The sequence below is a fragment of the Alteripontixanthobacter muriae genome (assembly GCF_013336795.1).
Taxonomy (GTDB): Bacteria; Pseudomonadota; Alphaproteobacteria; order Sphingomonadales; family Sphingomonadaceae; genus Pseudopontixanthobacter; species Pseudopontixanthobacter muriae.
Genome location: NZ_JAAFZT010000035.1, coordinates 393,048 through 441,128, shown reverse-complemented (window position 1 = coordinate 441,128; position 48,081 = coordinate 393,048). Strand labels below are relative to the sequence as shown.

The 48,081-nt window shown below is 62.3% G+C and carries 41 protein-coding genes and 3 pseudogenes; 21 read left to right on the top strand and 23 right to left on the bottom strand.

Translation table 11 applies throughout. The annotated features are described in order from the left end of the window. Positions 1 to 410 precede the first annotated feature (410 nt). The gene (locus G7A66_RS12070) at positions 411 to 986 is read left to right on the top strand and encodes an acyloxyacyl hydrolase (protein ID WP_174295876.1); all 576 of its coding nucleotides are present in this window, start codon (positions 411 to 413) and stop codon (positions 984 to 986) included. Positions 987 to 1,175: 189 nt separating this feature from the next. Here the strand turns inward: G7A66_RS12070 and G7A66_RS12065 are convergent. The 7 genes and pseudogenes from G7A66_RS12065 to G7A66_RS12040 form a co-directional block, all read right to left on the bottom strand. Continuing rightward, positions 1,176 to 2,063: pseudogene (locus tag G7A66_RS12065) on the bottom strand (ADP-ribosylglycohydrolase family protein). After that, on the bottom strand, positions 2,024 to 2,170 hold the full coding sequence (locus tag G7A66_RS14665) for a hypothetical protein (protein WP_408609263.1): 147 nt from the start codon (positions 2,168 to 2,170) through the stop codon (positions 2,024 to 2,026). The pseudogene G7A66_RS12065 and the gene G7A66_RS14665 overlap by 40 nt, the downstream one beginning before the upstream one ends. Before the next feature lie 162 nt (positions 2,171 to 2,332). Next, a complete protein-coding gene (locus G7A66_RS12060) occupies positions 2,333 to 3,004 on the bottom strand; it encodes a glutathione S-transferase N-terminal domain-containing protein (protein WP_174295875.1) in 672 nt (223 codons plus the stop codon). Beyond that, positions 2,997 to 3,737, bottom strand: coding sequence for an SDR family NAD(P)-dependent oxidoreductase (locus tag G7A66_RS12055; RefSeq protein WP_174295874.1), 741 nt, complete (start codon positions 3,735 to 3,737; stop codon positions 2,997 to 2,999). The genes G7A66_RS12060 and G7A66_RS12055 overlap by 8 nt, the downstream gene beginning before the upstream one ends. Before the next feature lie 17 nt (positions 3,738 to 3,754). Next, the gene (locus G7A66_RS12050; RefSeq protein WP_174295873.1) at positions 3,755 to 6,109 is read right to left on the bottom strand and encodes a TonB-dependent receptor; all 2,355 of its coding nucleotides are present in this window, start codon (positions 6,107 to 6,109) and stop codon (positions 3,755 to 3,757) included. A gap of 58 nt (positions 6,110 to 6,167) precedes the next feature. Further along, a complete protein-coding gene (locus G7A66_RS12045; RefSeq protein ID WP_174295872.1) occupies positions 6,168 to 6,506 on the bottom strand; it encodes an iron-sulfur cluster assembly protein in 339 nt (112 codons plus the stop codon). Beyond that, positions 6,499 to 7,608, bottom strand: coding sequence for an amidohydrolase family protein (locus tag G7A66_RS12040; RefSeq protein ID WP_174295871.1), 1,110 nt, complete (start codon positions 7,606 to 7,608; stop codon positions 6,499 to 6,501). The genes G7A66_RS12045 and G7A66_RS12040 overlap by 8 nt, the downstream gene beginning before the upstream one ends. A 752-nt stretch (positions 7,609 to 8,360) precedes the next feature. Between G7A66_RS12040 and G7A66_RS12035 the strand changes: the two genes are divergently transcribed. After that, positions 8,361 to 8,705: a hypothetical protein gene (locus tag G7A66_RS12035; protein WP_174295870.1), complete on the top strand. Its 345-nt coding sequence runs from the start codon at positions 8,361 to 8,363 to the stop codon at positions 8,703 to 8,705. Positions 8,706 to 8,835: 130 nt separating this feature from the next. Continuing rightward, a pseudogene (locus G7A66_RS12030) lies at positions 8,836 to 9,126 on the top strand (integration host factor subunit alpha); the annotation flags it as partial. Positions 9,127 to 9,343: 217 nt separating this feature from the next. Here the strand turns inward: G7A66_RS12030 and G7A66_RS12025 are convergent. The 6 genes from G7A66_RS12025 to G7A66_RS12000 form a co-directional block, all read right to left on the bottom strand. Then, entirely contained in the window at positions 9,344 to 9,739 is a 396-nt protein-coding gene (locus tag G7A66_RS12025) for a PRC-barrel domain-containing protein (RefSeq protein ID WP_232366836.1), read from the bottom strand. Between the two features lie 500 nt (positions 9,740 to 10,239). Then, a complete protein-coding gene (locus G7A66_RS12020) occupies positions 10,240 to 10,689 on the bottom strand; it encodes a DUF5681 domain-containing protein (protein WP_174295868.1) in 450 nt (149 codons plus the stop codon). Positions 10,690 to 11,353: 664 nt separating this feature from the next. Further along, positions 11,354 to 12,394, bottom strand: coding sequence for a DNA polymerase III subunit delta (gene holA, locus G7A66_RS12015; protein WP_174295867.1), 1,041 nt, complete (start codon positions 12,392 to 12,394; stop codon positions 11,354 to 11,356). Between the two features lie 55 nt (positions 12,395 to 12,449). Then, entirely contained in the window at positions 12,450 to 12,980 is a 531-nt protein-coding gene (gene lptE, locus G7A66_RS12010; protein WP_174295866.1) for an LPS assembly lipoprotein LptE, read from the bottom strand. After that, a complete protein-coding gene (gene leuS / locus G7A66_RS12005) occupies positions 12,977 to 15,514 on the bottom strand; it encodes a leucine--tRNA ligase (protein ID WP_174295865.1) in 2,538 nt (845 codons plus the stop codon). The genes lptE and leuS overlap by 4 nt, the downstream gene beginning before the upstream one ends. Positions 15,515 to 15,561: 47 nt before the next feature. Further along, positions 15,562 to 15,999, bottom strand: coding sequence for a DUF3576 domain-containing protein (locus G7A66_RS12000; RefSeq protein ID WP_174296046.1), 438 nt, complete (start codon positions 15,997 to 15,999; stop codon positions 15,562 to 15,564). A 437-nt stretch (positions 16,000 to 16,436) separates the two neighbouring features. Between G7A66_RS12000 and G7A66_RS11995 the strand changes: the two genes are divergently transcribed. From G7A66_RS11995 to fumC, 5 genes are all read left to right on the top strand, one after another. Further along, a complete protein-coding gene (locus G7A66_RS11995; protein ID WP_174295864.1) occupies positions 16,437 to 17,216 on the top strand; it encodes a hypothetical protein in 780 nt (259 codons plus the stop codon). Between the two features lie 178 nt (positions 17,217 to 17,394). Then, positions 17,395 to 18,117, top strand: coding sequence for an acetoacetyl-CoA reductase (phbB, locus tag G7A66_RS11990; protein WP_174295863.1), 723 nt, complete (start codon positions 17,395 to 17,397; stop codon positions 18,115 to 18,117). 249 nt (positions 18,118 to 18,366) lie between these two features. After that, positions 18,367 to 18,924 (top strand): OmpA family protein, encoded by a 558-nt coding sequence (locus G7A66_RS11985; RefSeq protein ID WP_174295862.1) that lies wholly within the window; start codon positions 18,367 to 18,369, stop codon positions 18,922 to 18,924. A gap of 93 nt (positions 18,925 to 19,017) precedes the next feature. Beyond that, positions 19,018 to 19,242 carry a ribbon-helix-helix domain-containing protein gene (locus tag G7A66_RS11980; RefSeq protein WP_174295861.1) on the top strand — a complete coding sequence of 75 codons (225 nt, stop codon included), beginning with the start codon at positions 19,018 to 19,020 and terminating at the stop codon, positions 19,240 to 19,242. Positions 19,243 to 19,316: 74 nt separating this feature from the next. Continuing rightward, positions 19,317 to 20,714 (top strand): class II fumarate hydratase, encoded by a 1,398-nt coding sequence (fumC, locus tag G7A66_RS11975; protein WP_174296045.1) that lies wholly within the window; start codon positions 19,317 to 19,319, stop codon positions 20,712 to 20,714. Positions 20,715 to 20,843: 129 nt separating this feature from the next. Here fumC and G7A66_RS11970 read toward each other — a convergent pair whose 3' ends face one another. Next, the gene (locus G7A66_RS11970; protein ID WP_174295860.1) at positions 20,844 to 21,086 is read right to left on the bottom strand and encodes a hypothetical protein; all 243 of its coding nucleotides are present in this window, start codon (positions 21,084 to 21,086) and stop codon (positions 20,844 to 20,846) included. Between the two features lie 71 nt (positions 21,087 to 21,157). Further along, on the bottom strand, positions 21,158 to 22,441 hold the full coding sequence (gene murA, locus G7A66_RS11965; protein ID WP_174295859.1) for a UDP-N-acetylglucosamine 1-carboxyvinyltransferase: 1,284 nt from the start codon (positions 22,439 to 22,441) through the stop codon (positions 21,158 to 21,160). Between the two features lie 113 nt (positions 22,442 to 22,554). Here murA and galU point away from each other — a divergent pair, with 113 nt between their 5' ends. Then, a complete protein-coding gene (gene galU / locus G7A66_RS11960) occupies positions 22,555 to 23,430 on the top strand; it encodes a UTP--glucose-1-phosphate uridylyltransferase GalU (protein WP_174295858.1) in 876 nt (291 codons plus the stop codon). A gap of 56 nt (positions 23,431 to 23,486) precedes the next feature. On the opposite strand, the gene G7A66_RS11955 is transcribed toward galU, so the two are convergent. The 6 genes from G7A66_RS11955 to G7A66_RS11930 all read right to left on the bottom strand — a co-directional run bounded on the left by G7A66_RS11955 (position 23,487) and on the right by G7A66_RS11930 (position 30,534). Next, positions 23,487 to 23,819, bottom strand: a complete 333-nt coding sequence (locus tag G7A66_RS11955; protein WP_206675180.1) for a hypothetical protein — start codon at positions 23,817 to 23,819, stop codon at positions 23,487 to 23,489. A 104-nt stretch (positions 23,820 to 23,923) separates the two neighbouring features. Beyond that, positions 23,924 to 25,456 carry an acyl-CoA synthetase gene (locus G7A66_RS11950; RefSeq protein ID WP_174295857.1) on the bottom strand — a complete coding sequence of 511 codons (1,533 nt, stop codon included), beginning with the start codon at positions 25,454 to 25,456 and terminating at the stop codon, positions 23,924 to 23,926. Between the two features lie 122 nt (positions 25,457 to 25,578). Continuing rightward, the gene (locus tag G7A66_RS11945; protein ID WP_174296043.1) at positions 25,579 to 26,205 is read right to left on the bottom strand and encodes a M23 family metallopeptidase; all 627 of its coding nucleotides are present in this window, start codon (positions 26,203 to 26,205) and stop codon (positions 25,579 to 25,581) included. Between the two features lie 239 nt (positions 26,206 to 26,444). Beyond that, positions 26,445 to 27,236, bottom strand: a complete 792-nt coding sequence (locus G7A66_RS11940) for a ferritin-like domain-containing protein (protein ID WP_408609268.1) — start codon at positions 27,234 to 27,236, stop codon at positions 26,445 to 26,447. A 62-nt stretch (positions 27,237 to 27,298) separates the two neighbouring features. Next, entirely contained in the window at positions 27,299 to 27,778 is a 480-nt protein-coding gene (locus G7A66_RS11935; RefSeq protein WP_174295855.1) for a peroxiredoxin, read from the bottom strand. Then, on the bottom strand, positions 27,775 to 30,534 hold the full coding sequence (locus G7A66_RS11930) for a bifunctional [glutamine synthetase] adenylyltransferase/[glutamine synthetase]-adenylyl-L-tyrosine phosphorylase (protein WP_232366835.1): 2,760 nt from the start codon (positions 30,532 to 30,534) through the stop codon (positions 27,775 to 27,777). Before G7A66_RS11930 ends, G7A66_RS11935 begins: the two co-directional genes overlap by 4 nt. 66 nt (positions 30,535 to 30,600) lie before the next feature. Between G7A66_RS11930 and G7A66_RS11925 the strand changes: the two genes are divergently transcribed. Continuing rightward, complete coding sequence (locus G7A66_RS11925; RefSeq protein ID WP_232366834.1) at positions 30,601 to 32,319, top strand: M28 family metallopeptidase; 1,719 nt, start codon at positions 30,601 to 30,603, stop codon at positions 32,317 to 32,319. Between the two features lie 42 nt (positions 32,320 to 32,361). Beyond that, a complete protein-coding gene (locus G7A66_RS11920; protein WP_174295854.1) occupies positions 32,362 to 33,345 on the top strand; it encodes an agmatine deiminase family protein in 984 nt (327 codons plus the stop codon). Here the strand turns inward: G7A66_RS11920 and thrS are convergent. After that, entirely contained in the window at positions 33,342 to 35,360 is a 2,019-nt protein-coding gene (gene thrS, locus G7A66_RS11915) for a threonine--tRNA ligase (RefSeq protein WP_174295853.1), read from the bottom strand. The genes G7A66_RS11920 and thrS overlap by 4 nt on opposite strands. A gap of 199 nt (positions 35,361 to 35,559) precedes the next feature. Here thrS and G7A66_RS11910 point away from each other — a divergent pair, with 199 nt between their 5' ends. From G7A66_RS11910 to G7A66_RS11875, 8 genes are all read left to right on the top strand, one after another. Next, positions 35,560 to 35,736 carry a hypothetical protein gene (locus tag G7A66_RS11910; protein ID WP_174295852.1) on the top strand — a complete coding sequence of 59 codons (177 nt, stop codon included), beginning with the start codon at positions 35,560 to 35,562 and terminating at the stop codon, positions 35,734 to 35,736. Then, positions 35,706 to 36,344 (top strand): hypothetical protein, encoded by a 639-nt coding sequence (locus tag G7A66_RS11905; RefSeq protein WP_174295851.1) that lies wholly within the window; start codon positions 35,706 to 35,708, stop codon positions 36,342 to 36,344. Before G7A66_RS11910 ends, G7A66_RS11905 begins: the two co-directional genes overlap by 31 nt. Then, complete coding sequence (locus G7A66_RS11900; RefSeq protein ID WP_174295850.1) at positions 36,341 to 36,535, top strand: helix-turn-helix transcriptional regulator; 195 nt, start codon at positions 36,341 to 36,343, stop codon at positions 36,533 to 36,535. Before G7A66_RS11905 ends, G7A66_RS11900 begins: the two co-directional genes overlap by 4 nt. Before the next feature lie 57 nt (positions 36,536 to 36,592). Continuing rightward, entirely contained in the window at positions 36,593 to 37,381 is a 789-nt protein-coding gene (locus G7A66_RS11895; RefSeq protein ID WP_174296040.1) for an alpha/beta hydrolase, read from the top strand. Beyond that, complete coding sequence (locus tag G7A66_RS11890; protein ID WP_206675179.1) at positions 37,381 to 38,247, top strand: tetratricopeptide repeat protein; 867 nt, start codon at positions 37,381 to 37,383, stop codon at positions 38,245 to 38,247. The genes G7A66_RS11895 and G7A66_RS11890 overlap by 1 nt, the downstream gene beginning before the upstream one ends. Beyond that, a complete protein-coding gene (locus G7A66_RS11885; RefSeq protein ID WP_174295848.1) occupies positions 38,244 to 39,227 on the top strand; it encodes an LLM class flavin-dependent oxidoreductase in 984 nt (327 codons plus the stop codon). Before G7A66_RS11890 ends, G7A66_RS11885 begins: the two co-directional genes overlap by 4 nt. Before the next feature lie 155 nt (positions 39,228 to 39,382). Next, positions 39,383 to 44,134: an NAD-glutamate dehydrogenase gene (locus G7A66_RS11880; RefSeq protein ID WP_332310550.1), complete on the top strand. Its 4,752-nt coding sequence runs from the start codon at positions 39,383 to 39,385 to the stop codon at positions 44,132 to 44,134. A 118-nt stretch (positions 44,135 to 44,252) separates the two neighbouring features. Further along, positions 44,253 to 45,500 carry an NAD(P)/FAD-dependent oxidoreductase gene (locus G7A66_RS11875; RefSeq protein ID WP_174295847.1) on the top strand — a complete coding sequence of 416 codons (1,248 nt, stop codon included), beginning with the start codon at positions 44,253 to 44,255 and terminating at the stop codon, positions 45,498 to 45,500. On the opposite strand, the gene queG is transcribed toward G7A66_RS11875, so the two are convergent. Further along, a complete protein-coding gene (gene queG / locus G7A66_RS11870; RefSeq protein WP_174295846.1) occupies positions 45,484 to 46,554 on the bottom strand; it encodes a tRNA epoxyqueuosine(34) reductase QueG in 1,071 nt (356 codons plus the stop codon). The two genes, G7A66_RS11875 and queG, sit on opposite strands and share 17 nt — an antisense overlap. Positions 46,555 to 46,616: 62 nt before the next feature. Here queG and G7A66_RS11865 point away from each other — a divergent pair, with 62 nt between their 5' ends. Both G7A66_RS11865 and G7A66_RS14300 read left to right on the top strand, forming a co-directional pair. Next, the gene (locus G7A66_RS11865) at positions 46,617 to 47,639 is read left to right on the top strand and encodes an ABC transporter ATP-binding protein (protein ID WP_174296038.1); all 1,023 of its coding nucleotides are present in this window, start codon (positions 46,617 to 46,619) and stop codon (positions 47,637 to 47,639) included. Then, positions 47,636 to 48,081: pseudogene (locus G7A66_RS14300) on the top strand (hypothetical protein); the annotation flags it as partial. The gene G7A66_RS11865 and the pseudogene G7A66_RS14300, both read left to right, overlap by 4 nt.

Here is a 48,081-nt window from a genome sequence, read left to right as displayed (position 1 = left end):
CGGCGCGGGGGCGCTCTTCGCTGCAGGCTTCACCCTGCCCTCGACCGCTTTCATCATGAGCCTTGGATCCTTTGTTTCGGCGCTCATCCTCTTGTGGCTTTTCTATCAGAAGAAGCGATCGCCGGATCGCTCGCCCGCTTAGCGCCTTCAAAGTAAGATAGCGCAGCTGGGCCTAATGGTGACCGCAGAATGGCTTGCCCAAACTAACGGTGCTGCTAGCTAACCTATGATATAATCTGAGGAAAGGAACGTATGCCGGAGATGGTCGGGACACTTACGCGACCAGATGGAAGAGGTAGAATTAGAGCGCACTTGGCGAAGAACTGTTGGAGATCCAGTAATTTTCCTTTCAGCTTGCGGCGGCTTGCATGGCGCTTGACAAACGCCTGCCATTCTCTGGAGTATTTGCCATGTCGCGATCTTTTCGAGCCTCGGGCCTGCGCTCCTTTGCCCACATTGCGATCTTCGGCTCGATTGCCGCCGCGAACCCCGCCGCGAACCCCGCCGCTGCCGGAGAAGTCTATGGCGGAATTTATGCCCATGCTGTCGACACCCCGTTCACCTTCGATACGGAAGAAGGCGGCGTCGACCTTCAGGCAGGCTATCGTTTCGAACGGGCAGAGGCGCTCGCTTTCATCGGCAGCCCGGAGCCATATGTCTTCGCCTCGCTGAACAGCGAGGGGGATACGAATTTCGCAGGCGGCGGGCTCAGCTGGAAGATTGCGGCAGGCCCGGTCTATCTCCGGCCCGGCATCGGCCTCGTCATTCATGACGCGCCCGATTTCCGAATAGATCGTAACAACGAATTTCGGACGGATCTCGGCAGCCGCATCCTGTTCGAGCCGGAGATTGCCATCGGAACCGCTGTTAGCGAACGTTGGAGCGTGGAGGCGAGCTGGGTGCACATCAGCAATGCGCGCCTGTTCAATTCGGAGCAGAACCCCGGCATCGACACCATCGGAATCCGACTGAACTACGGCTTATAACTCAGAGTTCGGATGCTGGTCCATATGCCGGTAAAGTGCGGGCTTGTGAGACGTCCTACAGAACACTCAATTCAGCCATGGTGGTCAGCTCCCAACGAGTTCCGGACAGCGGCACGTACAGAGGTTGCTCAAGGCTAGAATTCTTAACGTTCTCAGGGGACGCGGAGTGCAGCCTGAGGTCCTGCTCTTTCAAGCGATCGCGCCAAGCAAGCTTTGCCAGCCAGCCCTCTGGTATTCCGCTCGCGCCGTAGAGGGCTCCGGCAAGCTGCTCGCAATAACGGCGGTCGTATCGGCATCACCGCCAAGGTTGGCAGCCGTAAGGATAGCTGAGCGGAAATCGTCAGTCCGGCCGATCGACCACAGCGCGGCCTCCAGCGAATGTACGACATAGCCAGAGGGTTCCACATCCTTTGGGGCCTTGCCGCGCCATTAGCCCGACATAATTTTGGCGACCTTTGCTGCATCATTCTCGTTGCGTGGAGAGAGCACCTCGTGGCGAGAGTTTCCAGCTATCGCATCAGCAATCAGCTCCGCGAAGGCCACACAGGCACTGACCGCCTCGGCTGCTCCATGAGTTGTCTGGCTCTGGGCAGCAGTCACTGATGGAATCTTATCGCGTTCTTTCGAGTAGCGGATCGCAACAGGCGCAAGTCGCATCAGCGAGCCATTACCTGCGCTATTTGGATCGGTGCTTCCCGCATAAGGATCGCCTGTTCGCTGCCAGCGGCTGAGCGCAGAGCTCACGGTCATTCCGATGTCGAAGCAGGTGCCGGTGCATGAGTAACTGCCCTCCTCCCGCCCGGCAGTGAAGCGACGCATCAGGTCTGCTGCGTCAAAGTCAGGATGCGCGATCAAGCTATCAGCGAGTGCTAGGGCTATGGAAGTCTCATCGGTCCATTCGCCGGGCTTCAAGCGAGAGGGGCCTCCTCCCTCCATGTCCTCCAGCAACGGGTATGCGTCACGCTGCTTGAACTCGAGGGTCGTGCCAAGCGCGTCACCAACAGCCAGCCCAAGCAGCGCACCAATAGCGTGGCCCTCTACTGCATCAGCATGGGATGAGGGCGACCTTTCCTGCACCTGGCGAGGCTGGGGAGGTATTCTTCCTGTGCTCTCGTCTCGATGGCACCTGGTCTTGCATCCCGCACGCGAATGATTGCTTCTTGCGGAGCAGTTCCAAGTTCCACAAGCAGCCGAGCAGCAACAGTTCCTGCACGGCCGACACCGCCCTTGCAGAATTCATTTTTGAACTAGAGCTTCTCCCTTCTTGAGGGCCGCAGATGATCACTTCAGATTATCATTTCCGCATCCAACTTCGCGACCGGGTGCAGAGCGTCGGTCATGAAGCCTCAAACCGCCACCTCTCCGGCGATATCTACTTGCATGGCCTGCGGTGCGGTTTTCATGAATGAAGGACGCGCTTCCATTTTAAAAACGCACTTGTCGATCGCCCGATGTTTTCCGCGCCACGTCAAGATCGGCAGTGGCGGCGAGATGCCTTCTGCGATGATGAATTCCCAACACAGCAAGGTCGTAGCCAAGGCGATATCGCCTTGGTCGCACTCCAGCTTGCCCCCAGTTCGATGATCGTACAATTTCTCCAAAGCACTCAATCCGCCTTCGATTTTACGTGTTAGTCGATCGACCGTAATTTCCGCTGGTGGATCTCGGTGGACTTCGAATATGAGCGCCTGCGCTATCTCCATTATCCGCTCGCCAAGTGTTCGGCGCCGCATGCAATGGATGCGCGCATCTCGGACCTGAGGCATCAGCGGCGGATCGGGATGCATAATTTCTAACCAATCCACGATCAGGGCTGAATCCCAGACAGGTTCGCCTTTCTCCGGCAGCAGGATCGGCAATTGCTCGAGCGGACTGTGTCGGCGCGTGTGCGTTGCTTCGGCCCACGGCAGGTCATACACCCGCTCGAATGCGATCCCTTTCTCATGTAGCACAACGTCCACTTTGCGCCCGTAAGGACTGGGACCTGCGGTAATCAGCCTGTATGTAAGATCAGACAAGAGTATAACCCCCGTCCACCGCTGTTTCGGTGCCGGTAATGAAGCTTGCTTCGTCGCTGGCCAGGAACAGGGCGAGACTGGCGATCTCTTCAGGTGTACCGATGCGACCCATTAAGGTAGCGTCGATTGCGCCTTGAAGATAATCCTGCGGCATGTTGCGCGTCATGCCAGTATCGATCGCACCCGGCGCGATTGCGTTCACCCGTATTCCCTGGGAGGCATACTCCGCGGCAGTCAGCCGGGTGAGGATCGAAACTCCACCCTTGGAGGCCGAATAAGCAGGTAACGAGGGGAATGCGACGATTGATGCCATCGAACTCGTGTTGATGATCGAACCGCCGCCAGTCTCCAGCATCACCGGAATGGCGTGTTTCATGCCCAGATAAACGCCTGTCAGATTTATGGCAATGACCCGCTCCCACTCATCATCATCATATTCGGCGGTCGGCGCGAGAGGGCCTTGGATACCGGCGTTGTTACACAGAACATCTAACCGCCCAAACTTATCCTTCGCCAAAGCGATCATTTTGCGAACATCGGCTGCCGATGAGACGTCGACCTGAATTGAGAGGCATTGTCCCTCCACTCGGTTAGCCACATCCTCGATCGTATCACTGATATCCGCTGCTATAACCATGGCACCCTCGGCGGCGAAGCGACCGACCATTGCCGCCCCCATGCCGGATGCCGCGCCTGTGACGATGGCCACCTTGTCTTTTAGCCTGTTACTCATGATCAGCTTCTCCCGTGTCAGAAGCGATATTTCGCTTCGATGAGAAAGGTTCGCGGCTCGCCTGGGACCGCGGTGTTAAGGGAGAAAATGTTCGCGAAGCCCACGCCGCCAGTGTAATACACCGTGTCAGTCACGTTCTTGACGATACCAGCCAGGGAAAGCCCCGATTGCTCGTCCTGGATGCCAACCCGCAGATTGACGAGCTCGTACCCAGGAATTTCTGCCCCGCGCGTCAGACTGAGGGCGGTAGAACTGAAGAACGTGCGAGTCTGAGCATATATATCGCCGCGCACGTTCAGGCTTAAACGGTTGGTCAGAGGCGCTTCGAGGTCCGCATACACCACGCCCGACCACTCCGGAGTATCGGGATAAGTGTCGAACTCCGCCGCCGGGTTACCAACCACCTCCACTATGTTCTCGGTAAATTTGGCATCGGTATAATTGACGCTTCCGCCCAATGTTAGCCAAGGCGTAGGCTCGATTGCGCCGTCAAGCTCAACGCCGCGAACTTCCGCTTCGGGTACATTCACGGTGATTGCGACGAGATTGCCGAAGATCTGTGCATAGTAGGCGCGCTGCACATCCTCGATCCACATCTGGTAAGCGGCCAAGTTAAATCGTACCGGCAGGGGCCCATTGGCGCGGTACTTTAATCCTAGTTCGACATCGGTTGCCGTTTCCGGCTCGTACCCACCACCCGCCGCATTACCTGAGCCCTCAACCGGCGGTGCGAAATAGTTAAAACCACCACTGCGGAAGCTTCGCCGATTTTTGGCATAAAGGAGCAGTTCGTCAGAAGCCTCGTAATCCACGCCCAGCGTCCAGCTCAACCCTTTGAACGTGCGTTCCTGATCGAAGTCATATTGCGGCAGCGGACTGGTAACATAGGTGTCATCGGCTGCCCGCTCGAATTTGATATTTTCGATCGTGTAGCGCGCACCTGCCGTGAGTCCGAGCTTTGGGGTCAGTTCATATGTACCTTGGGCGTAACCCGCCGCAGTTTGGTTGGTGAACCTGCCATTGTTGATCTGTTCGGTTGGCGGGGAGATGGGGCGGAAATCAAAGATGATGCTTTGCGATCGGGTCTCATCGGTTTCGTAGGAGAGAAAGATACCAGCCACGTAGTCGAGCCGGCCTTCGGCGATTTCCCCGAGCACCTGCAACTCATTACTATATTGCTCGATGACTCCCGCGCGTCCGTCCGGACCATTGGCATCGCCGCCGAACGGCGTGCCATCGAATTCGCCGGCCCCGGCAAAGTCGGTGCGCACGAAGCCAAACACATTTTTTAGCTCAGTTTCCTCGCCGATATCGAATGTAGTGATATTAGACACTATCCACTTGTTCTGGCGATAAAAATTTGGCGAGTCCACATCGACGGTATACGGCCCGCGAGCTTCTTGCTTCTCGGCAAAGGCAATTAGTCCCTCGGGGTCGACCTTTGGGTTGGCCGCCAAATAGGCATCAAAGGTGCCCGGTCCGAATGCCTGGTCAACCAAGGGCGAAAATAGAAAGTTGAACGGCACGAAGGCAGGTTCACCTAAGGGGAGTACGTTATAGACCACGCTGGAAAGGCTTTTGCCGTCGCTATGGCCGTAATCGACAACTAGATCGTTGCGGAGACCGGGGCTCGGCTCGAAGGCGAGACTGGCACGTAGGCCTTCCTTGCTTACTTCACCCAGAAACTCATCACGAAAAAGGTTAAATTGGAAACCGTCTCGGCGCTGCAGGAAACCCGCGATTCGCAATGCGGCGGCACCGTCCGCAGCGAGCGGCAGGTTTATTGCTCCTTCGATTTGCAGCGCGTCATAGTTTCCTACCCTCACGGTGGCGAACCCATTGAAGTAGTCGTCCGGCCGCTTGCTGGTATAAAGCACCGCCCCGCCAGTCGCATTGCGACCGAATAGTGTGCCTTGCGGCCCCTTGAGAACCTGCACTGACTCTAGATCATACAGGGAAGTGCCACCCACTCCCCCCACCTGGACTTCATTGAAGTAAGGTAGCACGCTAGGGCGCGAGCTGGAAAACGGATCGACCGATTGGCCGCGCAAGGAAAAGTTTAGCTGATTGTCGTTCTGCCCCGTTTTCACGATCAGGCCGGGAGTTACGGCCTGCAGATCCGCCTCGGTGACGATCGCCAGTTCCTGCAATACTTCAGCAGTGACGACGGTGACCGCGACGGGTGTCTTGGAAAGATCCTCAGAGCGACGCTGGGCCGTGACAATGATCACCCTGCCGTCGATTGCCTCATCTTGCTCGGTCGCAACTTCGGAGGCCGGTTCGGCGATGGTTTGGGCGCCGGCCTGCGCAACTGGCAGCGTCAGGAGGCTGGCTCCTGCCAGCAAGCGACAAACTTTGTTAGAATCTTTCATGCTCTCTCCCCATAGTCCCTGTCTACTTGCGGGATCTTCGGCTCATCCATTCAGGCTCTCAGATGCTTAGGGTCGCCAAAGCCTCCTGCCGCCGAGTTTCCGCTGCTGGATCGATGTTGCGCGGCGACCAATCGAGCCCCTGATCTGCAGTCATTTCCACGCTGCGGACCTCAGGCAGATCAGAAACGATGCGCATGGCCTCTTTCTTGAAAAAACCGATCATGTGGCAGAAAGGCGAAGTCAGCCGAAGGGCAATGGTCACATCGCCCCGATCGGAAATCGACACGCTCTTGACCAAGCCCATCTCGGAAATGCCCATTCCGTAGCCCGCAGCAAGACTGCAGGGATCCTTGATCTCGTCCAGCGCAATGCGAATTTGCTGCTCCAGATCAGGCATAGATCGTCTCCCCGCGATTCATATGGGACAAGGTGGAAAAAGGAGCTGCCGGTGCCGCACCTTCCGAACGCGAGAATTGGTCGTTTTTGACGCCTTCCTTAATCGCCGCCAGATCGAGGTCGTGCAGGCGAGCGAAATTATTCGCCAAGATGTTGGCCTTGTCCTGTTCGGTTAGCTGGCGAATAGGCTTGAAGAGCCCCGCCTGATCGAGCAGGTCCTCCGGGAATTCAAACCGGTCGAACGCTTCGAGCGCGGGCTGGTTATGAGCTAGGGTGCCGCCGGTGCCCCAGAACATCCGGTCCAGCATATCCGATCCGCCGACCCGGCAAAGACCGAGCACTGTTTCGGCGAAAGCGCGCGGGCGCCGTTCTACCAAAATGTTCTGTATTTCCATGTTGATGGCAATGTTGCCGAAGCGCGCCAGCAACCACGCGGTCTCCTCCAGAAAGGCGAGACCTCCGTGGACGATCTCGAAATTAAGGTCAGGGAAATCGGTTGCAGCGAGTTCGAGATCGCCTGGATTGTATGCATCGCCTACGGCAAACGGCCCGATCGGCACCGCTTTGTGCACCGCGACAGTCTTGATGCCTTGCCGCTGCGCGGCTTCGTAGAGCGGGTAAATCAACTTGGGGTCGTTCATGCGCCAGCTGACCGGCTTTTGTCCGTCCCAACTAGTGGGATATAGTTTGAGGCCCAGCGGTTTCAGCAATTCGGCCTGAACCGCAATCGCCTCGACCGCCTTGCCTTCCAGCAGCGGATCAACACAGGCGTAGGCTCCTATAAAGCGGCTTGGATATGTCTCGAGTGCTTCTGCCGCCTTTTCCACGGAAGAGTAGCCGTCCTTGAAGGCCGCGATCGCAAGCGGATGCATTACCGCCACATCAGTGTCACTTTCGCCAAACACGAAATTGGCAACATCCGGAATTTGCCAGTCGATCAGGTAATCTTCGCGCTTCATCGCGTAGCGGGGGTTGGGCGGGTCGGCAGCAAGGTGGTAGGCCAATTCGACCATCGCTTCTCCCAATACGGGATCAGCCCAGTTGGAGGGCAGGTGATTGTAGGCATGCACGACCGCGTCGATCACGAACTTTCCGCCGATCATCTTTTCTTCTCCAGTCAGTGTTTGATCTTGATTCGAGAAGCTGCGCCAATCGCTTTTAAATGTCAACGTGGCTGTTGATTCCGGCCAGAAATCGATTTTTTTGTGGCTGGGCGCCGGACGCTCGTCGCGTAACTCGAGAGCAAACGGTCAACGCCAATGTTGACTTTTTCCTGTCAGAAACAGCTCGGAGCGGCTAAAGAAATGATGGACATCTCGACAGGTGGATGGACGGCAGCTTCAGCACTGGTTAGCTCAGGTGGTGTCCGCCGGAGCCACAATCAGCTGCAGATTTGGCCGCCGCGCTAACGATGTTTCGAGAGCAAAGCGATTTCTAAGCCGAAAACCCCCGAACCAATGCGCGCGCGGCGATTTGGCAAGGAAACTTCTAGCTATGGACCGATCCACCGTTAATCTGCGAGAAGGCGCCGTCCAGTGCTCGTTATGTGGTGACCTGCTGAGTTCACCGTAGAGGCGAGGTGCAAGATCGGAGGCAGTTCTAGTCCTAAACAGGATTATCATCCTCAGGGTGGAGGCTGAAGGCCATCATCTCCTGCTCTTTAGTGGTCCGAAACGCCAAGAGGTGCTTGATTGCTCTTCAATCGCCTTCCCTCGCCATCTGAACCAAATCCTTGGCCACGGCTTCACCTTGGAGAAATCGCTTTGTGCGGCCGTTCTCGTTGATCACGACAAAGCGGTCTGTCGCATCACCCTTCCGCGCACATCAATCATCGTTGCTTGGCGCAGCGATAGCTGTGAACGTGTTTGCTCGGGTTGGAACCGATCGGCTTGCGCTGATCGGGGCAGCAGCCCCGGTGGGCGTATTCTTCAATTCGGGCGGCGTCGCGTTCTACGCTCTCCTCGCTGAGGCTTTCCCTGCAGAATTGCGCGGACGCGGCATCGGCTTCGGAGTGGGCGTGGGAAGAGCGGGCGCAGCTTTCGGCCCCGCCGGCGCGGGGGCGCTCTTCGCTGCAGGCTTCACCCTGCCCTCGACCGCTTTCATCATGAGCCTTGGATCCTTTGTTTCGGCGCTCATCCTCTTGTGGCTTTTCTGTCAGAAGAAGCGATCGCTGGAATTGCCGCTGGTGGGCCGCCTCTAAGGAGAACGGCAGCGCAGCAGCGGCTGGCGCCGAGCAAAGAATGGCTTGCCGAAACTGACAAGGCGGCTAGCTTGATCTATGTTAGGGTCGGATGGACAGGCCACGCAGAGGGCTAGGCAAGGGAGAATGTATGACGGAGATGGGCGGTACACTTACGCGAGCGGATCTTGCAGACACGATAAACAAGCGAATGGGTTTCTCCCGTGCCGAGAGCCTCCAGCTGGTTGAGAGCGTTCTCACACACATGTGCGGTTCTCTTTCGAGCGGTGAAAATGTGAAGATAACCGGCTTCGGCAGTTTCATCCTGCGGGACAAAGCCGAACGCATCGGCCGCAATCCGAAGACTGGAGTAGAAGCGCCGATTACCTCGCGCCGCGTCCTCACCTTCAGGCCGAGCCTGTTGCTGAAGCAGCGGATTGCAGCTGCTGCCGCCAGCGGGCGAGTAAGCAGCCGCAGCCGCGCCTCTAATCGGCGGACACCATTTCTCTCATCGCAGCTGGATGCCCGCTGACGAGCGCGCTGCGGTCCGTTTGGATCCATCTCCGCTTTGCAGAGAGCTGGCTTTCAGAAAATGCGATCCCATCCTGCACGAACAAAGAGGGCGGCCGAAGCCGCCCTCTTTTCCAAGAATCAAGTGATTAGTACGCGACGCCGTAATGGCTGTAGACTCGCTCACCATATTGGCGATTGAAGTCAGGCTCAGAGGCGGGCTTGTAGGATGGGGCGTCCTTCAGCCTGTCCTTGTCGATCATGACCTGGTAACCGCCCTTGTCGGTGTCGTAATCAAGCACTTCCCACGGCAGCGGGTAGTGGTCTTCGCCCATTCCGAGCATGCCGCCAAAGCTCATGACTGCATATTCGACGCGGCCGTTTCTCTTGCCGACCATGAAGTTCTCGATCTTGCCGAGCTTTTCGCCCTTGTGGTTGTAGACGGCGGTGCCTTCGACCTTGTTGGAGGCAATAAGATTGTTCGTCTCGTCGCGGGCCAATGTCCTGGTTTTTTCCGTCCTGGTTTTTTCCATGATGTCGACCATGTTTGGTTTCTCCTGATTTTGTGTGAGATGGCGTCTTAAGGAGCGCGTCGACGCGCCTCCTTCGCCGTTAGCGCTTTGCAGCGCCTCGTATACTTAACCAATGGACGCGCCGAGGGTCCGTTCCGCTTTTCGGAGGCGAACTCGGCAAGGCGAGAGCCTCGCAGGACAGAGCGTGAAAAAAGCTTTGTAAATAGACACTTGTTGCTGAGGCGGCACAGAAGTGGTGGAGCACGGTAGCTTTGCGCCGGGACATGTAACTCCGCTTGCGCAGCATGCCCTCGGCCCAAAGCCCTCACCGCGGTAATCATGCGCCAATCAGCAAATCCGGCGCTTGCAACCTGTCCGGCACAGCGTTCTACCCGCCCGCATGCACATGCCCTCTTTTATCCTTTCATTAGATACGAACACCGCCGATATAGCTTCGCGGCGGTAACGCTTGACTGCACCCGGGCCTGTATCTGCGAAACTAGGCTTGCTCCGCACACTGCACAGCTCCGTTGCTAACCCTTCAGGAACATAGCCAGCTGCTCTTCGCTGCAAACCTTTTTGAGGCGCGCCAGCAGTTCAAGGTCTGCCTCGCTTACTGTACTTTTGGCGGGCGGCTCAGCCTTCTGGCGCATTCCAGCGAAGACCCCAAGCTCCTCCATCTTGGCAAGTATGCTCAACAATTCCTTGGGCTTCGCCGCCGGGAGCGCGCCAACAAGCGCCTGTACCACGGCCTCGTAGCAAGATGCACTCACGTCTTTTCCATTTGGTCCCGGAACCATGGTCTTGGCGCTCAGGGCATCGCCGATCTGCTCAAAGAGATGTTTTGGAACCTCAGGACGCTTGCGGGGGCGGCCGGCGGGATTGCCGCTGAACCCCTGCCTAAATCGACCATTTTCATCGCGAGGCTTGGCGCTGCCCTGAGAGCTCATGCTCTTCTTTTTAACATTAATCGTGAAACTCATTTGCAAACCTCCAGAACGAAACACCAAAACCTCACCTCCCAATAAGGGAGACATGATCTGACGCTTCCTTCCGTGGCAGCCACTCAAGGCCGGTCAGAGAGCGCCCAAGACGAGACGCCTGCCTTGTAATGGATCAGAGGTTACCACGGTCCACAAGGGAAATTTTTCGCCGCAGGACAAAGCGCGCTGATAGCATCACCGCCAGAACAAATTAAGACAGGTTGAAGGCCAAATGCCCTTGGTTCAGACGGGCGTCTGTCCGCCGAAACCGCGATCCGGACAGACATGAGGCGCCTGGACAGGCGTGGGACAAGAATCAGCCCCTGCACCTTCCTGATCCCCGTGCTGTTACCCCCCTGATCAACGCCTGTTTTGCACCTGTTGTGAAACCTGTTCTGGCCCACCTCGCGGCCTGCCAATTGCCTGTTAAAAACGGCGGATTTCTGAGGCAGACCGACCCGCGCTCTCTTCCAGCTAGGCGCAAATCACTGCGAAAACAGGGAAAACAGGCCGCCCCCCTCGCGCGATAACGCCACCTTGCGCGCGTCCGGCCGATCAGCAGCCTACGCTCACGGCAAGCGAATGTGCCGAAACATACGTCACCCTGCGGTCGTTGGTGGCGCCGGTTCCTACCCGTTGCATGCAGTCTCTCAGGCTGCTCGCCCTATCGCCGGCGCGCCTGTCCGGCGGCTGCCCGGGCGATGGTGGTCAGCCCCTGCGCCAGCAGCATCTCACCCGCCACGCTGTTGCCCAGCAAGGCGCGGTGCAGCTCGAGCAGACGGCTCACCAGCCTGCCCATCTGAGGACCGTGCCACGCCTTCAACTGGCGGGAAATATCACCTTTGTCCTTCCAGAATATCCGCCGCGCCTTGCTTTCGCTTTCGATCACATCCGCGATTGACCCGTCCGCGCCGATCCGCGCCGAGATCTGCCCCAATTGCGCGACACGTCGTTCAACGGCCAGGAGGACACCGACAGGGTTGAGGGAGAGTTCCCGCATCCGGGTCAGTTCGCCAGGCAGGCGCGCTGTATCGCCCGACAGGGCCGCATTGACGAGCGGCATGAACCCGTCCTCATCCGTCTTCGCGCCGATTGCCAGCAGCGCTTCTGCATCGGCCGGTTTGGGCGAAGCTGGAGATGCGTCAAGATAAAGGGCCAGCTTCTCCACTTCGGAACGGGCCAGGCGAATATCCATGCCTGCGCCGCGCGCGATGCGTTCGGCAATGTCGCCGTTCAGTCGCAGCCCAGCGCCATCGGCGATTTCGCGCACCGCTGCGGTCAACGATCGCAGGTCGGGAGGATAGAACATGGCCACCAGCGCATCGGCGCGCTTTTCGAGCAGCTTCGCCGTACGCGATTTGTCGGTGGCGGATGTCGCCACGATCAGGACAGGGCAAGCATCGCCGGTTCCATCGATCAGATTGGCGACGGCATCGTGCACCTCGTCGCCGCTGCTGCGGACGTAGATGTGCCGGTTGCCGCCGAACAGGGAGCGCGAGCGCGCTTCGTCGCCCAGCAGAATGGGTTCGCGCTTCAGGTCGGCGCCGGAAAGGTCAATCCGTTCGCCGGGATCGGCAAATAGCGAGATGATCTTTTGCGCGGCGGCGGCAGCGCCGGCTTCATCCGGCCCGCAGAAGAAGAACACACCGCATTGCGATGCTGCGCGGGATGCCGTGCCGGCGAAATTGGCCTGCGTCGCCTTCATGTCGCAACAGTCCCGCCGCAGATCTGCAGCGTCGGCCCCTTCATCGCCCGCGCTCTCATGGGCTCTCGTTGGCGGGCCGGTTGATGGCGATGGCGAGCCGGGTCACAATGCGGTCGGCCACATCCCGCGTCAGGTTCTCGAGCGCGGTCTGCTCCGCCGCGATGGTCGCATACTCGCTCGAAACGACATCGATGCCCGCATCGCTGCCGGCCGTGGCATCCAGCAGCACCGTGCCTTCCGCCAGATCGACGAGGCGGTAGCGTGCCCGCAGGCTCCGCCTTTCGCGGCCGACCGTGTCGTTGCTCAACACGCCGAGCGCTTCGAGATTATCGTCCAGAATGACGTCGAGTCTGTATCGTGTGTCGTTTTGCGGACCGGCATTGCCGAGCCGGTCGTTCAACGCGCCCTGCATCAGATAACCGGCGCGGCCCGGGATCGGCGATACGCTGATGGATTGCAGGACCTGCGCCGTGACGCCGCTCGCTCCGCCTGTATACATCGGCCGCAGGCCGCATCCGGCCATAGCCAGCGGCAGGAGGCACAGCAGCAAGCGCCGAAGCAGCAGTTGGCGGCGCGAATAGATCATGCGACGATGTTCACCAGGCGGTCCGGCACGACGATCACTTTCCTTATCTCTGCCCCGCCGAGGCTACGCTGAACCTTATCGCTGGCGAGCGCAAGCGCCTCCAGTTCCTCTTTCGCCAGCCCTTTGGCAACGGTCAGCGTGTCGCGCAGTTTGCCCTTCACCTGCACGGCGATGGTGACCTCGTCCTCCACCAGCAGCGCGGGATCGACCTTCGGCCAAGGGGCATCGGCGATCAGGCCTTCGCCGCCATGCATCGCCCATGCTTCTTCGGCGAGATGCGGCATCATCGGCGCGACGAGGCGGATCATGGTGCGGATCGCCTGTGTCCGGCTGGCAGACGGCGCGGCCTTGTCGATAGCGCCTGCCAGTTCATAAAGCCGCGCCACCGCCTTGTTGAAGGAAAGCGCCTCGATATCGTCGGCGATGGCAGCAGTGGTCTGATGAGTCTTGCGGTCGAGCGCCTTGTCCTCGCCCGTGGCATCATCGTCCACTTGCCCGAACAGCCGCCATGCGCGCTGCACGAAGCGCCAGCAGCCTTCGATGCCCGCTTCCGACCACGGCAGGTCGCGTTCGGGCGGGCTGTCGGACAGCATGAACCAGCGCACGGCGTCGGCGCCGTATTGCGCAACGATGGCATCGGGGTCGACGACGTTCTTCTTCGATTTCGACATCTTGATGACGCGGCCGATCTCGACCTCGCCGCCATCGGCAGACAACAGCGCCCGTTTCGCTTCGCGGCTGATCTCGTCGGGCGCGTAATACACGGTCTTGCCGCCTGCCATCCGGCTGTAGGTCTCGTGCGTGACCATGCCTTGCGTGAAAAGCGAGGCGAAAGGCTCCTTTACGTCGATCATGCCGATGCGATTGAGCGCACGAGTCCAGAAGCGAGCATAGAGCAAGTGCAGGATCGCGTGTTCGACGCCGCCGATATATTGCTCCACCGGAAGCCATTTCGCGACTTCCTCCGGATCGAACGGCCGGTTGTCGGGCTGACTGGCGAAGCGGAGGAAATACCACGAGGAATCGACGAATGTGTCAAGCGTGTCGGTTTCGCGCATCGCCTCGCCGCCGCATTGCGGACAGGCGACATGCTTCCAGGTTGCATGGCGCTCCAGCGGATTGCCGGGCACGGAGAAATCGACATCCTCGGGCAAGGTAACCGGCAGTTGGTCCCTCGGCACCGGCACGACCCCGCAAGTGTCTCCGCTGTCATCGCCGCAATGGATGAACGGAATCGGCGTGCCCCAGTAACGCTGGCGCGATACGCCCCAGTCGCGCAGGCGCCACACCGTCTTGCCCTCGCCCCAGCCATCGGCTTCTGCCTGATTGATCACGGTGCGAATGGCGTCATCGACGCTCATCCCGTCGAGCTTGCCCGAATTCACGATGCGGCCGTCGCCAGCTTCGGCTTCGCCAGCGAAAGGTGCATCGGCATCGGTACCTTCCGCCGCGACGACCCGCAGTACCGGCAGGTTGTATTTCGTCGCGAATTCGAAATCGCGCTGATCGTGACCGGGCACGCCCATAACCGCCCCGGTGCCATAATCCATCAGCACGAAATTAGCGATGTAGACCGGCAGGCGGCGCGATTTGTCCATCGGGTGAAGCGCAGTGATGCCCGTGTCGAACCCCAGCTTCTCGCCCGCCTCGATCTCCGCTGCCGTGGTGCCGCCGCGCTTGCACAGATCGACGAACGCCTGCGCCTCGGCACTTTCTTCTGCCACGCACCGGGCCAACGGATGGTCGGCTGCGACCGCAACGAAACTCGCGCCGAAGATCGTATCGGGACGGGTCGAATAGACCTGCAGGCGCTCGCCATTCGACAGGTCAAAGGAGAATCCCAGCCCGCGGCTCTTGCCGATCCAGTTTTCCTGCATCAGCCGCACCTTTTCGGGCCAGTTTTCCAGATCGCTCAGACCGTCCAGCAGGTCATCGGCGAAATCGGTGATCTTGAGGAACCACTGGTTCAGCTTGCGCTTCTCGACCTCGGCTCCGGATCGCCAGCCCTTGCCGTCAATCACCTGTTCGTTGGCCAGCACGGTCATGTCGACCGGGTCCCAATTGACCTGCGCCTGCTTGCGATAGACGAGGCCGGCCTCGTACAAATCGAGGAACAGAGCCTGTTCATGGCCGTAATATTCGGGATCGCAGGTGGCGAATTCGCGCGTCCAGTCCAGCGCGAAACCGATGCGCTTCAGCTGCGCCTTCATGTTGGCGATATTATCGCGCGTCCAGCCGCCGGGATGGACATTCTTTTCCATTGCGGCATTCTCGGCCGGCATCCCGAAGGCGTCCCAGCCCATCGGGTGCAGCACTTCGTGACCAGTCATCCGCTTGTAGCGGGCCAGGACGTCGCCCATCGTGTAATTGCGGACATGGCCGATATGGATGCGCCCCGAGGGATAGGGGAACATCTCGAGCACATAGCTTTTCGGCTTGGCGCTGCCGGTATCGGCGGTGAAGGTGCCCGCCTCGTCCCACGCGCGTTGCCAGCGCCCGTCGGCCTGCGACGGATCGAAACGCGTATCGGTCATGGTTGCCCCCGGGGTAAGTTCCGCCCGCAGCCGGGCGCGTCAGGATGTCAGTTGGCGATTGCCTGGCGGCGCAGCGTGCGTGCCTTGGTCAGGATGATGTCTTCCAGCTTCTGCACGGTTGCGGCCTGGACCGGTGCATCGACCCAAGCGCCGCCTTGCGTCACCTGACGGCTGGCGGCGACGCGCACGGCATCGGCGCGCAGGTCGCGGTCGAGGATCGACACCGTCATCTTCACCCGCTCACCCGGATTGCCGGGGTTCGCATACCAGTCGGTCACGATCACCCCGCCCGCGCTATCGGCCTGAAGCAAGGGCGCGAAACCCACTGTCTCCAGCGCTGCGCGCCAGAGGTAGGAGTTCACCCCGATGGTAGACACCTGCGCCGCAGCGAGATCCGCCTGCGGCCGTTCGTTGCCGGCACAGGCGGCGAGGCTGGCCGCGACCGAGATGGCGACGGCAGCGCGAACCAGCGGGCCATTGGACATGGAGCGGAATATGGAATTGGCGTTCATGACGATCCTGATTGCAAAATGATGCCCGCGCGAGGGCTTCGCCTGTTGCGGGCTTCTATAGACTGCATGGCGCACCCGGCAAGCCTTCGCACCACAGGCACGAAGCCAGCGAGTGCTTGCTGAAACCTGATTGGGGCTGGCCGCACTGAATGATGGCTTAATTGCAGTCGCTTTGAAGACGAAAGCAGATGGGGTTGTGGATAGATCGCAACAGTCACCGGTAAATGCTGACAGCCCGCTTGTATTTTGTGGCGCAGGGGCAGGTGACGGCCTAGTCTTGATACAAGAACAACGCGTTCCTGCGGAGTCGTAGGAACAGCAAACCAGATTTAAGGAACCGTTCAGCGGTTCCTGTGTCTAACAACAGGGCGCATTTTGCGCATCATGGCGAAGGGCTGCAAGCGAACGACATGGCAAATCCGCGCTCCTCGAAAAGTTTCGGTGCTTTTGCGCCGGCTCTGTTCGTGGCCGCCGGCCTTGTAGCTGCCATTCCCGCCGCCAGCCTCGCGTTGCCCGGCAACAATCCAGCCGTGAGCCTTGTGAGCCGCGGCGGGGCTGAATTCGCGCCCTTCACGCCGGCCAACGTCGATCCCGCTCTTGCCGCGCGCGTCGCGCAAAGCCTGAACGAAAAAGGTCAGGCGATGCGGTTCACTCCCGCAGGTTCGCTGAATGCTCCCGACCGCGCCATGACCGTGGCCGTTCGGGTGGATGACCGCACCGCACGTGCCATATCGATGCGTGCTGCCATTCAGTCTGCACGCGGTGCATCCGGTCTTGGCACGAAATCGACCGTTGCCGTTCTGGCGGTTGCGCCGATGCGCTACAATCTGGGCGTAGCGCGCGGCTATCAGACTTTCTCCAAGCCCATCGAACTGCCCTCGGGCGTTCGCGAATCGCGCATGCCCGATCTCTCGGCTTTCCGTCCCGATAACGGCGCGGACGACAAGCCTGGCCGGTTCCAGCCGCGTATAGCGCTGGAGAGCGACGATACGGCAGCCGGGCGTGCACCCCGGACCCTGGAAGGGCTTGGCGAACAGAGCGTGGATCTTGGCGGAGCCTATCGCCTCGCACCCAATCTGAACGTGACCGCAGGCGTTCGTCTTTCTCAGGATCGCGACCGCCTTGCTCCGCTGACCGATGGTGTCGAAGACGACAAGGCGGTCTATGTGGGCACCCAGTTCCGGTTCTGACCTGGCCGGGTTCGCCCACTCCGCTTTACCTTTCATGACGTTACAGCAAGCGGCCCGCCGCCCTGCCGCTGCGCTCCTTCCATTTCCTTTGTAACTCGCGGCGAAGCGCGCAATAAGCTGACCTGGGCATCCGAGCAAAAGCCGGAGCCTGTAGAGGATGCAGGAAGGATCAGCGACAATGACGCGAGTGGCAATCGTTACCGGGGGAACACGAGGGATCGGCAAGGCGATCTGCACGACCCTGCGCGACAAGGGCTATACAGTGGCCGCGAGTTACGCCGGCAATGACGAGGCCGCGCGCAGGTTCAGCGACGAATTCGGCGTAAGAAGCTTCAAATGGGACGTTGGCGACCATCAGGCGTGCCTCGAAGGGTGCCAGCTAGTCAGCGAAGAACTGGGGCCAGTCGAGATCGTCGTCAATAACGCGGGCATCACGCGCGACGGCACTCTGCACCGGATGAGCGTTGACGATTGGGACGAGGTCATGCGGATCAATCTGGGCGGTTGCTTCAACATGGCGAAAGCCTGCTTCCCCGGAATGCGCGAGCGCAAATGGGGCCGTATCGTAAACATCGGATCGATCAACGGGCAGGCGGGCCAATACGGACAGGTCAATTACGCCGCCGCCAAATCCGGCATTCACGGGTTCACCAAGGCCCTGGCGCAAGAGGGTGCGCGGGTCGGCGTTACCTGCAACGCCATCGCGCCGGGCTATATCGACACCGACATGGTGGCCGCCGTGCCCGAGCCGGTCCTGGAGAAGATCGTCGCGCAGATCCCCGTCGGCCGATTGGGCCAGGCCAGCGAGATCGCCCGCGGCGTCGCCTTCCTGTGCGCCGAAGAAGCCGGCTTCATCACGGGATCGACCCTGAGCATCAATGGCGGCCAGCACATGTATTGATGGTCCCGGCGCCATGCAAACTTCGTTCGTGGCAGGCGCAGCGGGAGCGATGATCGTGGTGCCTCATTCTGCATCCACGGCCCTGTCGCCCTTTAAACGCTGCTGTTTGCCTGTCTCCGCCGCGGTACATTCGTCAAAGCATCGCGGCGCGAACCGGTTACAGGCAAGAGAACGGCTACAAACTCAAGGGGAAAACAGATGGCGTAGATTCCGGTAGAAAGGAAATCGAGCTTCGCGTGGCTCTGGATATTGCTCGCATTGCTCCTGGCCGCGCTGCTGCTGTGGTGGATTTTGGGCAGCGACGACGATCAGGTCGAAGACGAAGTGCTGGTCGAAGCGGCCACCGAAGAAACGGCGATCGTCGATGATGCCGCACCTGCGGAAACAACAGGTACGGGCATGGCGCTGACCGCAGAGACGGTCGAGCAGGCGAACCAGCGTATGCTGGAGCGATTGAGGACAAATCCTGATACCACGCCGCGCGTCTATCATGCCTTCGATTCGGCTGAATTGACGAGCGGCGCACGCGCCATTCTCGACTATCTGGTCGAAAACCGCCCGGAAGCAGTTTCGGAAAGCTTTGCGCTTTCCGGTTTCGCCGATCGTGCCGCGCCGGTCCCCTACAATCGCCAATTGTCTGGGCAACGTGCAGAGCAGGCGCGGCAATATCTTGCATTGCAGGGCGTCGAAACTGCCCAGATAGATGTCGAAGCGGAAGGCGAAATGCCGCCGCTGGTCGAAACCGGTGACGGCATGAGAGAACCGCTCAATCGCCGCGTCAGGGTAGAAATGGCCGATTACGAGTAGAATGGAATGGGAAATGCGCTCGCAGCGGTGCATCTCCCATCCCCTGTTTCGGATGTGTTGAGCTTCGGCCCCCTACTGGGCTAGAATGCTTCGGTGAGCACGCCCTTCCATCCGCCGGTCAAGCGCTCCGTCGAAATTGCCGGGCACAAGACATCGATCAGCCTCGAACCCCTGTTCTGGGATATGCTGCGCGAAGCAGCTACCGAGATGCGCCTGCCCCTCAATGCGCTCGTCGCGCGGATCGATGCCGAACGCCTCCAAGCCGAGGTGCCGCCGGGCCTCGCAGGTGCGATCCGCATCTGGCTGGTCGCGCGTTAGAGAACATGACGGAACACCGCCGGCAGTTCGCCCGTTCCGCCGATGACCTTCCAATTTCATCGACGAGGCAAGACATGGCCGAAATGCGCAGCGAAACCGATACCATGGGCGAAGTGCAGGTTCCTGCCGACCGCTTGTGGGGCGCACAGACGCAGCGCAGCCTGGAGAACTTCAAGATCGGCGGCGAGACCATCCCGGATGGCATCGTGCATGCGCTGGGCCGCGTGAAGCGGGCGGCGGCACGCACCAACAATCGCCTGGGATTGCTCGACGACAGATTGGCCTATGCGATCGTCCATGCCGCAGGAGAGGTCGCCGACGGCACGCTCGACGAACATTTCCCCTTGGTCGTCTGGCAGACCGGATCCGGCACGCAGAGCAACATGAATGCGAATGAGGTGATCGCCAACCGCGCGAATATCACGCTGGGCGGTGAAGCAGGATCGAAGAGCCCGATCCACCCAAACGATCACGTCAACATGAGCCAATCTTCAAACGATACCTTCCCGACCGCCATCAACATCGCTGCAGTGCTGGCGTTGAAGCATGATCTGCTGCCGGCAATGCAGGCGCTGCATGCGGATTTGCAGTCCAAGGCGGAAAAGTGGGACGACATTGTCAAGATCGGCCGCACCCACACGCAGGACGCTACCCCGCTAACGCTCGGTCAGGAATTTTCCGGTTACGGTGCGCAGGTCGCCGCCGGTATCGAGCGCATCGAGGCCAGCCTCCCCGGACTGTACCGGCTGGCGCAGGGCGGCACGGCGGTCGGCACGGGCCTGAACGCGCCCAAGGGATTTGCAGAGGAGTTTGCCTCCGCCATAGCAGACGACACCGGCTTGCCATTCGTGACTGCGCCCAACAAATTCGCCGCGCTGGCATCGCAGGACGCCTTGCTGTTTGCTCATGGCGCGTTGAACACGCTGGCGGCTGGGCTTTACAAGATCGGGAACGACATTCGCCTGCTCGGGTCCGGTCCCAGATCAGGCTTGGGCGAACTGGCGCTGCCAGCGAACGAACCCGGCTCGTCCATCATGCCGGGCAAGGTCAACCCGACCCAGGTCGAGGCGCTGACACAGGTCTGCACCCAGGTGTTCGGCAATCATGCCGCGATTACGTTCGCCGACAGCCAGGGCCAGTTTGAACTGAACGTCTATCGCCCGGTCGTCGGTTACAATTTTCTCCAGAGCACGCGCCTGCTGGCGGATGCGGCAAACAGCTTCACCACGAACCTTCTTGCGGGGCTGGAGCCACGGCGGGACAACATCGCGCGAGGCGTCGAAAACTCGCTCATGCTCGTGACCGCGCTGGCTCCCTCGATCGGCTATGACAAGGCGGCGGCGATCGCCAAAACGGCGCATGAGAAAGGCCAGACTTTGCGTGAGGCTGCAATCGCCAGCGGCGATGTTTCGGGCGAGGAATATGACCGTGTGGTAAGACCGGAAGCGATGCTGGGACCGGATCGCGACTAGCGGGCTGGTCGGGTAACCGGCTCGAAAGGATCCGAAAACAAGCCAGATCTACAATGCTGCACCTGCACCAGGCAACAGAAAGGGCGCTCCATCAGATGATACAGCGCCCCATATCAATCTGTTTTCAAGTCAGTAGGTGGCGGGCGGATCGCTTGCGGGAAAGCTTTCGTCGCTCGCTTCGTCAGTACGCGTCCATGTCGTTGCCGCCCCGTCGCGCATGGCACCCGGACCGGAATCGCGCACTTGCGACACATTGGTATTTCCCGGCTGACCCGCAGCGAAAGCCGCATTGTCCGGATTCTTGTTCTTCGTGTAATATTTGTAACCCGCGTAGCCGAGAGTACCCAGCGCGGCCATTTTCAACAGACCCATAATATACCTGCCTTTCTTGCCAACTTAACGCGGCAGGAAGGCAAAGGGTCCGGGCCGAGACCGCAAACGATCTATTCGTCGCCAATGCGTTCAATATCCGCGCCTGCCTGCGCCAGCTTCTCCTCCAGCCGCTCATACCCACGGTCGAGGTGGTAGATGCGACGGACCTGCGTTTCGCCCTCTGCCGCAAGACCGGCAATGATCAGGCTCATCGATGCGCGCAGGTCGGTCGCCATCACCTCTGCCCCCGTCATCCTGTCGACGCCGTGGACGATCGCCGTCCGCCCGGAGGTTTCGATATGCGCGCCCATGCGCGCCAGTTCGGGGACATGCATGTAGCGGTTTTCGAAGATCGTCTCGGTCAGCACGCTGGTACCTTCCGCGCGGCAGAGCAGCGCCATCAGCTGCGCCTGCATGTCGGTGGCGAGGCCGGGGTAAGGTGCGGTCGACAGATTGACCGGCTTCAGCGGCCCGTCGGCGGTGATGCGAATGCCGGTCTTCTCCACCTCGCAAATGACGCCGATGTTCCGCAGGGCGTGCAGGGTTGCCGCCATTTCCTTTTCCTTCGCGCCTTCCAGCAGCACGTCGCCGCCCGTGATCGCGGCAGCGCAGGCGTAGGAGCCGGCTTCGATCCGGTCGGGCATGACCTTGTAGGTCGTACCGAACAGCCGCTTCACACCGTGGATGGTCAGATCGCCGGAGCCGATATCCTCGATCTCGGCACCCATCGCGACCAGCAGATTGCAGAGATCGACGATTTCCGGCTCACGAGCGGCATTGAAAAGACGGCTCGTGCCATTCGCCAGCACCGCCGTCATCAACGCGTTCTCCGTCGCGCCTACCGACACCACTGGGAAAGTGAAATCACCGCCCGGAAGGCCGCCATCGGGCGCAGCTGCCCTGACATAGCCTTGGGCCAGTTCGATTTCGGCACCGAGCGCTTCCAGAACCTTCAGATGCAAGTCGATCGGCCGGTTGCCGATGGCGCAACCGCCCGGCAGCGAAACCGTCGCCTCCCCTGCACGCGCCAGCAGGGGGCCGAGCACCAGGATCGAGGCGCGCATCTTGCGCACCAGATCATAGGGCGCGACTGTCGAGGTCAGCCGCGGTGCCTCCATCGTGACGACCCGACCGAAATCCTCGGGCCGCTTGCCCGCGACCGTGGTCGATGCGCCGAATTGTGTCATCAGATGCTGGAAGCCATCTATGTCAGCGAGACGCGGCAGGTTCCGCAGGGTCAGCGGTTCCTCTGTCAGCAGGGCGCAGGGAATCAGCGTAAGCGCCGCGTTCTTCGCGCCGGAGATGGGGATGGTGCCGGACAGCCTCTTGCCGCCGCGAATGATGATCTTGTCCATCGCGCCATCGTGTAGACTGAATGCCGCGAGGGGCAAGCGGTGGCACGCAAAAAACCTTGCAAAGCAATGTACATTTATTGACGCGCCGTGCAGTCCGCCTATCATTCCCGGCAATGACAGAACATCGCCCGATCAAGAAAGCCGTCTTCCCCGTCGCAGGACTCGGCACCCGGTTCCTTCCCGCCACCAAGGCCGTGCCGAAAGAAATGCTGCCCATCGTTGACCGGCCGCTGATCCAGTACGCCGTGGACGAGGCGCGCGAGGCAGGCATCGAACAGATGATCTTCGTCACCGGCCGGGGCAAATCGTCGATCGAGGATCATTTCGACATCGCTTACGAGCTCGAAGCAACCATGGCCGAGCGCGGCAAGGACATGTCCCTGCTGGAAGGAACGCGGCTGATGCCCGGCAATTGCGCCTATGTCCGTCAGCAGGAGCCGCTCGGCCTCGGCCATGCCGTTTGGTGCGCGCGCGACATCGTCGGCGACGAACCCTTCGCGGTCCTGCTACCGGATGAGCTGATGTGGGGCCGCCCCGGCTGCCTGAAGCAGATGGTGGATGCCTATGCCCGCACCGGCGGCAATCTGATCAGCGTCATCGAAGTGCCGGATGACGAGGTGTCGAACTACGGAGTCATCCATCCCGGTGACGAGGACGGAGCATTGACCGAAGTCCGGGGACTGATCGAAAAACCCGCGGTCAAGGACGCGCCTTCGAACAAGATCGTGTCGGGGCGCTACATTCTCCAGCCTGAAGTTATGCAAACCCTGCAGGGGCAGGAAAAAGGCGCAGGCGACGAGATCCAGCTGACCGATGCGATGGCGAAAATGATCGGTAACCAGCCGTTCCATGCCGTGACTTTCGACGGGTCGCGCTATGATTGCGGAAACAAGGCGGGCTTTGTCGAAGCGACCCTGGCCCTGTCACTGCAACGCGACGACATCGGGTCGGAAGTAAGGCAGATTGCAGAGCGGCTGCTGGCAGGATAATCCGCGAAGGGTACTCGCCAGCAGCCGAAGGCATCGGCAGCACGCAGCGCGTATAATCAGTCGACCCGAAAATCCACGATGCGGCCATCGCTGCGGAAAATGCAGCTGAAACGCCGTTCGTACCGATCCCGCGTCAAGACGCGGCCATCGACGCGAACGATATCGCGGCTGGTCTGCCTGACGTCGGAAATCGCTACACGGCCATAGCGGGCAGCTTCACGTCCGCAGGCATCGGCAGCGGCCCTTTCGAACCGGTCGTTGTCATTTCGCACATTCCCGCCAAGGACCGAACCGAAGATGCCGCCCAAGGGGCTGCCGCCAACTCCGGCGGCGCATCCGCCCAGCAGCATCGTTCCGGCCACAAGGACAGGTAAAATTCCGTTCTTCATTGAAGCTCTCCAACAGCGTGTTCTCGCCACGCCACCTTCGTGCCAAGTTAAAGGACTACGATCACACCCCAGCCTTCGTTCCGCAGCTTTGGCATGATCTCAGCCTAGGCATCGGCCCGCGCAGCATATTCATCGCGCAATTCGCGCTTGTAGAGCTTGCCATTCGCCTCGCGCGGCAAATCGGGGCGAAAGTCGATTCGCCGCGGCAGCTTGATCCGGGAAAGGTCGGCAGCGAGGAAGTCGCGCAATTCCGCTTCCAGCGCTTCGCCTGCCTCGCCCATGTCCATCGGCTGGACGATGGCGACCACTTCTTCGCCAAGATCGTCATGCGGCGCACCGATCACCGCCGCATCTATCACCTTGGGGTGCGTGACGAGCAGATTCTCGATCTCCTGCGGATAGATGTTCACACCGCCCGAAATGATCATGTGGCTCTTGCGGTCGGTCAGGGTCAGAAAGCCGTCCTTGTCGACATGACCGATGTCGCCCAGCGTCATCCATCCGCTAGCATGCATCGCATCGGCGGTTTTCTCCGCATCATTGTGATAGGCCGGAAGACGCGCATTTTCGAAATACACCAGCCCGTCGGTGCCAGCCGGCACCTCTTCTCCATCCGGTCCGCAGATGTGAACCGTGCCATAGATTGCCCGGCCGACCGACCCTGGATGATCGAGCCAGTCCTCGCTCTTGATCAGGGTCATGCCGATGCCTTCCGACCCGGCGTAATATTCGGTGACGATCGGTCCCCACCATTCGATCATCTGCCGCTTCACCGGGACCGGGCACGGCGCCGCGGCGTGAATGGCGCGCTGATGGCTGGACAGGTCGTATCGCTGCCGGACCTCTTCAGGCAGTTTCAACATGCGGATGAAATGCGTCGGCACCCACTGGCTGTCCGTGACAGCGTATTTCTCGATGGCCGACAACGCTGTTTCGGGATCGAATTTTTCCATCACCACGACAGTTCCGCCCAGCCGGTGGACGGTGGTGCACCACCCCAGCGGGGCCGCGTGATAGAGCGGCGCAGGTGACAGATAGGTCATGTCCCCATCGGCGGGCCAGCCAGCCCCCATCACGGCAAGGCCGACCAGCGGCACGCCTTCTGTCACGTCCTGCGACTCAGGCGGGGCTGGGCGAATGCCCTTGGGCCGGCCAGTGGTGCCGGAACTGTAAAGCATCGTCATACCGGTAGCAGGATCTGCAATCGGCGTGTCAGGCTGCTTTTCGAGCGCCCTGACGAGAGAGTCCTCGCCCTCTTCGCCCAGCACGAGCACCGGCAAATCGGGGCATCGTTCTCGAACTCCGTTCAGGACCTCTGCATAAGCGATGGAGGCGATCAGCAGCTTGCTGTCGCTGTCCTCGATCATATAGGCGATTTCGCTGGCGGTCAGGCGGGTCGAGATCGGCACCATCATCGTGCCGGCGCGCTGCGAACCCCAGACGAGGTCGAAATAGCGCGCGTGGTTCTCCATCAGGACCGCGAAGGCGTCACCGGCCTTCAGCCCGCGATCCCGCAGCAGATGGGCGGCGCGGTTGGCCCGGCGGTCCATTTCGGCGTAACTGACCGTCTCGCCGCTTTCCGCCATGATGATAGCGGGTTGATCCGCTCGGCCCTGCGCATGTATTATCGGGTGCATATTTTGTCCTCTCCACCCGGCAGACTAATCAAGGCCGAGCAGCGGACAAGCAAAAAGGCGGCCGGATCGCTCCGCACCGCCTTTGAAGCAGCCCTGCGATCAGGGCATAAGTTGTCCGGCGATCAGTCTTCGCCGCCGCCCATACCGCCCTGACCGGTAGCCAGAGCGAACGCCTGCTGCGCTTCGCTTTCGACCATGTAGGGGATGGGATTGACCGCTTCGCCGTCGATGCGGACTTCGTAGTGCAGATGCGGGCCGGTCGATCGGCCGGTGCTGCCGATATAGCCGATGATGTCGCCCTTCTGCACGCGTTCGCCAGCGGCAACCGCCAGGCGCGACATGTGGGCGTAACGCGTTTCAAGGCGTGCGCCGTGCTCGATGCGGACATAGAGGCCGTAGCTGGAGAAGTTCTTGGCCGTTTCGACCAGGCCGTCGGCCGTGGCATAGACCGGCGTGCCGGTCGGACCGGCAAGGTCAACGCCCTTATGCGCGCGGCGGCCACCGATCACGGGGTGGTTCCGCATCCCGTAGTCGCTGGAGAGGCGCACGCCTTCGACCGGCATGCGCGAGGGAATGGCGATCACGGTGGGCTGCACCGTCTGCACGCCGCCATTGTCGAGCGATTCCCAGCTGGCGAAAAGCTGGCGGAACTGTTCGTCACCGCCGCCGAGCGGCGAAGTCTGCGCATCGCGAACCGGCGCGGTAATGTCTGCAGCGGCGCTGTTGGCGAGAGCCGGCTGTGCCGACATCGCAATGAACGCTGCGGTTGCGATTACCGCTGCCTTTTCCGAAATTTTGCGACCCGAATTACCGTGCGAGGAGATGATTGCGACCAATGTACCCGTCCTTTTTCTCCGGCACCGTAAAGGCACCGCATGACCCCGTTTCCTTGTGCTCCGGCGATCCGTGACCGGAGGTGGAAACTAATTTTCACGAAGTCGGGAACCTTGCCCCGCCTCGTTGATTATCGGGTTAGCCAGTCAAAGCTTTACGAAGCAAGACCAGCATAGAAGTCCTGCGACAGACCGGCGGCGAGACGCGCTGAGTCGTTGAAAGGACCCTTCAGACCCCCTCGAAAGTAGGTTTTCAGTAAGGATTTCCATCGTTTTTGCGGTGAAATCCGTTCGTCGCAGCAGATTGCGACAAAATGCTTCGTGCCAAAGCCGACATGGCGGATCTCGTCGTCAAGAATGCGCTTGAGGATCCGCGCACCTTTTTTGTCCCCTTGCGACTGGACTCGCGCGATCATCGCAGGCGTGACATCGAGTCCCCGCGCCTCGAGCACCATCGGCACGATCGCCAGGCGAGCGGCGACATCATGCGCGGTGCGTTCCGCCGTTTCCCACAAGCCCGCATGGGCGGGCAGCGCGCCATAATGACTGCCCATCCGACGCAATTTGCGGTCCAGCAGGGCGAAATGCATCGCCTCATCCGCTGCGACGGCCAGGAAGTCGGAGACGAACTCCTCGCCCATCTCGGCACCAAACCGGCCTGCCATGTCGAGGGCGAGGTCGATGGCGACAAATCCGATATGGGCAAGGCTATGCCACATGGCGATTCGCGTGCGATCCGACCCGCCCTTGCCTCTTCGCGGCATCTGCGCCGGCGGCAGCAGCGCGGGCTCGCTCGGCCACGCGGGCCGGTCAGGCATCGGCGTATCGAAAGTGAAGGCCAGCCGGCCCAGCCGCCAGCGACGCGCCACGTCGCGAGCCGCCATGACTTTCTCCTGAGGGTCCGCCGTCAACAGAACCGTGACGATTGCGGACGAAACGCCGGGCAGCGATGCGTCATCCTCGCCAGCGGACGGCCCTTGCAATGTGGAGGTTACCTCCCTCACCGTCATCAGAGCGCCTCTACGGCGTCGAGCACTTCCTGTGCATGGCCCTTCACCCGCACCTTGGGCCAGATGCGCAGGATCTTGCCCGCCTCATCCAGCAGGATGGTCGTGCGGACCATGCCCATGTAGGTCTTCCCGTACATCTGCTTTTCGGTCCAGAGGCCCAGAGCGTCCGACAGGCCACCTTCTTCCGCATCGGTCGCCAGCGGCACGGTGAGGCCAAGTTTCGCAATGAAATTGCGGTGCTTGCGCGGCGAATCCTTGCTTATGCCGAGGAGATCGGTGTCCGCAGCGGCGAACCGCTCCTGCAAGGCCGAAAAATCCTGCGCTTCGGCCGTGCAGCCAGGCGTGTTGTCCTTGGGATAGAAGAACAGCACGAGGCGGCGGCCGGGATGCTCGGCGTGATGCCTTGCAGGAGTGACCTGACCTCCTTCAGGAGCTTCCAGACTGATTTCGGGCAGTGCATTTCCGGGTTCGGGAATCATGTTTCGATCTCCAGTTCAATGTCGAACACCGCATTCCAGCAAGCCGCAACCGTTTGGCGCCTTGCCGTGAATTCCTGCACCAGTGCCGCGAAATTCTCCGCGCCGCAGGCCTTGGCAAGCACCGCCTGCGCCGCGGCAGGCGGGCGGGTGAGATCGGGCGCGACAAGACGGGCTGCTACCAGCAGGCAGGTCATGAACCGCTCTGCTTCCGCCAATCCGCCGGTCGGCATTCCGGCGGCGGTAAGCTGCGCGATGGCTTCGGGCAGGCGAGGCGTGAAAGCCACCTGCTCTCGCAATTGCAGAAAATGAACGATGAATTCCAGATCCACCAAGCCGCCGCGCAGCAGCTTTGCATCGAGTATTCCGCGGGGCTGTTTGTGCGCGGCCATATCTGCCCGCATACCCAGAACCGCTTCCTTCAGATCGGCTGCTTCATGCGGGGCAGACAGGATGTCGCGGATCAGCGCCTGCAGATCGCTCCGCGCATCGCGAGACCCGGCAAGCGGCCGCGCGCGGGTCAGCGCCATATGTTCCCACGTCCATGCCTGTTCCCGCTGATAGCGCGCGAAGCTTTCCATGCTGACGGCCAGCGGACCCTGGTTGCCCTGGGGCCGAAGCCGCGTATCCACCTCGTAAAGAGCGCCCTGAGCGGTTGGCACGCTGAGCGCGGCGGAGACCCGCTGCGCCAGCCGGTTGAAATACAAGGTCGCGCCCAGCGGCCTCGGCCCATCGGATTCGCCCTCGTGCGAGCCGGAGAAGAGATAGACGATGTCGAGGTCGCTCGCGTGAGTCAGAAATCCTCCGCCCAACCGGCCGAGGCCCAGTACGACCAGCTCCGCCCCCGGCACCTTGCCGTGCTTTTCGACGAAGACCGCTTCTGCCGCGGCTACGGCCACGCGAATGGCGGCCTCTGCCGTGTCGGAAAGCGCCGCCGCGATCTCGAGCGGATCATGCGCAGCCTCGATCAGTTGCACGCCCAATGCGAAGCGCGTCTCGCCCGTGACCACGCGAATGCGGTCGAGCACGTCCTCGTAATCCGAACCGAGCGCCATAGGACGTGCGGCCATCCGCGCCGCCAGCGCACCGACACCGCCGGGCAGGTCGAATGCCGACCGGTCGATCAGCGTGTCCAGCAGTTCAGGGCGCCGCCCCAGTTCGTCAGCCAGCGGAGGCGCGAGTGACAGGATGCTGATCAGTTGCGAAAGCAGCGCTGGCCGCGCGGCAAGCAGGCGGAAGAGATTGATGGCTGATGGCACGGCGGCAAGAACCCTCTCCCAACGCAGGATGGCGCGGTCAGGCTCCGGCGCTTCGGCAAGCGCGGCCAGCAGATCGGGCAGCACATCGTCGAACGCCTGCCGCGCCCCTTCGCTGCGCAGGGCGCGGTAACGGCCGTCGCTCCACCCCTCGATGCGGGCGGCAAGCGCGGACGTATCCTCGAAACCGAGATTCGAGAGCCGCGCCGCCAGAGTGCCGGCGCTGTCCGCCACCCCAGATGCAGCGGGCGTATCTTCCTCGATCAGCGCGTCGAACCGTCGCCCCACCACTTCGGTCGTCTGCGTCAGCCCTGCGACCAGGGCGGGGCCGTCAGCCAGACCGTCGAGCCGGGCAACATTGTCCAGGGCCGCTCCGCCGGGCAGTTCGTGAGTCTGCTGATCCTCGACCATCTGCAGGCGATGTTCGACAATTCGCAGCCGGTCATAAGCTTCACCAAGTTGCTGCGCATCCTCCGGTCCGATGCGCCCCGCAGCCGCCAGTGCATCCAGAGCAGGCCGCGTGCCGCGCTGCCGCAGGGTCGGGTCGCGCCCGCCATGCACCAGCTGGTGAGTCTGGGCGAAAAACTCGACCTCGCGAATGCCGCCGCGCCCGTGCTTCACGCTGTAGCCCCGGCCCGGAACGCGCGGCCCGTCGTGACCCGCCCTGATCCGCAGGGTAAGACGGCGGATCGCATCGATGGCGCCAAAATCGAGGCTGCGCCGCCAGATGAAGCCGTCGATGGCCGACAGGAATTCACGCCCTGCCGCAATGTCGCCGGCGCAGGACCGCGCCCGAATGAAAGCCGCGCGCTCCCAGGCAAGAGCGCTGGATTCGTAATGCACCAGCGCCGCTGCGGTGGAGATCGCAAGCGGGCTGACCTCGCTTGCCGGGCGAAGCCGCAGATCGACCCGGAAGACATACCCTTCCGCCGTGTTCTGCGACAGCATCTGCACGATGTCGCGGGCATAGCGTTGCGCCGCTTCGCCGGGCTCGTCACGTGGACGGCGCGGCAAGGTTTCCGCGTCATAGAGCAGGATCGGATCGATGTCGGAGCTGTAGTTCAATTCGCGCGCGCCATGTTTGCCGAGCGCCAGCGCCAGAAAGCCGGCGGGCTCCGTATCTGGTACGCGGCGCAGGATGGCAGCGGTGATCGCCCGGTCCAGCGCCCGGTCGGCAAAGGCGGACAGCTCCTGCATCACCCGGTCGAGCGTGAACGCGCCGGCAAGATCGCCGACAGCCAGCGTAACGGCCAGGGCCAGCTTCTCGCGCCGAAGAGCGACACCGGCATCGCCGATGCCCTCGCCTGCCTGCTTGGCGAGATTCAGCGCATCCTCGCCGCTCCCTTCATCAAGCAGGCCGGCGATCCCGGGCAGGCGCTCCAGCCCGCGGGCGAGGAACGGCCCATGGTTGCGCGCCCGCTCCAACGCGCCTTCCCAGTTCGCTGCCTGTTCCGCACCTGCCATTGCCCCGCCCTGCCCCAGCACCGATTGCGGGGCAACCATATCTTGCCCAGCCCGGACCGGTCTGTAATACGAGATGCATCACGTAATCCGAGGTCGAGGGCTTTTATGATCCGCAACATTTTCGCTACTGCCATGCTGAGCGGCACGGCCCTTGCGCTGGCAGGCTGCAGCACTACGCAATCCGGTCAGGACCAGACCCGTCCCGCGACAATGCTGGGCGATGCGTCCATTCCCGACGTCGCCCCCGGCACCATCGACCTGTCGATCATGAAAGACGTGACGCGCACTCTCTCGTCCGACGAATTCGAGGGCCGCGCGCCCGGCACCGTTGGCGAGGAAAAGACGGTTTCCCTGCTGATTGACCGCTTTGCCAAGGCCGGACTGCAGCCCGGCAACAAAGGCTCATGGGTGCAGGAAGTGCCGCTCGTAGAAATCACCGGCAGCGATTACGCGCCCCTCACCGTCGCCGGCAATGGCGAGGCCATGCGCTTCGAATTCGCCGACGACTGGGTCGGCGTCACCTATCGCGAAAATGAACGTACCGTTCTGGACGACAGCGAGCTGGTCTTTGTCGGCTATGGCATCAACGCCCCTGAGAAGGGCTGGAACGATTATGCCGGCGTGGACATGAGGGGCAAGACCGCCGTCATCCTCGTGAACGATCCCGATTACGAACAGCAGGGGATGGAAGGCGACTTCAACGGCCGCGCCATGACCTATTACGGCCGCTGGACCTATAAATATGAGGAAGCCGCGCGGCAGGGCGCTGCCGGTGCCTTGATCATCCACGATACCTACCCGGCCGCCTATGGCTGGAATGTCGTGGAATCCAGCTGGAGCGGCCCGCAGAGCTTCGCCCAGACCGCGAATGGCAACATGGACGAAACGCAGGTCAACGGCTGGATCCAGAAGCCTGTCGCCGAACGCATCATGCAGGCGGCGGGGCAGGACCTTTCGGCCCTGAGCGCACGGGCGAAGCAGCGCGGTTTTCGTGCCGTACCGCTGGGGCTGACGGCCTCCACCAGCTTCGATAATGCGATTCGCAAGTTCCAGTCGAAGAACGTGATCGGCATCCTGCCGGGCAATGAACGTCCCGACGAATATGTCATGCATACCGCGCATTGGGATCACCTCGGCCGCTGCACTCCCGACGCGACCGGTGATGACATCTGCAACGGAGCGATCGACAATGCGACCGGCACCGCCGCTCTGGTAGCACTTGCGGAAGCGCATGCCGATGCCGGACCGGCCGAACGCAGCCTCGTGTTCCTTGCCGTCACGGCCGAGGAACAGGGCCTGCTCGGCAGCGAATATTATGCTGCCAATCCGGTCTTCCCGCTGTCGCAGACCGTCGGCGGCGTAAATATGGACGCAATGTTCATCGCCGGGCCTGCCCGCGACGTGACCGTCGTCGGCGGCGGCAAGAGCGAGCTCGACGCGTTTCTGACCAAGGCGCTGCTGGCGGAAGGCCGCCGTGCCACGCCCGAACCGACGCCGGAAAAAGGGTACTACTACCGCTCCGACCATTTCAGCTTCGCCAAGCGCGGCGTGCCGATGCTGTATGTCGATGGGGGGGAAGATCTGGTGACAGGCGGTGTCGAAGCAGGCGCTGCCGTGGCGAAGGCCTATACCGAAAGCGCCTATCACGGTCCCAATGACGAATATGATCCCAATTGGGACTGGTCTGGTGCGCTGAACGATCTGCAGCTGTTCTACCGTCTGGGACGGATGATGGCGATGAGCGAGGCCTGGCCGAACTGGGTCGAAGGGGACGAGTTCAAGGAAGCTCGCGACGTCAATTGCGCCAATGGTCTGGGCTGCTGAACTCGGCCGCTGGCGCGATTGCTGCAAGGGATCCGCGATAGGATGAGCGTGATCATGCCGCCCGAATGGGCGCCGCAGGACTGGTTATGGATCGGCTTCCCGCATGCGGCGGAAGAATGGCCCGGCCATCTGTCCCGCGCGCAGGAGCAGATCGCCGCCTTCGCCAATGCGGTGGCCGAAAGCGGACAGGAAGTCCGCCTGCTGGTCCGAGATGCCGCGAACGAGGCGCATGCCCGCACTCTGGTGAGCGGCGGGGTCACACTGGAACGGCGTGAATTCGGCGATATCTGGCTGCGCGATACCGGGCCGCTGGTGGTGCAATCCCGCGGCGTTCGGGAGGCGAGGCGTTTTGCCTTCAACGGCTGGGGCGAAAAATACCGGATGCCGGGTGACGAGACCATCGGCGCCGAACTGGCCGATGATGCAGGTCTGCCGCTAACCACGGCAGACTGGATTCTGGAAGGCGGCGCAGTGGACGGCGATGGAACCGGCCTGGTCGTCACGACCGAACAATGCCTGCTGAACCCGAACCGGAACCCGTCGCTAACCCGCTCCGAAATCGAAGAGCGGCTGGCACGCGATCTCGGCTTCGGCCGCGTGCTCTGGCTGGGTGACGGGCTGATCAACGACCACACCGACGGGCATGTGGACAATCTTGCCCGCTTCGTCGCAGCCAACACGCTATGCCTACCGCGCGCCACCGGGTGGGACGATCCGAATGCTGCGATCTACGCCGACGCCAAGGCGCGGGCTCGGGACTTCGGGGTTGAAGTGCGCCAGATCCCCTCGCCCGGGCTCATCACGCGCGGCTACCTGATGGAGCCCGCCAGCTACGTGAATTTCGCCATCACCAGCAAGCTGGTCGTGGTGCCGACCTTCGGTAGCCAGCACGATCCCGACGGCGTTGCCGCCATTGCCGAACTGTTCCCTGACCGTGCCGTCATCGGCCTGCCGGCCGATGCAGTGTTGGCCGGCGGTGGCGGGTTCCACTGCGCCAGCCAGCAAATGCCTGCCTTAGCAGCTTAATTGCGCTGGTCTGGTGCCGCCGCCCCTTCGGTCAGCATCTCCACGGCTTCCTCCAGCGATATGACCCGCTGGTCCTTTTCACCGAGCGTCCGAATGGCGACGGTGCCTTCCTCGGCCTCGCGCTTGCCGACGACGAGCAGGTGCGGAACCTTGGCGAGGCTGTGTTCTCTGACCTTGTAGTTGATCTTCTCGTTGCGCAGGTCTCTTTCCACCCGCAGCCCCGCATCGCGCAGGCGCTTCATGACCTCGCCGGCGTAATCGTCGGCATCGGACACGATGGTTGCGACCACCGCCTGCACCGGGGCGAGCCACAGCGGCAGCTTGCCGGCATAATGTTCGATAAGGATGCCGATGAAGCGTTCGTAGCTGCCGAAGATTGCCCGGTGCAGCATGACCGGGCGGTGCTTATTGCCATCCTCGCCCACATAGGTCGCGTCCAGCCGTTCGGGCAGCACCCGGTCCGACTGGATGGTGCCGACCTGCCAGGTGCGCCCGATGGCGTCGGTCAGGTGCCACTCCAGCTTGGGCGCATAGAATGCGCCTTCGCCTTCCAGTTCTTCCCAGCCGTAATCGTCGGTGGCCATGCCGGCCTCGCGCACGGCATTGCGTAGTTCCTCTTCCGCCTTGTCCCAGTCTGCGTCGGAGCCGAAGCGCTGTTCTGGCCGGGTCGCCAGCTTGATCGAGTAGCCTTCGAAACCAAGTTCGCGATAGACACGGTCCGCCAGCTCGCAGAACTTGCGAACCTCGGCGACGACCTGCGCTTCGGTGCAGAAGATATGCGCATCGTCTTGCGTGAACTGGCGCACGCGCATCAGCCCGTGCAGCGCGCCGTGCGGTTCGTTGCGGTGGCAGCAGCCCATCTCGCCCAGCCGGATCGGCAGGTCGCGATAGGAAGTGATGCCCTGCTTGAAGACCAGCACATGGGCCGGGCAGTTCATCGGCTTCAGCGCCATCCATTGCGCATCGTCCGACACCAGCGCGCCGTCATCGGTGCTGTTCGGCACTTCGTCGGGGATGACGAACATGTTCTCGCGATATTTACCCCAATGGCCGGACTGCTCCCATTGCCGGGCATCCATGACCTGCGGCGTCTTGATCTCCTGATAGCCGCCGCCATCCATCGCCCGGCGCATATAGCTTTCGAGTTCGCGCCAGATCTTGTAACCGTTGGGATGCCAGAAGACGCTGCCATGCGCTTCTTCCTGCAAATGAAACAGGTCCATCTCGCGGCCCAGCTTGCGGTGATCGCGTTTGGCCGCTTCTTCCAGCCGCTCCATGTGCTGGGCGAGCTGCTTCCTGTTCAGCCAGCCGGTGCCATAGATGCGGCTGAGCATCGCATTCGACTGGTCGCCGCGCCAGTAGGCACCCGACACCCGCGTCAAAGCGAAGGCCTGCGGGTCGAGCTTGCCGGTGCTGGCGAGATGCGGGCCGCGGCAGAGGTCGAGCCAGGTGTCCTCGGCGCCGATGGGGCCGGAGTGGTAGACCGTCAGCGGCTCGCCTTCGGGCAGTTCGGCGGCCCACTCGGCCTTGAAGCTTTCGCCCTGTTCCTGAAACCACGCGATCAGCCGGTCGCGGTCCCATTCCTCGCGGATGAGCGGCTTGTCGGCGGCAATGATCGCACGCATCCGCTCCTCGATGACCGGCAGATCCTCTTCGGTGAAGGGTCCGCGTTCGGCAGAGGGCGCGAAGTCGTAATAGAAGCCGTCATCGGTCGCGGGGCCGAAGGTGATCTGCGTATCGGGCCACAATTGCTGCACCGCTTCGGCCAGCACATGCGCGTAATCGTGGCGGGCGAGCTCCAGCGCCTCCGCCTCGTCGCGGCTGGTGATCAGGGCCAGCTGCGCATCGCCTTCGAAGGGGCGCGTGATGTCGCGCACTTCGCCATCGACACGAGCTGCGATGGCCGCCTTGGCAAGACGCGGGCCGATCGCTGCCGCCACATCCGCCGGGGTCGTCCCGCGCTCGACCTCGCGCGCGGTACCGTCGGGCAGGGTGATTCGGATCATCTCGGACATGTAAAGGCAGCTCGTCAGTCGAAAGGAAGGGAGGGCGACTAGATAGAGGCGGATTGCTCAGATGGGAAGCGCCCAGCCGGGACATCGGGCCGCGAGTGCGCGCCCGACCAGCGCCCTTGTCATTTAGGAAAGCAAACTTGACATACTTCATTCGGAGGATGTAAAGCTTACCTTACAAAGTGCCAAGGGAGATTGTCTTATGCCCAATGTCGTTCGCGCCCTTTCATGGGCTGCCGCCATGCTGTTCATCGCCGGGATGGGAAGGGCCAGCTTCATGGATACCGAGCTTTCGCAAGGTTTGCTGATCGTGATTCCGGCGTTGGCAGTCCTGACCTTGCGCCGCGGATGCCGCGCGACCTGCGCGGTGAAACCATGATGGCCCAGGAGAGCGCCAGCGGCTGGCGGCAGCGTCCGGGCTTCTATGCCGGCATGATGCTGGGCTCGTTCGGCGCTATCGCCGGGTTGAGGCTCAGCGGTGCGATCAACGCGCCGACCGGCTTCATCCTGATGGCCGCCGCCATGCTGTGGATGGTCCCGCTGGTGCGGACGGGAATGGACAGGCAAAAGCGCTGCGGCATGCTGAGCCCGGCTATCGTGCGCTACAACCGCCGCTTCATGCTCGCATCCTTCGGCTATATGCTCGGCCTCGGCATAGCAGTGTGGCTGAACGAGCGGTTCGACCTGGCCGGCGCGGTCGCCTTTGCCGTCGCGCTGCTGCCGGTTGTCCCCACGCTCGCGATGGTATGGACCATGGCGCGCTATCTGGTCGAAGAGGATGACGAATATCTGCGCCACCGCTCGATGATCGCCAATCTCGTCGGGCTTGGCGCGGTGCTGTCGGTGGGTTGTTTCTACGGTTTTCTCGAGACGTTCGAACTGGTGCCCCATGTGCCGGGGTGGTGGGCGGTGCCGGTCTGGGCGATCGGCATGGGCGCGGGGCAGGGCTGGATGGCGCTGCGCAAGAAAGACCGGGCCGAAGGATGAAGAACCGCCTCAAGGTGCTGCGCGCCGAGCGGGACTGGACGCAGAGCGATCTGGCCGAACGGCTGGCCATCTCGCGCCAGAGCGTCAATGCGATCGAAACAGGCAAATACGATCCTTCATTACCGCTCGCCTTTCGGATTGCCGCACTGTTCGCCATGCCGATCGAAGAGATCTTCGTGCCCGAGAATTGAATCGGCCCTGCAGGCGCTACCTTGCATGCCGCTCAAGCCAAGCCCATCTCGGCCGATATGCAGGATATCGCCTACCACTCCATGCCATGCGGGCGCCGCATCGCCTTTCGCCACGCTCCGCCCGCAGCTCTCGATTCGCGGCCCACCCTCGTGTTCCTGCCCGGCTACATGTCGGACATGGACGGCGGCAAGGCCACGGCCCTGTTCGCCCATGCACAGGAACAGGGGCGCGGATGCCTGCTGCTCGACTATTCCGGGTGCGGCCGTAGCGGAAGCGACTTCGCGGATGGAACGCTAAGCCGCTGGCGGGATGAAGTGCTGACCCTGATCGCCGAGCGGGTGAGCGGGCCTGTGACCCTTGTCGGCTCCAGTATGGGCGGCTGGCTGATGCTGCTGGTCGCGCTCGGTCTCGCGTCAGGAAGCAGCCGCCTTGCCGGAATGGTGGGCATCGCCGCCGCGCCCGACTTTTCCGACTGGGGCTTCGAAGCCGATCAGAAAGCGCAGCTTCGCAGGGGTGAGACCGTGCTGGAGGACAATCCCTACGGACCCGAACCGACGCCTACATACGCCTCGTTCTGGCAGGATGCGGTCGGGCACGAAATGCTCGGCAGCGCCGTGCCGCTGGATTGCCCTGTCCGCCTGCTGCACGGTCAGCGTGATGCCGATGTGCCGTGGCAGACGAGCCTGCGCCTCGCCGAAGCGCTCGGTTCGGAAGACATACAGGTTCTGCTGGTCAAGGGTGCGGACCACCGCATGTCGAGAGACGAGGATGTCGCGCTGCTCCTGCGCGTGATCGACGATCTCGACCCTTTCGCGAAATCGACGAAAGGTTTGCCATGTCCCTGATGCTGCTGTCGCCGTTCGCCGTCCTGACGATGCAGGCCGCACCCTTCGAACTGCCGATCCAGCCTCTGCCGATCCCCCGACGGGATCGCGCGGAGCAGAACGCCGAACCCACAGAAGATGCCGCATTGCGGCGGCTGGCGACTTGCCTCGCGACAATCGCCAGCGGCAATCCTGCCGAAGGGCTTGGTCAGGCCCGTTCATGGGTCGCGCAGGAACCCGGCCTTGCTGAGGCCCGGCATTGCCTGGGTGTCGCACTCAGCCAGTCCGGCGATTACCCGGCAGCGCGCCGGGCGTTCGAAGCGGCACGATCTTCAGCCGAACCGACCAATGCCGCCGCGCTTGCCCGCTATGGTGCTCTTGCCGGCAACAGTGCGCTGGCGGCCGGAGACACCGAGGCCGCTGTCGCGCTCTTGTCAGGCGCGGAAGCGGATGCGCTGGCCACGCAGCGCCCCGACCTGGCTGCCGAGATCGCCATCGACCGCGCTGTCGCCCTGCTGTCTGCAGGACGCGAGGCGGAGGCTGCGTCGGCCCTGCAATATGCGCGCGAAACCAATGCGGAGGACGGGCAGGCCTGGCTGCTGTCGGCCACCCTGTCGCGGCGGATGAACGATCTGGAGCGGGCGCAGATACAGATCGAGCGCGCCGCCGCCCTGTTGCCTCGTGACCCCGCAACCGCGCTGGAGGCTGGCACCATCGCCATCCTGTCCGGACGCGAAGACGCCGCCCGCAAGAGCTGGCAATCCGCCATCGACCTTGCCCCGCAAAGCGCCGAAGCGGAGACCGCGCGCACCTATATCGCGCAGATCGCGCCAGCCGCCGCTGAGGTGCAAGTGCCGCCCCCGGCACCACCACAGGATACGCCATGACCCAATATTCCGTTCTCGACCTCGTGCCGGTGCGCGAAGGCGGCACCCTTGCCGCTGCCTTCGCAGAAGCGGCGGAATTCGCTCAAGTAGCCGAAAAAACCGGCTGCAAGCGGTTCTGGGTCGCCGAACATCACGGAATGAACGGGATTGCGGGCGGGGCGACAGCAGTCGTGCTGGCGCATATCGGCCATGCCGCCAGCACCATCCGCATCGGGTCGGGCGGGATCATGCTGCCCAATCACAACCCATTCGTGATCGCGGAACAATTCGGTACGCTGGATGCCCTGTTCCCCGGGCGGATCGACTGCGGGCTGGGCCGCGCACCGGGCGCCGACGGGCGCATCGCCCACGCGCTGCGCAAGGACCCGCGCGCCGCTGCCGAGAATTTTCCCCAGGACGTGCTGGAACTGCGCAGCCTGTTCGCAGGCGACAGCGCCCTGCCCATTCGCCCCACACCGGGATACGGCGCCGATGTCGAGATGTGGATGCTGGGTTCCAGCCTGTTCGGGGCGCAACTGGCGGCGCAGCTCGGCATGCCTTATGCATTCGCCAGCCATTTCGCACCCGATCATCTGGATGCAGCGCTGGAACTCTACCGCCGCAATTTCCGCCCGTCCGAGGCTTGCGAGAAACCGCATGCCATGGCGGCGATGACCCTGTTCGCTGCGCCGACGCAGGAAGAGGCGGAGTTGCTGGCCTCGTCGCAGCAGCAGAGCTTCGTCAGGCTGCGCACGGGAAATCCAGGGCAATTGCCGCCGCCTGTTGCCGATTTTCGCGCCAGCCTGCCGGTGCAGGCGCAGATGATGCTCGATCATCTGTCACAGGCCAGCGCCATCGGCACGCCCGAAACAGTGCGCGACAAGGTCCAGGCCTTCATAGACCGGACCGGAGCGGACGAGATCGTCTTTTCCGGTGCGACCTTCGATCCCGCCGCGCGGACCCGCTCGCTGGAGCTTGCCATGGACGTACTGAACGGCTGAGCATTGCCTGCAAGGCCGTAACGTCAGGCGCGCAGAAATTCTCGGCGCGAGTGGTTGCGAGGCGTGCGGCATCGTCCTATTCCGGGGGGCGAATATTGCTGCATCGTGCGGCAAGAATATAACACGGCCCGCTGCCGGGCCGACGGAGCAAACGCGTGGGTGCCAACAAGTCGCAGGATGCCGCAATCGACACTCTTGTCGAGGAACTGACCGAACGGATCTGCGATTCGCTCCTGTCGGGCGACACGCCTTTCCAGCGTGAACGGGTCACGGATGCCGCGCGCTTCATGATCGAAGCGGCTTCTCCGCGCATATCCGGCGAACCGGCCCTGTGCCTTGCGACCGAGAGCGATGACCGCCGCTACATGCGGATCGCCGTCATCAATGACGACATGCCGTTTCTGGTCGATTCCGTGGCCGCGACCATCGCCGCGCAGGGGCTTGCGATCGACCGGCTGGTCCATCCCGTGCTGCCTGTGGAGCGCGATGCCGGCGGCAGGCTGACCCGCATCGGACACGAAGAGACATCCTCGGCAGACGATCTCCCCCGCGAATCGATGATCTATATCGAAACCACCCGCGTGGATGCGCGCCAGCGCCGCGACCTGGAGGCTGCCCTCAAGGTCACCTTGGCCGATGTGCGCGCGGCGGTGGAGGACTGGACCGAGATGCGCGCCAAGATGCGCGCCGATGCCGGCCATATCGCCGCTGCGGATGAAGAGGGTGCCGCGCTGCTGGAATGGCTGGAGAGCGGCACGATCACCCTGCTCGGCCATCTGACCCGGCACCGCGATGGCAGCACCGCAGACGCCATGGGCATCTGCCGCGAAAGCGTATCGCAGATCCTGGCCGAACAGTCCTATGACCGCGCCTTCGCCTGGTTCGACGATCCGGCCAACGCAAGCGCCCGCCTTCCGCTGATCGTGAAGGCCAACCGGGTCAGCAAGGTGCATCGCCGCGTTCCGCTTGACCTGTTCATCGTGCCCATCCGCGAGAAGGCAGACGGGCGGGTGACGGCGCTATCGATCCATGCCGGTGTCTGGACCAGCGCAGGGCTCGCCGCAGCACCCTCGCAGGTGCCGCGTCTGCGTGATCAGTTGAAAGGGCTGCTGAGCGATCTCGGTTTCTCGACCTCGGGCCATGCCGGCAAATCGCTGATCCATGCGCTGACGTCCTTGCCACATGACCTCGTCATCGGCTTTTCCGACAGCGACATCGAACGGGTCGCGACCACCATGATGAGCCTGGTGGACCGCCCCCGCCCGCGCCTCGCGCTGGTCGAAGCGCCGCTGTCGCGCCATCTCTTCGCCTTCGTCTGGCTGCCGCGCGACATGCTGTCGACGCAGGTGCGGCTGCAGATCCTGCAACTGCTGGAAGAAGGCGCCGAAGCCGAATTGCTGGACTGGAGCCTGCAAGTCGAAGGCGGCAATCTCGCCATGCTGCGCTTCGTTCTCGACATTCGGGACGGTGATACGCCCCCGTCCGAAGAAGCCATGGAAGACCGTTTGCAGACCATGCTGCGCGGCTGGGGCGAAGCAGTCGAAGGCGAACTTGCGGCAACAGGCGATTCCGGCCGTGCCGCCGCCATCGCCAGCCGTTTCGCCGAAGCCTTTCCGCAAAGCTACCGCGCCGAATATGGCGCGGCAGAGGCTGCACGCGACATCGGCCGCCTGCGCCGCCTGAGCCTTCTGGAAACGAGCGCCGCCGATGCGCCGCGCCGCGACACCCGCCTCTACAGCCTCGATTCCGATCCGCACGACCGCCTGCGCCTGAAGATCTACGAATATGAAGGCAGCCTGCCGCTCTCCGACGCCGTCCCGGCGCTGGAGAACTTCGGCTTCCGCGTGCTGGGCGAGATACCGACCGCGCTGGACGGCGGTAAGCTTGGAACGATTCACGATTTCATGCTCGAATTGCCTGAAGGCGTCGAGGTCGAACCGATCCTGGAACGCTCCAGCGCCATCGAGGAAGCCATTGCCGCAGTGCTGAACGGCAATGCGGAGGACGATACCTTCAACCGGCTGGTGGTCGGCACCGGCCTTTCCGCTGCCGAGGCCGAGTGGCTGCGCGCCTTTTACCGTTACCTGCGGCAGGCGGGCATGAGCTTCACCATCTACACGGTGGTGGATGCGCTGCGTCTTGCACCGGGGATCACCCGCGCACTGATAAATCTGTTCGTTGCCCGGCATGACCCTGCATTCGAGGGAGATCGGGAAGAAGCGTCCGAGCGCCACCGCGAAGCGATCCGTCAGGGGCTGATCGACGTCGTGGCGATCAACGACGACCGCCTGCTGCGCCTGTATAATTCGCTGATCGATTCCATTCTGCGGACCAACGCTTTCGCTCCGGCAGCGGAAGAAGCGCTCTGCTTCAAGATCGATTCCAGCCTGTTGCCGAATCTGCCCAAGCCGGTGCCATGGCGCGAAATCTTCGTCTATTCGCGGCGGGTTGAGGGCATTCACCTGCGGGCCGGAGCCGTGGCGCGCGGCGGAATTCGCTGGTCCGACAGGCGCGACGACTTCCGCACCGAAGTCCTCGGCCTGATGAAGGCACAACGCGTGAAGAACGCCGTCATCGTGCCGACGGGCGCGAAGGGCGGCTTCTATCCCAAGCAGCTTCCCGACCCCGGACGCGACCGCGAAGGCTGGGCCGCGGAAGGGCAGGCGGCTTACGAATTGTTTATCCGCACGCTGCTGTCGATTACCGATAACATCGTGAACGATGACGTCGCGCACCCTGATGGTGTCGTCATCCACGACGGGAACGATCCCTATTTCGTGGTGGCGGCGGACAAGGGCACGGCACGCTTTTCCGATATCGCGAATGCCATCGCCGAAAGCCGGGACTTCTGGCTGGACGACGCTTTCGCCAGCGGCGGATCGCAGGGTTACGATCACAAGGCGATGGGCATCACTGCGCGCGGCGCCTGGGTTTCCGTACAGCGCCATTTTCGCGAAATGGGTGTAGACGTTCAGAACGACGTCATCCGCGTTGTCGGTTGCGGCGACATGTCGGGCGATGTGTTCGGCAACGGCATGCTGCTGTCGAAGACGTTGAAACTGGTCGCGGCGTTCGATCACCGCCACATCTTCATCGATCCCGATCCCGATCCTGCCAGAAGCTGGCAGGAACGCAGCCGCTTGTTCGAACTGCCCCGGTCGAGCTGGGAAGATTACGACGAGAGCCTGATTTCCAGCGGCGGCGGTGTCTATTCGCGCAAGCGCAAGACGATCGAACTGTCGAAGGAAGCGCGCCGCGTGCTGGGCGTTGAACAGAGCGAACTCGATCCGGATTCGCTGATCTCCGCCATTCTCAAGGCGCCTTCCGACCTTCTGTGGTTCGGCGGCATTGGCACCTATATCAAGTCTTCGGCCGAGAATAATGTCGATGTCGGCGATCCTGCCAATGACGCCTTGCGCGTCGACGGGCGCGATGTGCGTGCGCGGGTTATCGGCGAAGGTGCCAATCTCGGCGTGACCCAGGCGGGCCGCATCGAATTTGCCCTGTCCTCTGGTGCAGAAGGCGGCCGGATCAACACCGACTTCATCGACAATTCCGCCGGAGTCGATTGCTCGGACAATGAGGTGAACATCAAGATCGCCCTTGCCGCTGCCTGCCGGGCAGGCGAGTTGAACCTTGAGGATCGCAACAAGCTTCTCGTCAGCATGACGGACGAAGTTGCGGCCATCGTGCTCGAGGATAATCGTTTGCAGGCGCTGGCCCTGTCCATCGCCCAGATCGGCGGCGCGCAATCGACTGCCGCGCATCTGCGCCTGATCGAAACGCTTGAAGACCGCGGCGCCTTGGACCGGCGAACCGAGGGACTGGCCGATAACGAGTCCCTGACCCGCCGTGCGGCGGACGGCACAGGGCTCACCCGGCCCGAACTGGCGGTGCTGCTTTCCTCCACAAAGTTGGTGCTGCAGGATGCCATCGAGCGGAGCGATCTGTCGCAGGACGCCTTCCTGGAGGGCAATCTGCTGCGCAGCTTCCCCGAACCGATGCGCGAGGAGTATCGCCCGCAAATTGAAGCGCACCGCCTGCGGAAGGAGATCATCGCGACCGATCTCGCCAACCGGATGATCAATCGGCTCGGCCTCGTTCATCCCTTCGAACTGGCGGAGGAAGAAGGCGCCACATTGGCCCAGGTCGCCTCGGCCTTCGTCTGTGCGGAACGGCTGTTCTCGATCTCGGATATCTGGCGGTCGCTGGATGAGACGGAAATGCCGGAAACGGCGCGTCTGCTGCTGTTTGACCGCGTGGCAACCGCCATGCGCAGCCAGATGGCCGACCTGCTGCGCGCCGGAGCGGGCATTGCCCCGCCGTCGCAGGTCGTGGCCGCTCTGGATGCGGGCATCGATCAACTGTCCGAAGGCACATCGACTCTGCTGGCTGCCGAATCGCGCCAGCACTCGGCCAAGCTGCGGGCGGAACTGGTTCAGCAGGGTGCACCCGAAGCCCTGGCGGCGCGAGTAGCGCACATGTTCGACATGGACGGTGCGGTCGGCCTTGTCAGCCTGTCACGCGATACGGGCATCGGCGTGCGGCGCTTGACCCAGGCCTTCACCGATCTTGGCAGCAGGCTGGGACTGGACTGGGCGCAGGTCACCGCCACGCTGATGACTCCATCGGACGTTTGGGAGCGGCTTCTGGTGTCGGGCCTTGCCCGCGATTTCCAGCAGATGCGGCTCGACTTCCTGCGCCGCCTGGCGATGGCCAGTCAGCCCGAAGGAGCGGCTCACGGCGAAATGGACCCGGAAGAAACCGTCAAGCGATGGGCCACGGACCATGCCGAGGCGATCCGGCAGTTTCGTTCGGTCATCGCCAGGGCGCAGACGCAGGCGCCAGTCGCGCCTTCCATGCTGGCGCAGATCGCCAGCCAGGCGCGCAATCTGCTCGGCCGGTAAGGTTCTTAAATGTGTCACGGAGCGGGGTATCAAATGCCCTCCCGCGACACACATTTCGACCGCCAATTCCCGCCCTGCGGCTTGACGCGTCGCCTCAATCTGCGCCACTTCTTGCCGCATGGATTTCGCAGATGTCATAATCGTCGGTACCGGGCACGGCGGCGCGCAAGCGGCCATTGCGCTGCGGCAAGCCGGACACGATCAATCCGTCATGATGATCGGACGCGAGAGCGAGGCACCCTACGAACGCCCGCCTCTTTCCAAGGACTACCTCAGCGGCGAAAAGCCATTCGAACGCATTCATATCCGCCCACCCGCCTTCTGGGCGACACGCGACATCACCCTGCGCCTGCGGACATCCGTTACCGAAGTGGACTGGATGGACCACCGCGTCACCCTGTCCGACGGTTCGCAGGTCGGATATCGCAAGCTGATCTGGGCCGCAGGTGGCGACCCGCGCCGCCTCTCCTGCTTAGGCGCGGATCTGGACGGGGTTCATTCGGTCCGCAATCGCGCCGATGTCGACCGGATGAAGGCCGAACTGGCTGCGGGCGCGAAGCGGGTCGTCGTCGTAGGTGGCGGCTATATTGGCCTGGAGGCGGCGGCTGTCCTGCGCAAGCTGGGCTGCGAAGTCGTGCTGCTCGAAGCCATGCCGCGCCTGCTGGCGCGCGTCGCAGGTGATGATCTCAGCCAGTTCTATCTGGCAGAACACCGGGCACAAGGCGTCGATATACGCCTGGAAACAACCGTTGACTGCATCGAGGGGGCGGACAGTGCGGGCGGTTCGGGCCGGCAGCATGTCACAGGCGTGAAGCTGCACGATGGCAGCACCGTCCCTTGCGACATGGTGGTGGTGGGCATCGGCATCGTGCCGTCCATCGGGCCGCTGATCCTTGCCGGTGCAGCGGGTGCGAACGGGGTGGACGTCGACGAATATTGCCGCACCTCGCTGGACGATATCTACGCCATCGGCGATTGCGCGGCTCACGCCAATTTCTTCGCCGAAAATGCGGTGATCAGGCTCGAATCGGTGCAGAATGCCAACGACATGGCCAGCGTCGCGGCGAAGGCGATCATGGGCGACAAGCAGCCCTATGCCGCCTTTCCCTGGTTCTGGTCGAACCAATATGATCTGCGCCTGCAGACGGCGGGGCTCTCGCTCGATCATGATGAGACAGTGCTGCGCGGCGATCCGGCCACGCGAAAGTTCTCGGTCGTCTATCTGAAGGAAGGCCGGGTCATCGCGCTCGACTGCGTGAACAATGTGAAGGATTATGCGCAGGGCCGGAAGCTGGTGGAGGCCCGCCTTTCGCCAGATCGCGCCCTGCTGGCCGATCCGGAAGTCCCGCTCAAGTCGCTTCTCTGAGCCGCTCTGCCGCCCAATTTGCGGCCTCCGCGACGATCGGGTCCGCATCCCCCATCAAGGGCTCGACATGTGCCAGCAGTGACCCGTCGCGGCTGTTTCCAGCAGCGATCAGGCAGTTCCGCACGAAACGGTCCCTGCCGATGCGCTTGATGGGCGAACCGGAGAACAATTGCCGGAAACCCGCATCATCCAGTCCGAGCAGATCGGCCAGCGCCGGTGCCGCCAGTTCGGCGCGCGGCAGGAAGGCCCGGTTACGGGCGGCGAGATCGGCGAATTTGTTCCACGGGCAAACGGCCAGACAATCGTCGCAGCCATAGATGCGGTTGCCCATGGCCTCGCGGAACTCCAGCGGGATCGGCCCCTTGTGCTCGATGGTGAGATAGGAAATGCAGCGCCGCGCATCCAGCCGGTAGGGCTGCGGGAAGGCGTTTGTCGGGCAGGCGTCCTGACACGCGCGGCATGATCCGCAGCGGTCCGGATGACGCACATCGGGCGTGAAGGGCACCGTGCAATAGATCGCACCCAGGAACAGCCAGCTGCCATGGGTGCGGCTGACCAGATTGGTGTGCTTCCCCTGCCAGCCGATGCCCGCCGCCTCGCCCAGCGGCTTTTCCATCACGGGTGCGGTATCCACGAAGACCTTCAGTTCGGTTTCCGGCAATCCGCGCCGGGTAGCCTCCGCCACCAGCCACCGGGCCAGTGCCTTCAGCGCCTTCTTGACCGTGTCGTGATAGTCCCCGCCCTGCGCATAGGTGGAGATGCGCGCGATCTCCCCCTTTTCGGCAAGCGCGAGCGGGTCGCTCGTCGGAGCATAACTCATGCCCAGCGCCAGAACGCTGGCCGCATCGGGCCACATGGACTGCGGCCCGCAGCGTACATCGGCGCGCGCCTCCATCCAATCCATCGATCCGTGATACCCCGCAGCCAGCCATTCCTGCAGACGCCGGGTGCGCAGCGGATCGTCGGTTGCCGGGGCGAAGCCGATGGTGGCGAAGCCCAGCCTTGCCGCTTCGTCCCGCAGATCCGCCTGCAATTCGGCGATCTGTGTCGCCATCCGGGCGATTGCTTCCGCTATGGGGGTTGCTCCTGTTAACCGGCGCGCTGTATCTGCCGGGCATGACAATGGTAGGGGATCGGCCTGTGACGGGCAACGCAGATCGGCAGGGCTTTGCCGTGAAGGACAGTGCTGGCGAACGGAGCGACCGCCCTCTGGCGCTGGAGGCACGCGGGCTGGTCAAGCGGTTCGATGGCGTTCTCGCAGTCGACGGAGTGGATATAGCGGTGCCGCAGGGAGCTATCTACGGCATCCTCGGCCCGAATGGTGCGGGCAAAACCACGACCCTTCGCATGTTGCTCGGCATCATCGACCCCGACGAGGGGGTGCGCCGGGTTCTTGGCCATGACCGTCCCCATGATATTGCCCGGCTGATCGGCTATCTGCCCGAAGAACGCGGGCTTTACCCTTCGATGAAGTCGCAGGACGCGATCGCTTTCATGGGCGCGCTGCGCGGTCTGCCTCTGGCCGAAGGGCGCGACAGGGGCAGCGCTCTGATGGAGGAACACGGGCTTGGCCATGCGGTCGACAAGCAGATTCGCCAATTGTCCAAGGGCATGGCCCAGACGGTTCAATTGCTCGGCACGCTGGTTCACCGCCCTCGGCTCGTCGTGCTGGACGAGCCTTTCTCCGGCCTCGACGCCATCAATCAGGGGAAGCTCGAGCGCCTCATCCGCAGCCTGGCCGATGAGGGCACCACGGTCATCTTCTCCACCCACGTCATCGCTCATGCCGAACGGCTTTGCGAAGGGATCGCCATCATTGCTGGCGGCAAGGTGCCGTTTACCGGCCTGGTCGACGAAGCGCGCGACCGCATTCCCGCACAGGTGAGGCTTGAAACCAAGGCGCAGGGCGGCACATGGCGCGCAGCCCTGCCCGCCGACGCCCGGCAGGAAGGCGACTTCTGGTTCTTCTCCCTGCCGGATACCGGCATTGAACCGCTGCTACGCGCGCTGATCGAGGGAGAAGCCGGAATCCTGTCGCTTTCGATCGAGAGAGCCGGCCTGCATGACGCCTTCGTGCATATCGCAGGCGAAGCTGCCGCCGCCGAACTGGACCGCAACGCAGCGGAGAATGGCCAATGACCGAGATCGAAGAGGCAGCACCAATTCGCGAGCATATCGCGCATGGTCATATCGAACGCCTGTCCACCTGGCAGGCCGCCTATGTCATCGCGCGCCGCGACTTCACCGCGATCCTTTTCAGCAAGGCCTTCCTGTTCTTCCTGATCGGGCCGCTGTTTTTCATCGCCATCAGTGTCGGTGCGGGCTTTCTTGGAGCGAAAGCCGCCGACAGTGCCGACGAACCGCGCCTCGCGGTGGCACTCAGCGCCGAGGAAAGCGCCCGCTTCGCTGCGTCCTGGGAAAGGACGGCGGAACTCGTCACCCTCCCGCGCATGGAGGTGGTCGCGCCGAATCGCGCAAGCGACATGCAGGCCCTGCTAGCCGATGACGATGCCAATGTGGCGGCGGTCCTCACCGGATCGCTGACGCAACCGACATTGACCGGCACTGCCGACCGACTGGA

Bases quoted from the DNA above. Each gene is read 5' to 3' on its own strand.
- G7A66_RS12070 (WP_174295876.1), top strand. From the start codon at position 411: ATGTCGCGATCTTTTCGAGCCTCGGGCCTGCGCTCCTTTGCCCACATT.
- G7A66_RS12055 (WP_174295874.1), bottom strand. From the start codon at position 3,737: ATGAGTAACAGGCTAAAAGACAAGGTGGCCATCGTCACAGGCGCGGCA.
- G7A66_RS12050 (WP_174295873.1), bottom strand. From the start codon at position 6,109: ATGAAAGATTCTAACAAAGTTTGTCGCTTGCTGGCAGGAGCCAGCCTC.
- G7A66_RS12045 (WP_174295872.1), bottom strand. From the start codon at position 6,506: ATGCCTGATCTGGAGCAGCAAATTCGCATTGCGCTGGACGAGATCAAG.
- G7A66_RS12040 (WP_174295871.1), bottom strand. From the start codon at position 7,608: ATGATCGGCGGAAAGTTCGTGATCGACGCGGTCGTGCATGCCTACAAT.
- G7A66_RS12025 (WP_232366836.1), bottom strand. From the start codon at position 9,739: ATGGTCGACATCATGGAAAAAACCAGGACGGAAAAAACCAGGACATTG.
- G7A66_RS12020 (WP_174295868.1), bottom strand. From the start codon at position 10,689: ATGAGTTTCACGATTAATGTTAAAAAGAAGAGCATGAGCTCTCAGGGC.
- holA (WP_174295867.1), bottom strand. From the start codon at position 12,394: ATGAAGGCGACGCAGGCCAATTTCGCCGGCACGGCATCCCGCGCAGCA.
- lptE (WP_174295866.1), bottom strand. From the start codon at position 12,980: ATGATCTATTCGCGCCGCCAACTGCTGCTTCGGCGCTTGCTGCTGTGC.
- leuS (WP_174295865.1), bottom strand. From the start codon at position 15,514: ATGACCGATACGCGTTTCGATCCGTCGCAGGCCGACGGGCGCTGGCAA.
- G7A66_RS12000 (WP_174296046.1), bottom strand. From the start codon at position 15,999: ATGTCCAATGGCCCGCTGGTTCGCGCTGCCGTCGCCATCTCGGTCGCG.
- G7A66_RS11995 (WP_174295864.1), top strand. From the start codon at position 16,437: ATGGCAAATCCGCGCTCCTCGAAAAGTTTCGGTGCTTTTGCGCCGGCT.
- phbB (WP_174295863.1), top strand. From the start codon at position 17,395: ATGACGCGAGTGGCAATCGTTACCGGGGGAACACGAGGGATCGGCAAG.
- fumC (WP_174296045.1), top strand. From the start codon at position 19,317: ATGGCCGAAATGCGCAGCGAAACCGATACCATGGGCGAAGTGCAGGTT.
- G7A66_RS11970 (WP_174295860.1), bottom strand. From the start codon at position 21,086: ATGGGTCTGTTGAAAATGGCCGCGCTGGGTACTCTCGGCTACGCGGGT.
- murA (WP_174295859.1), bottom strand. From the start codon at position 22,441: ATGGACAAGATCATCATTCGCGGCGGCAAGAGGCTGTCCGGCACCATC.
- galU (WP_174295858.1), top strand. From the start codon at position 22,555: ATGACAGAACATCGCCCGATCAAGAAAGCCGTCTTCCCCGTCGCAGGA.
- G7A66_RS11955 (WP_206675180.1), bottom strand. From the start codon at position 23,819: ATGAAGAACGGAATTTTACCTGTCCTTGTGGCCGGAACGATGCTGCTG.
- G7A66_RS11950 (WP_174295857.1), bottom strand. From the start codon at position 25,456: ATGCACCCGATAATACATGCGCAGGGCCGAGCGGATCAACCCGCTATC.
- G7A66_RS11945 (WP_174296043.1), bottom strand. From the start codon at position 26,205: ATGTCGGCACAGCCGGCTCTCGCCAACAGCGCCGCTGCAGACATTACC.
- G7A66_RS11935 (WP_174295855.1), bottom strand. From the start codon at position 27,778: ATGATTCCCGAACCCGGAAATGCACTGCCCGAAATCAGTCTGGAAGCT.
- G7A66_RS11930 (WP_232366835.1), bottom strand. From the start codon at position 30,534: ATGGTTGCCCCGCAATCGGTGCTGGGGCAGGGCGGGGCAATGGCAGGT.
- G7A66_RS11925 (WP_232366834.1), top strand. From the start codon at position 30,601: ATGATCCGCAACATTTTCGCTACTGCCATGCTGAGCGGCACGGCCCTT.
- G7A66_RS11920 (WP_174295854.1), top strand. From the start codon at position 32,362: ATGAGCGTGATCATGCCGCCCGAATGGGCGCCGCAGGACTGGTTATGG.
- thrS (WP_174295853.1), bottom strand. From the start codon at position 35,360: ATGTCCGAGATGATCCGAATCACCCTGCCCGACGGTACCGCGCGCGAG.
- G7A66_RS11910 (WP_174295852.1), top strand. From the start codon at position 35,560: ATGCCCAATGTCGTTCGCGCCCTTTCATGGGCTGCCGCCATGCTGTTC.
- G7A66_RS11905 (WP_174295851.1), top strand. From the start codon at position 35,706: ATGCCGCGCGACCTGCGCGGTGAAACCATGATGGCCCAGGAGAGCGCC.
- G7A66_RS11900 (WP_174295850.1), top strand. From the start codon at position 36,341: ATGAAGAACCGCCTCAAGGTGCTGCGCGCCGAGCGGGACTGGACGCAG.
- G7A66_RS11895 (WP_174296040.1), top strand. From the start codon at position 36,593: ATGCAGGATATCGCCTACCACTCCATGCCATGCGGGCGCCGCATCGCC.
- G7A66_RS11890 (WP_206675179.1), top strand. From the start codon at position 37,381: ATGCTGCTGTCGCCGTTCGCCGTCCTGACGATGCAGGCCGCACCCTTC.
- G7A66_RS11885 (WP_174295848.1), top strand. From the start codon at position 38,244: ATGACCCAATATTCCGTTCTCGACCTCGTGCCGGTGCGCGAAGGCGGC.
- G7A66_RS11875 (WP_174295847.1), top strand. From the start codon at position 44,253: ATGGATTTCGCAGATGTCATAATCGTCGGTACCGGGCACGGCGGCGCG.
- queG (WP_174295846.1), bottom strand. From the start codon at position 46,554: ATGGCGACACAGATCGCCGAATTGCAGGCGGATCTGCGGGACGAAGCG.
- G7A66_RS11865 (WP_174296038.1), top strand. From the start codon at position 46,617: ATGACAATGGTAGGGGATCGGCCTGTGACGGGCAACGCAGATCGGCAG.